Annotated in this window: 51 protein-coding genes (1 of these 51 only partly in view); 17 read left to right on the top strand and 34 right to left on the bottom strand. The window is 72.9% G+C overall.

Annotated elements, in window-relative coordinates:
* Positions 1–328: 328 nt before the first annotated feature.
* From ACFUK0_RS12730 to ACFUK0_RS12740, 3 genes are read right to left on the bottom strand one after another with little or no spacing between them, the layout of a single operon-like run.
* Positions 329–1,141, bottom strand: coding sequence for a DUF3710 domain-containing protein (locus tag ACFUK0_RS12730; RefSeq protein WP_380249166.1), 813 nt, complete (start codon positions 1,139–1,141; stop codon positions 329–331).
* A 51-nt stretch (positions 1,142–1,192) separates the two neighbouring features.
* Entirely contained in the window at positions 1,193–1,660 is a 468-nt protein-coding gene (dut, locus tag ACFUK0_RS12735) for a dUTP diphosphatase (protein ID WP_073924892.1), read from the bottom strand.
* A complete protein-coding gene (locus tag ACFUK0_RS12740) occupies positions 1,657–2,208 on the bottom strand; it encodes a PaaI family thioesterase (RefSeq protein WP_380249275.1) in 552 nt (183 codons plus the stop codon). Before ACFUK0_RS12740 ends, dut begins: the two co-directional genes overlap by 4 nt.
* A gap of 176 nt (positions 2,209–2,384) precedes the next feature.
* Here ACFUK0_RS12740 and ACFUK0_RS12745 point away from each other — a divergent pair, with 176 nt between their 5' ends.
* The gene (locus tag ACFUK0_RS12745; RefSeq protein WP_380249168.1) at positions 2,385–2,831 is read left to right on the top strand and encodes a DUF3093 domain-containing protein; all 447 of its coding nucleotides are present in this window, start codon (positions 2,385–2,387) and stop codon (positions 2,829–2,831) included.
* 297 nt (positions 2,832–3,128) lie between these two features.
* On the opposite strand, the gene ACFUK0_RS12750 is transcribed toward ACFUK0_RS12745, so the two are convergent.
* The 4 genes from ACFUK0_RS12750 to ACFUK0_RS12765 form a co-directional block, all read right to left on the bottom strand.
* A complete protein-coding gene (locus ACFUK0_RS12750; RefSeq protein WP_073924890.1) occupies positions 3,129–3,428 on the bottom strand; it encodes a DUF4193 domain-containing protein in 300 nt (99 codons plus the stop codon).
* Positions 3,429–3,908: 480 nt separating this feature from the next.
* The gene (locus ACFUK0_RS12755; protein WP_380249171.1) at positions 3,909–4,910 is read right to left on the bottom strand and encodes an acyl-ACP desaturase; all 1,002 of its coding nucleotides are present in this window, start codon (positions 4,908–4,910) and stop codon (positions 3,909–3,911) included.
* A 223-nt stretch (positions 4,911–5,133) separates the two neighbouring features.
* Positions 5,134–6,435 carry a sensor histidine kinase gene (locus tag ACFUK0_RS12760; RefSeq protein ID WP_380249173.1) on the bottom strand — a complete coding sequence of 434 codons (1,302 nt, stop codon included), beginning with the start codon at positions 6,433–6,435 and terminating at the stop codon, positions 5,134–5,136.
* Positions 6,436–6,482: 47 nt separating this feature from the next.
* The gene (locus ACFUK0_RS12765; RefSeq protein WP_380249175.1) at positions 6,483–7,136 is read right to left on the bottom strand and encodes a response regulator transcription factor; all 654 of its coding nucleotides are present in this window, start codon (positions 7,134–7,136) and stop codon (positions 6,483–6,485) included.
* Between the two features lie 448 nt (positions 7,137–7,584).
* On the opposite strand from ACFUK0_RS12765, the gene ACFUK0_RS12770 reads away from it, so the two are divergent.
* Positions 7,585–7,770, top strand: coding sequence for a hypothetical protein (locus ACFUK0_RS12770; RefSeq protein ID WP_073924886.1), 186 nt, complete (start codon positions 7,585–7,587; stop codon positions 7,768–7,770).
* 114 nt (positions 7,771–7,884) lie between these two features.
* On the opposite strand, the gene ACFUK0_RS12775 is transcribed toward ACFUK0_RS12770, so the two are convergent.
* Both ACFUK0_RS12775 and ACFUK0_RS12780 read right to left on the bottom strand, forming a co-directional pair.
* Positions 7,885–8,688 carry an inositol monophosphatase family protein gene (locus ACFUK0_RS12775; protein WP_380249177.1) on the bottom strand — a complete coding sequence of 268 codons (804 nt, stop codon included), beginning with the start codon at positions 8,686–8,688 and terminating at the stop codon, positions 7,885–7,887.
* Between the two features lie 44 nt (positions 8,689–8,732).
* Complete coding sequence (locus ACFUK0_RS12780) at positions 8,733–9,890, bottom strand: ferrochelatase (protein ID WP_380249179.1); 1,158 nt, start codon at positions 9,888–9,890, stop codon at positions 8,733–8,735.
* Positions 9,891–10,029: 139 nt separating this feature from the next.
* On the opposite strand from ACFUK0_RS12780, the gene ACFUK0_RS12785 reads away from it, so the two are divergent.
* Together ACFUK0_RS12785 and ACFUK0_RS12790 are read left to right on the top strand one after the other, a co-directional pair.
* The gene (locus ACFUK0_RS12785) at positions 10,030–11,286 is read left to right on the top strand and encodes an MFS transporter (RefSeq protein ID WP_380249181.1); all 1,257 of its coding nucleotides are present in this window, start codon (positions 10,030–10,032) and stop codon (positions 11,284–11,286) included.
* A gap of 115 nt (positions 11,287–11,401) precedes the next feature.
* Complete coding sequence (locus ACFUK0_RS12790) at positions 11,402–12,718, top strand: D-arabinono-1,4-lactone oxidase (protein ID WP_380249183.1); 1,317 nt, start codon at positions 11,402–11,404, stop codon at positions 12,716–12,718.
* 19 nt (positions 12,719–12,737) lie between these two features.
* Here the strand turns inward: ACFUK0_RS12790 and ACFUK0_RS12795 are convergent, their stop codons facing one another.
* Entirely contained in the window at positions 12,738–13,517 is a 780-nt protein-coding gene (locus tag ACFUK0_RS12795; protein WP_380249185.1) for a hypothetical protein, read from the bottom strand.
* Positions 13,518–14,106: 589 nt separating this feature from the next.
* Between ACFUK0_RS12795 and sepH the strand changes: the two genes are divergently transcribed.
* Positions 14,107–15,186, top strand: coding sequence for a septation protein SepH (sepH, locus tag ACFUK0_RS12800; RefSeq protein ID WP_380249187.1), 1,080 nt, complete (start codon positions 14,107–14,109; stop codon positions 15,184–15,186).
* A 102-nt stretch (positions 15,187–15,288) separates the two neighbouring features.
* On the opposite strand, the gene ACFUK0_RS12805 is transcribed toward sepH, so the two are convergent.
* The 5 genes from ACFUK0_RS12805 to ACFUK0_RS12825 form a co-directional block, all read right to left on the bottom strand.
* A complete protein-coding gene (locus tag ACFUK0_RS12805; RefSeq protein ID WP_380249189.1) occupies positions 15,289–16,146 on the bottom strand; it encodes a sulfurtransferase in 858 nt (285 codons plus the stop codon).
* Positions 16,147–16,248: 102 nt separating this feature from the next.
* A complete protein-coding gene (locus tag ACFUK0_RS12810) occupies positions 16,249–16,902 on the bottom strand; it encodes a thymidine kinase (RefSeq protein ID WP_380249191.1) in 654 nt (217 codons plus the stop codon).
* A gap of 50 nt (positions 16,903–16,952) precedes the next feature.
* Positions 16,953–18,140 carry an alkaline phosphatase family protein gene (locus tag ACFUK0_RS12815; RefSeq protein ID WP_380249193.1) on the bottom strand — a complete coding sequence of 396 codons (1,188 nt, stop codon included), beginning with the start codon at positions 18,138–18,140 and terminating at the stop codon, positions 16,953–16,955.
* Positions 18,141–18,166: 26 nt separating this feature from the next.
* Entirely contained in the window at positions 18,167–18,760 is a 594-nt protein-coding gene (locus tag ACFUK0_RS12820) for a DUF5998 family protein (protein WP_380249195.1), read from the bottom strand.
* Positions 18,761–18,854: 94 nt separating this feature from the next.
* Positions 18,855–21,587, bottom strand: coding sequence for a GNAT family N-acetyltransferase (locus ACFUK0_RS12825; protein ID WP_380249277.1), 2,733 nt, complete (start codon positions 21,585–21,587; stop codon positions 18,855–18,857).
* A 358-nt stretch (positions 21,588–21,945) separates the two neighbouring features.
* Between ACFUK0_RS12825 and ACFUK0_RS12830 the strand changes: the two genes are divergently transcribed.
* A complete protein-coding gene (locus tag ACFUK0_RS12830) occupies positions 21,946–22,224 on the top strand; it encodes an HPr family phosphocarrier protein (protein WP_380249197.1) in 279 nt (92 codons plus the stop codon).
* Positions 22,225–22,385: 161 nt separating this feature from the next.
* Here ACFUK0_RS12830 and ACFUK0_RS12835 read toward each other — a convergent pair whose 3' ends face one another.
* Complete coding sequence (locus ACFUK0_RS12835; RefSeq protein WP_380249199.1) at positions 22,386–23,324, bottom strand: LysR family transcriptional regulator; 939 nt, start codon at positions 23,322–23,324, stop codon at positions 22,386–22,388.
* A gap of 95 nt (positions 23,325–23,419) precedes the next feature.
* Between ACFUK0_RS12835 and ACFUK0_RS12840 the strand changes: the two genes are divergently transcribed.
* Together ACFUK0_RS12840 and ACFUK0_RS12845 are read left to right on the top strand one after the other, a co-directional pair.
* Entirely contained in the window at positions 23,420–24,115 is a 696-nt protein-coding gene (locus tag ACFUK0_RS12840) for a type 1 glutamine amidotransferase domain-containing protein (protein ID WP_380249201.1), read from the top strand.
* 109 nt (positions 24,116–24,224) lie between these two features.
* A complete protein-coding gene (locus tag ACFUK0_RS12845) occupies positions 24,225–25,034 on the top strand; it encodes an LAGLIDADG family homing endonuclease (RefSeq protein ID WP_380249203.1) in 810 nt (269 codons plus the stop codon).
* Between the two features lie 46 nt (positions 25,035–25,080).
* Here ACFUK0_RS12845 and ACFUK0_RS12850 read toward each other — a convergent pair whose 3' ends face one another.
* From ACFUK0_RS12850 to ACFUK0_RS12860, 3 genes are all read right to left on the bottom strand, one after another.
* Complete coding sequence (locus tag ACFUK0_RS12850; RefSeq protein ID WP_380249205.1) at positions 25,081–26,274, bottom strand: RtcB family protein; 1,194 nt, start codon at positions 26,272–26,274, stop codon at positions 25,081–25,083.
* 386 nt (positions 26,275–26,660) lie between these two features.
* Complete coding sequence (locus ACFUK0_RS12855) at positions 26,661–28,052, bottom strand: M16 family metallopeptidase (protein WP_380249207.1); 1,392 nt, start codon at positions 28,050–28,052, stop codon at positions 26,661–26,663.
* Positions 28,049–29,428: a M16 family metallopeptidase gene (locus ACFUK0_RS12860; protein WP_380249209.1), complete on the bottom strand. Its 1,380-nt coding sequence runs from the start codon at positions 29,426–29,428 to the stop codon at positions 28,049–28,051. The genes ACFUK0_RS12855 and ACFUK0_RS12860 overlap by 4 nt, the downstream gene beginning before the upstream one ends.
* 325 nt (positions 29,429–29,753) lie before the next feature.
* Here ACFUK0_RS12860 and ACFUK0_RS12865 point away from each other — a divergent pair, with 325 nt between their 5' ends.
* From ACFUK0_RS12865 to ACFUK0_RS12890, 6 genes are all read left to right on the top strand, one after another.
* Positions 29,754–32,204: a DNA topoisomerase (ATP-hydrolyzing) subunit A gene (locus ACFUK0_RS12865; protein WP_380249211.1), complete on the top strand. Its 2,451-nt coding sequence runs from the start codon at positions 29,754–29,756 to the stop codon at positions 32,202–32,204.
* Between the two features lie 228 nt (positions 32,205–32,432).
* Positions 32,433–32,726, top strand: a complete 294-nt coding sequence (locus ACFUK0_RS12870) for a WXG100 family type VII secretion target (RefSeq protein WP_380249213.1) — start codon at positions 32,433–32,435, stop codon at positions 32,724–32,726.
* A gap of 79 nt (positions 32,727–32,805) precedes the next feature.
* Positions 32,806–34,194, top strand: a complete 1,389-nt coding sequence (locus ACFUK0_RS12875) for a WXG100 family type VII secretion target (RefSeq protein ID WP_380249217.1) — start codon at positions 32,806–32,808, stop codon at positions 34,192–34,194.
* A gap of 7 nt (positions 34,195–34,201) precedes the next feature.
* Positions 34,202–35,179: a hypothetical protein gene (locus ACFUK0_RS12880; protein WP_380249219.1), complete on the top strand. Its 978-nt coding sequence runs from the start codon at positions 34,202–34,204 to the stop codon at positions 35,177–35,179.
* 40 nt (positions 35,180–35,219) lie between these two features.
* Positions 35,220–35,966: a hypothetical protein gene (locus ACFUK0_RS12885; RefSeq protein ID WP_380249221.1), complete on the top strand. Its 747-nt coding sequence runs from the start codon at positions 35,220–35,222 to the stop codon at positions 35,964–35,966.
* 24 nt (positions 35,967–35,990) lie between these two features.
* The gene (locus tag ACFUK0_RS12890; RefSeq protein WP_380249223.1) at positions 35,991–36,893 is read left to right on the top strand and encodes a sucrase ferredoxin; all 903 of its coding nucleotides are present in this window, start codon (positions 35,991–35,993) and stop codon (positions 36,891–36,893) included.
* Positions 36,894–36,980: 87 nt separating this feature from the next.
* Here the strand turns inward: ACFUK0_RS12890 and ACFUK0_RS12895 are convergent, their stop codons facing one another.
* From ACFUK0_RS12895 to ACFUK0_RS12905, 3 genes are all read right to left on the bottom strand, one after another.
* Positions 36,981–38,039 carry an ABC transporter substrate-binding protein gene (locus ACFUK0_RS12895; protein ID WP_380249225.1) on the bottom strand — a complete coding sequence of 353 codons (1,059 nt, stop codon included), beginning with the start codon at positions 38,037–38,039 and terminating at the stop codon, positions 36,981–36,983.
* Positions 38,040–38,116: 77 nt separating this feature from the next.
* The gene (locus ACFUK0_RS12900) at positions 38,117–38,989 is read right to left on the bottom strand and encodes an ABC transporter permease (protein WP_380249227.1); all 873 of its coding nucleotides are present in this window, start codon (positions 38,987–38,989) and stop codon (positions 38,117–38,119) included.
* Positions 38,979–39,854, bottom strand: coding sequence for an ABC transporter ATP-binding protein (locus tag ACFUK0_RS12905; RefSeq protein ID WP_380249229.1), 876 nt, complete (start codon positions 39,852–39,854; stop codon positions 38,979–38,981). The genes ACFUK0_RS12900 and ACFUK0_RS12905 overlap by 11 nt, the downstream gene beginning before the upstream one ends.
* A 285-nt stretch (positions 39,855–40,139) precedes the next feature.
* On the opposite strand from ACFUK0_RS12905, the gene ACFUK0_RS12910 reads away from it, so the two are divergent.
* Positions 40,140–41,762: an ATP-binding protein gene (locus ACFUK0_RS12910; protein ID WP_380249231.1), complete on the top strand. Its 1,623-nt coding sequence runs from the start codon at positions 40,140–40,142 to the stop codon at positions 41,760–41,762.
* Positions 41,759–42,451, top strand: coding sequence for a response regulator (locus tag ACFUK0_RS12915; RefSeq protein WP_380249233.1), 693 nt, complete (start codon positions 41,759–41,761; stop codon positions 42,449–42,451). The genes ACFUK0_RS12910 and ACFUK0_RS12915 overlap by 4 nt, the downstream gene beginning before the upstream one ends.
* 21 nt (positions 42,452–42,472) lie before the next feature.
* Here the strand turns inward: ACFUK0_RS12915 and ACFUK0_RS12920 are convergent, their stop codons facing one another.
* The 6 genes from ACFUK0_RS12920 to ACFUK0_RS12945 form a co-directional block, all read right to left on the bottom strand.
* Positions 42,473–44,101 (bottom strand): cation acetate symporter, encoded by a 1,629-nt coding sequence (locus tag ACFUK0_RS12920; protein WP_380249235.1) that lies wholly within the window; start codon positions 44,099–44,101, stop codon positions 42,473–42,475.
* Entirely contained in the window at positions 44,098–44,496 is a 399-nt protein-coding gene (locus ACFUK0_RS12925) for a DUF485 domain-containing protein (RefSeq protein ID WP_380249237.1), read from the bottom strand. Before ACFUK0_RS12925 ends, ACFUK0_RS12920 begins: the two co-directional genes overlap by 4 nt.
* Positions 44,497–44,746: 250 nt before the next feature.
* Positions 44,747–45,430: a response regulator gene (locus ACFUK0_RS12930; RefSeq protein WP_380249239.1), complete on the bottom strand. Its 684-nt coding sequence runs from the start codon at positions 45,428–45,430 to the stop codon at positions 44,747–44,749.
* Positions 45,427–46,590 (bottom strand): sensor histidine kinase, encoded by a 1,164-nt coding sequence (locus ACFUK0_RS12935; RefSeq protein WP_380249241.1) that lies wholly within the window; start codon positions 46,588–46,590, stop codon positions 45,427–45,429. The genes ACFUK0_RS12930 and ACFUK0_RS12935 overlap by 4 nt, the downstream gene beginning before the upstream one ends.
* 29 nt (positions 46,591–46,619) lie before the next feature.
* On the bottom strand, positions 46,620–47,102 hold the full coding sequence (locus ACFUK0_RS12940) for a DUF1453 domain-containing protein (RefSeq protein ID WP_380249243.1): 483 nt from the start codon (positions 47,100–47,102) through the stop codon (positions 46,620–46,622).
* Between the two features lie 147 nt (positions 47,103–47,249).
* The gene (locus ACFUK0_RS12945) at positions 47,250–49,361 is read right to left on the bottom strand and encodes a type IIA DNA topoisomerase subunit B (protein ID WP_380249245.1); all 2,112 of its coding nucleotides are present in this window, start codon (positions 49,359–49,361) and stop codon (positions 47,250–47,252) included.
* A 623-nt stretch (positions 49,362–49,984) separates the two neighbouring features.
* On the opposite strand from ACFUK0_RS12945, the gene ACFUK0_RS12950 reads away from it, so the two are divergent.
* Positions 49,985–50,218, top strand: coding sequence for a hypothetical protein (locus ACFUK0_RS12950; RefSeq protein ID WP_380249247.1), 234 nt, complete (start codon positions 49,985–49,987; stop codon positions 50,216–50,218).
* Positions 50,219–50,406: 188 nt separating this feature from the next.
* Here ACFUK0_RS12950 and ACFUK0_RS12955 read toward each other — a convergent pair whose 3' ends face one another.
* The 6 genes from ACFUK0_RS12955 to ACFUK0_RS12980 form a co-directional block, all read right to left on the bottom strand.
* Positions 50,407–51,321, bottom strand: a complete 915-nt coding sequence (locus ACFUK0_RS12955; RefSeq protein ID WP_380249249.1) for a S1 family peptidase — start codon at positions 51,319–51,321, stop codon at positions 50,407–50,409.
* 198 nt (positions 51,322–51,519) lie between these two features.
* Positions 51,520–53,124 (bottom strand): RNA polymerase sigma factor, encoded by a 1,605-nt coding sequence (locus tag ACFUK0_RS12960; RefSeq protein ID WP_380249251.1) that lies wholly within the window; start codon positions 53,122–53,124, stop codon positions 51,520–51,522.
* 468 nt (positions 53,125–53,592) lie between these two features.
* Positions 53,593–54,471 carry a FadR/GntR family transcriptional regulator gene (locus tag ACFUK0_RS12965; protein WP_380249253.1) on the bottom strand — a complete coding sequence of 293 codons (879 nt, stop codon included), beginning with the start codon at positions 54,469–54,471 and terminating at the stop codon, positions 53,593–53,595.
* A 207-nt stretch (positions 54,472–54,678) separates the two neighbouring features.
* Positions 54,679–55,503, bottom strand: coding sequence for a hypothetical protein (locus tag ACFUK0_RS12970; protein WP_380249255.1), 825 nt, complete (start codon positions 55,501–55,503; stop codon positions 54,679–54,681).
* 2 nt (positions 55,504–55,505) lie between these two features.
* Positions 55,506–56,720, bottom strand: coding sequence for an ATP-binding cassette domain-containing protein (locus ACFUK0_RS12975; protein WP_380249257.1), 1,215 nt, complete (start codon positions 56,718–56,720; stop codon positions 55,506–55,508).
* 203 nt (positions 56,721–56,923) lie between these two features.
* A protein-coding gene (locus ACFUK0_RS12980) for an NUDIX domain-containing protein (RefSeq protein WP_380249259.1) crosses the window boundary here: on the bottom strand, positions 56,924–57,060 show its 3' portion. 607 nt of this gene lie beyond the right edge of the window; 137 of the gene's 744 nt are visible here — the last part of the coding sequence; its start codon lies beyond the right edge, outside the window — the gene reads right to left on this strand; the stop codon is at positions 56,924–56,926.

Raw genomic sequence — 57,060 nt, forward strand, 5'->3', positions numbered from 1 at the left:
AGTTCTCAAGGAACGGACACTTCCTTCGAGCCGCTCTCACGGTCTCTCCGGGCGCTTCGTTCTTTCGTGTTACCAGCTTATCAGACGTTTTCCGCTCCGTTTTCCGGAGTTTCGTTTATCCGATTCGCTTCGGCCTTTCGGCGCTCCCGAACTCTAGCAGAGTTTTTCGGGCCTTTTTCCGCTCCCATTCGAACCTGAATCCGAATCGGGGGGAAGTCCGCCGCCCCACTGGGGCAACCCGGAGAACTGTACGGGGGTCGGCTGCCACAAGCAAATCGCCCTCGCCCGGGACTCCCGGGCGGGGGCGACAGCTGTGTTGAGCTGCGGTTCAGCGGACCTCGGTGATCTCCGGGCCGCGCGCGAACGGGTCGAGCGCAGCACCGCCGAAGCGGGCGCCGGCACCGTCCTCGACGCTGGTGGCGCCGCCGTCGGCGACCATCTGGGCGTCCTCGGGCAGCTTGAGCACGATCGGGTCGCGGGGCGCCATCGGAACCTCGCCACGCACGACGACCGTCTGCTGGAAGACCTGCTCCAGGACGCCGGCCATCTCTGGCTGCACCGCCGCCTGACCGGAGATGACTCCGCGCAGGAACCAGCGGGGGCCGTCACAGCCGACGAAGCGGACCAGCTGGACACCCTGGGTGCCGTCCGGCAGCTGCACGGGGACCTGTGCGCGGAGGTGCCAGCCGAGCGGGCCCTCCTCCTCCTCGACCAGGCCGCCCTGCGCGGTGATGCCGGTGGCGATCTCCTCGCGGACCTCGCCCCAGATGCCCTCGGACTTCGGGGCGGCGAAAGCCTGGAGCTGGATGGCGCTGTTACCGAGGACCAGTGTCGCGGCGACGATCGCGTCGCCGGCCACCTCGACCCGCAGCTCCATACCCTCGACCCCGGGGACCAGCAGACCTCCGAGGTCCACCCGGCCCTCTTCCGGCTGTTCCAGCTCGGAGTGGTCCCAGGGACCGTCCGGGCGGGGAGCCGGCGGCAGGCCGACGCGCTCGGTCGGATCCGGCTCGGTCACGTTCTCGCTCTCGGAGTCGGCGGAACCTTCGACGTCATCGGGCGTCTCGTCGGCGCTGATGGCGTCGTCGGCGAGCTGCTCGACAGCGTCCTCGCTCTTCTGGCGACGACGGAACACGGTCACTGTCCTTCCCGGTTCAAGACCGACACGAATACCTGCTCGGCCGCGGGCAGCCTAGACCGCCGCATGGCCACCGGTCGACCCGAACCCACCCTCGGCGCGTGCCGACCCCGGCAACTCGGCCACCTCGTGGAAGCGGGCCTTCTCGACCTGCTGGATCACCAGCTGGGCGATTCGGTCCCCACGGCGGAAGCTGACCCCCTCGCGCGGGTCCAGGTTGACCACGATCACCTTGATCTCCCCACGGTACCCGGCATCGACCGTCCCTGGGGCGTTCACAAGGGCAACTCCGCAACGAGCTGCGAGTCCCGAACGCGGGTGCACGAACGCCGCGTAGCCGTCCGGAAGCGCGATGGCGACACCGGTCGGCAGGACGATCCGCTCACCGGGGGCCAGCTCCGCGTCGACGGTGGTGCGCAGGTCGGCGCCGGCGTCACCGGGCTGCGCGTACGCGGGCAGGGGCAGCTCGGGGTCGATTCGCCTGATCAGAACGTCTACCGGCGGACGGGCGGTGGTGCTCACGGGTTCACCTCAAAGGCTCGGGCGCGCTTGAACAGATCAGGGTCGTCCAAGGCCTTCTTGATGTCCTCGGGACGACCGTGCTGGGTGAAGTGTTCCAGCTTCACCTGAATGAAGAGCGCCTGTGCCTTGATCGCCACCGGTCCGTCGGGGCCGCCGATCCGGCCCTCCGCCGCGCTGTAGATCTTCCGGCCGTGGACCCCGGTGACCCAGGCACGGATGTGCAGCACGGAGTCGACCGGCACCGGGCGGACGAAGTCCGTCTCCAGCCGCCCGGTCACGGCCGCGCTGTGCAGCAGCCAGTTGAGCGAGCCGAGGGTCTCGTCCATCGCGGTCGTCAGCAGGCCGCCGTGCGCCAGGCCGGGACCGCCCTGGTGATCCGGTCCGACGGTGAACTCGGAGGTGACGTCCAGCCCCGCACCGGCCACCACGGTCATCCTGAGCCCGGCCCGGGTCTGCGGGCCACAGCCGAAGCAGTGGTCGTAGTGCGGGCCGAGCAGGGCGCCGGGGGCCGGGGCCTCGGGCGCGCGGGGCGGGAGCACGGCGTCCAGGGGCGGGGTGGTCGGGGAGAGCGGGGCGGCGGGGCGCTCGAAGGGCTGCTCCGAGCCCTTCGGGGCCGGCTGGGAGGCTATGGTTCCGGTCACGCGCGTCACCCTACCCATCGGTAGGGACGGATGCGCCGGGGGCGGCCGACGCTGCGGCCCGGTGCGGTGCCCACAATGGGGGCATGTACGACGAACGCCTTACCGCTCCCCGCATCTGGTGGCTCCTGCCCGTCGCGCTGGGGCTCACACTCGCCCTGATCCTGCTCCGGGTCGGCGCCGTCGCCGCACTGGTCGGGCTGGTGGTCGGCATCGCCGCCGGGGCGGCGGCGGTCAGCAGCTACGGCTCCGCCCGGATCCGGGTGGTGCAGGGCTCCCTGGTGGCCGGCCAGGCCCGGATCCCGGTCGGGGCGCTCGGCGAGGCGCACCCGCTGACCCCCGTCGAGGCGGTGGCCTGGCGCGGGGTGAAGGCCGATCCGCGGGCGTTCATGCTGCTGCGCAGTTACGTGCCGACCGCGCTGCGGGTCGAGGTGACCGACCCGGCCGACCCGACGCCGTACCTGTACCTGTCGACCCGCTCGCCCGAGCGGCTCGCGGCGGCGCTGGCCGAGGCCCGGCGCCGGACTGCCTGAGCCTGCCGGGCGGGGCGCCCGGGGCGACGGACGCCCGGAAAACGGAGGAGGGACGGTTCCGCGTGATGCGGGACCGTCCCTCCTTTTCCGGTACTCCCGGTACTGCAGGTGGTGCTGGTACTGCCAGTGGTGCGGGTACTGCTACTGCGGGTACTGCGGTGCTCTGCAGGACCAGCCTGCCGGTGCGGCCGTCAGGACGGCCGCCGGATCTGCCTCCGGCCCCGCTGCCCGGGGCCGGACGGGGCGGTGTGCCGAGCCCACGGAGACCGTGGGGCCCGGGCCCTGACCGCCCGGCGCTCAGGCGCCGCAGTCCCGGCAGATCGGGTTGCCGTTCTTCTCGCTGTACAGCTGGCTGCGGTGGTGAACCAGGAAGCAGCTCATGCAGGTGAACTCGTCGGCCTGGCGCGGGAGCACCCGGACGGACAGTTCTTCGTTCGAGAGGTCGGCGCCCGGGAGCTCCAGGCCCTCTGCCGCCTCGAACTCGTCGACGTCGACCGAGCTGGTCGACTTCTCGTTCCGACGAGCCTTGAGTTCCTCGATGCTGTCCTCGTTGAGGTCGTCATCGGTCTTGCGTGGGGTGTCGTAGTCCGTTGCCATTTTTTCGCTCTCCCCCTCCGGGTGTCTGCTGTTGTGTGCGGTATCTCCAGCGCACGTAACGCACGGGGGGTCGGTCTTGTGCCCGACCCGAGGGCGAGATTTTGCCTTACTTCAAGCCCTGTTACTCAATCGACACTCAGCCAGGCGCCCGTTGGGGTGATCCAACCGGGCCCGGGCCACCTTACGCAGGGCCATCACCGACGCGTTGCCGACCCCCCTGGGCGAGTACCCACAGTGATCAGGCGGCCGACGGGCCTCCGCCGATTCCTTTTCCCACCTGGGAAGACCGCTAATCCATCGCGGTCGTCCAGGACCGCGCGGCGATCACGGACGGCAACCGGTGTGCCGTACGTCATGATCACCCTACGGGGTCGCCCGATCGTGTGGCGCAACCGGATGTGACGTTGCTCACGTTACGAATCTTTCGGGTAAATTCCGGAAAATCCACCCACCTCAGGCGCCCCCGGGAGCACCTCGGTCCTACTTCCGGGCCGCCTCGGCCTTCTTCTCCGCGTTGGCCGCGCGGCGGGCCAGCAGGGCCGCCTGCCGCTCGTCGAACTTGGTGGCCTGGGCGTCGAGGCCGTCGAGGAAGAACCCGAGCTCCTGCTGGGCCTGCAGGCCCTCCGGGCCCAGGCCGCCGATCTCCATGACCTTGAGGTGGCGCAGCACCGGCTGCAGCACGTCGTCGTGGTGGATCCGGAGGTTGTAGATGCCGCCGATGGCGATCTGCGCGGCGGAGCGCTCGAAGCCGGGCATGCCGTGGCCGGGCATCCGGAAGTCGATCACGACGTCGGCGACGGCGCGCATGGCCTGGTCCGGTGCGATCTCCAGGGCGGCCTTCAGCAGGTTCCGGTAGAAGACCATGTGCAGGTTCTCGTCGTTGGCGATCTTCGCCAGCAGCTGCTCGCAGAGCGGGTCGCCCGAGAAGTGGCCGGTGTTGCGGTGCGAGATGCGGGTGGCGAGCTCCTGGAAGGCCACGTACGCGACGGAGTGCAGCATGCTGTGCGAGTTGTCGGACTCGAAGCCCTCCGCCATGTGCATCATCCGGGCCCGCTCCAGCTCCACCGGGTCCACCGCGCGGGTGGCGAGCAGGTAGTCGCGCAGCGCTATCCCGTGCCGGCCCTCCTCGGCCGTCCAGCGGTGCACCCAGGTGCCCCACGCGCCCTCGCGGCCGAACATGGTGGCGATCTCGTGGTGGTAGCTGGGGAGGTTGTCCTCGGTCAGCAGGTTGACCACCAGGGAGACCCGGCCCAGCGGCGTCACCTTGGACTGCTCCAGCGCCCAGGCCTCGCCGCCGAGCACACCGTCGAAGTCGCGGCCCTGGCTCCACGGGACGTACTCGTGGGGCATCCACTCCTTGGCGACCTTGAGGTGGCGGTTGAGTTCGGTCTCGACCACCTCTTCGAGGGCGAGGATCAGACGCGCGTCGGTCCAGGCGGTCGAACCGGTCGATGCGGTGCGCTGCACGGGGGCGATGGTCACGGCTCTTGCTCCTGGGGGACGGGAACGCTGAGGGCTACTGAAGGGCAGACCTACGGATGCGTAGGTTACGACACCGTAAGTTGCTCGGACCGGAAATGACAAGCCGCCCCGGCCAGCACTTATGTCGTTCTGACACGGCTGACGGGGCGGCTTCGGATGGTCCGCGCACGGAGCGCAGGACGCGGGAACGGACGTACGGGCGCCTACCGGCCCGGGGCGGCGGTCAGGCGCCGGGGATGCGCACCCGCATCGTGAGGCCGCCACCGGCGCGCGGAGTGGCCTCGATGGCACCACCGTGCGCCCGGACCACCGAGCGGACGATCGAGAGGCCGAGGCCGACGCCCTTGTCACTGCGGGTCCGGTCCGCGCCCTTCACCCGCCGGAACGGCTCGAAGATGTGCTCCAGCTCGTACCCGGGAACGACCGGGCCGGTGTTGGTCACCACCAGCTCCCCGCCCCCGCCGGGGGCGGCCGCGGTCGAGATCTCCACCCAGCCGTCGGCCAGGTTGTAGCGCACCGCGTTCTGGATCAGGTTCAGCGCGATCCGCTCCAGCAGCACGCCGTTGCCCGACACCGTGGTCGGCCCCAGCGAGGCGCGCAGCTCCACCTCCCGGCGGGCCGCCTCCGGGCGGATCTGCTCCAGCGCGCGGGTGGCGACCTCGGAGAGCTCCACCGGACGGCGGTCGACCAGCTCGTTGTCGCTGCGGGCCAGCAGCAGCAGGCCCTCCACCAGCTGTTCGCTGCGCTCGTTGGTCGCCAGCAGGGTCTTGCCGAGCTGCTGGAGGTCGGTGGACGCCGCCGGGTCGGACAGCTGGACCTCCAGCAACGTGCGGTTGATCGCCAGCGGGGTGCGCAGCTCGTGCGAGGCGTTGGCGACGAAGCGCCGCTGGGAGTCGAAGGAGCGGTCCAGCCGGTCCAGCATGTCGTCGAAGGTGTCGGCGAGTTCCTTGAGCTCGTCGTCCGGCCCGTCCAGCTCGATCCGCCGGTGCAGGTCGGAGCTGGCCACCTCGCGGGCGGTGCGGGTGATCCGGCCGAGCGGGCTCAGCACCCGGCCGGCCATCGTGTAGCCGGCCATGAAGGCGATCACGGCGAGGCAGACCAGCACCGTGAGGGACTTGCGCAGCAGGGTGTTCAGGGCGGTGTTGGCCCGGGTGTCCTGGTACTGGGCGAGCACCTGGTTGGCCTGCTCGGAGGTCATCGGCTGGCCGTTGAGCCTGACCCCCGAGGTGCCGAAGTCGAAAACCGGCAGCTGGACGTCGTGGAAGGCCTGCCGGACGAAGAAGTACATCAGCATCAGCAGCACCACCCCGGCCATCAGGAACATGCCGCCGTACAGCAGGGTCAGCCGCATCCGGATGGTGGGCCGGAACGGCATCCAGGCGAGCAGGCCGTCGCCGGGCGTGTAGCTCTCCGGGCGGGGCAGCAGCTTCGGCGGGCGCGGGGGCTGCGCGGGGCGGGGCGGCACGGTGTGCGAGCCTCCGGCGGGCACGCCGGAGGGCCCGCCGGCCGGGGGCGGGGTGGTCATGGTGGTCCTCTCGGGGGGTGAGGCGCAGCGGTCGGGCGGGACCGGGGTCAGATCCGGTAGCCGGAGCCCGGGACGGTGATGATGACGGCCGGGTCGCCGAGCTTGCGGCGCAGCGTCATCACGGTGACCCGTACGACGTTGGTGAACGGGTCGGTGTGCTCGTCCCAGGCCTTCTCCAGCAGCTGCTCGGCCGAGACGACGGCGCCGCCGGCCCGCATCAGGACCTCCAGCACCGCGAACTCCTTGGGGGCGAGCTGGACGGGCTTGCCGTCGCGGATGACCTCGCGGCGGCCGGGGTCGAGCGAGATGCCGGCGCGCTCCAGCACGGGCGGCAGCGGGACGGTCGCGCGGCGGCCCAGGGCCCGTACCCGGGCGACGAGTTCGCTGAAGGCGAACGGCTTGGGGAGGTAGTCGTCCGCGCCGATCTCCAGGCCCTCGACCCGGTCGCTGATGTCGCCGGAGGCGGTCAGCATGATCACCCGGGTGGCGAGGCCCTGCTCGACGACGCTGCGGCAGACGTCGTCGCCGTGCACCAGCGGCAGGTCGCGGTCGAGGACGACCACGTCGTAGTCGTTGACCGCGATCCGCTGGAGGGCGGCCTCGCCGTCGTAGACCACGTCGACGGCCATGGCCTCGCGGCGCAGACCGGTGGCGACGGCCTCGGCGAGCAGCTGCTCGTCCTCCACGACGAGTACCCGCACGATGGTTGTCCCTTCTCCAGGCACCCGGCCCCGTGGACCGCCCTCGCGGGCCGGTCCGCTGGGAACGCGGGCCCGGGGTCCACCGGGAGCGGACGCACGACTCCGACGGTGGGTCCATCCTGCCTGGTGAGCGGGTAAAGCACGGGTAAGCCTGAACGTCGCACTCCGTTTGGACTGTGACGCGGGCAACTTTCTCGCCCGGGGAGGTTTCCCGGGACGGGGGGCGGGGAGGACACGTTCACACCCGCGATCTGGCTGTTGGCCGGTCGCACCCACCCGCCGTGCGTTCATCCGCACCGGCCTGGGGCTGGGACGTCACCGGGAGCGGCGAAGGCCGTCTCCGCGCCCGACCGGAGAATCAGCACCGGCCACGGACGCTTTCGTTGGCACCGGACCCTTCGCCGGGGAACGCGCGAACGTGCACGTCCGACACAGTAAGGGGGCCCGTATGGACGCCTTCACCGCCGGAATCCTGCAGCGCATACAGAACGCCGAACAGGATCTGCACCGCGCAATCGAGTCCGGGGACGAGTTCCTCGCCGAGGTGGAACAGTCCGAACTGGACGACCTCCGCCGGCTCGCAGCCGACCACGGTGTCGACACGGTGCTGGAGCGGCACCGCGCCGCCGCCTGACACCGCTGCCCGACCCCGCCACCCGATCCGACCCGCAGTGGTCCGCGAAACCCAAGCCCTGGTACACACGTACCAGGGCTCTTCGCTGTGCCGGCACCGTTCGCGGGCCGTTGTTCAGTCGTGCCAGGCGCCGAGTTCCTCCAGCCGGGCCTGGAGCGGCTCGAAGACGCCGGGCGGGGCGGTGACGGTGAGCCCGCCGTCCGCCGGCCGGCCGGGGCGGCCGCCGCAGAGCGCGCCGGCCTCGGCGGCGATCAGCAGGCCGGCGGCGTGGTCCCAGGGCTGCAGGCCGCGCTCGTAGAAGCCGTCCAGCCGGCCGGCGGCGACGTCGCAGAGGTCGACGGCGGCGGCGCCCGCGCGGCGGATGTCGCGGACCTCGGGCATCAGCGCGAACAGCACCTCGGCCTGGTGGGTGCGGCGGGCCGTGAGGTAGCCGAAGCCGGTGCCGATCAGGGCCTGGCCCCACGGCGGGGCGGGCCGGGTGCTGAGCGGCTTGCCGTTGAGGTGGGCGCCGCCGCCGAGCACGGCGTGGAAGGTCTCGCCCCGGGAGGGGACGGCGACCACGCCGACGACCGCCCGTCCGTCCAGTTCGGCGGCCACGCTGACACCCCAGGAGGGCAGCCCGTACAGGTAGTTGACGGTGCCGTCGAGGGGGTCGACGACCCAGCGCACGCCGCTGGTGCCGGGGCGGTCGGCGCCCTCCTCGCCGAGGTAGCCGTCGTCGGGGCGGCTGCCGGTGATCAGCTCCAGGACGAGCTTCTCGGAGGCCAGGTCCATCTCGGTGACCACGTCGACGGGGCTGCTCTTGGTGTCGGCCACGCCCAGGTCGGCGGGGCGGCCGTCGCGCAGCAGGGCGCCGGCCCGGTGGGCGGCGTCCAGGGCGAGTGCGAGCAGTTCGTCGAGCAGTTCGGGGCTGGGCACAGGGGTCCTCTCGGCGGGTGCGGTGTACGGGGTGTGGAACGGTGTCAGGCCTGGGCGGCGGCCGGGCGCGGGGCCCGCGGGTTGGGGCAGCAGGCCACCGCGCAGACGTCGTGGCTGGGGCCGAGCGCACCGAGGGCGCAGCGGGTGACCGCCTCGCCGCGTTCGGTGGCGGCCCGCTCCAGGACGAGTTCGCGGACGGCCGCGGTGAACCGGGGGTCGGCGCCGACGGTGGCGGCGCGGGCCACGGGCAGGCCGAGCTCGGCGGCCTTGGCCCGGGCCTCGGTGTCGAGGTCGTACTTGACCTCCATGTGGTCCGAGACGAAGCCGATCGGCACCATCACGACGGCCGGGGCGCCGGCCTGGTGGACGGCCTCCAGGTGGTCGCAGATGTCGGGTTCGAGCCAGGGCGTCTGCGGGGAGCCGCTGCGGCTCTGGAAGACCAGCTCCCACGGGCGGTCCGGCACGCCGGTGGCCTCGGCGACGGCGGCGGCGACCTGCCGGGCGACGTCGAGGTGCTGGGCGACGTACGCGCCGCCGGGGGTGCCCCGGGCCGGGTCGCCGGGGGCGCCGGAGGTCTCGGCCATGGTGTCGGGGATGGAGTGGGTGGTGAAGGCGAGCCGGGCTCCGTCCCGGACGGCGGCGGGCAGCCCGGCGAGGGCCGCAAGGGTGGCGTCGGCCATCGGCCGGACGAAGCCGGGGTGGTTGTAGAAGTGCCGGAGCTTGTCGACGGTGAGCGCGGGCGCGCCTTCGGCGGCGAGCCGGGCGAGCGCGTCGGCGAGGTTCTCGCGGTACTGGCGGCAGCCGGAGTAGCCGGCGTAGGCGCTGGTGGCGAGAACGGCGATCCGGCGGTGGCCGTCGGCGGCGATCTCGCGCAGGGTGTCGACCAGGTAGGGGGCCCAGTTGCGGTTGCCCCAGTAGACCGGCAGGTCGAGGCCGTGGCCGGCGAAGTCCTTGCGGAGGGCGGCGAGCAGTTCGCGGTTCTGCTCGTTGATCGGGCTGACGCCGCCGAACAGGAAGTAGTGCTTGCCGACCTCCTTGAGGCGCTCCTTCGGGATGCCGCGGCCCCGGGTGACGTTCTCCAGGAACGGCACCACGTCCTCGGGGGCCTCGGGCCCGCCGAAGGAGAGCAGCAGCAGGGCGTCGTACGGGTCGGCGGTGCCGGCCGGGGCGCCGGGCGATGAGGGTTTGCGCGCGTCGGACATGGATCCGATCCTGCCACTGCCGGATCGTGACCTACGGGCGGGGCCGCGCGCCGAACTGTCCGGTATATCTCGTTTGCCGATGTACGTAAGCTGTCACAGTTAGCGATGTTCCTTACTCACACCCTCACGCGGAGCCCCCGTGCTGTCCAGCTACCGCCAGATCTTCGCCGCTCCCGGCACTCTGGCCTTCTCCTCCGCCGGCCTCGTCTCACGGCTGCCGATCTCGATGACCGGCATCGGGATCGTCACCATGCTGTCGCAGCTGCGCGACTCGTTCGGGGTGGCGGGCGCGGTGGCGGCGGTGCTGGCACTGTCGGCGGCCGCGATCGGCCCGCAGGTCTCGCGGCTGGTGGACCGCTACGGGCAGCGCCGGGTGGCACTCCCCGCGACGGCGGTCACCCTCGCGGCGGCCACCGCCCTGCTGCTCTGCGCCCGGCTCGGCGCCCCCGACTGGACGCTGTTCGTCTGCGCCGCCGCGATGGGCGGCATGCCCAGCACCGGCGCGATGGTCCGGGCCCGCTGGGCGTACCTGTACCGCGACGAGGCGCCCAAGCTGCACACCGCGTACTCGTACGAGGCGGTGATGGACGAGATCTGCTTCATCGTCGGCCCGATCCTCTCGATCGGCCTGGCCACCGCCGTCTTCCCGGAGGCCGGCGTCCTGCTGGCCGCCGTCTTCCTGACGGTGGGCGTGCTGCTGTTCACCGCGCAGCGCCGCACCGAGCCGCCGGTCCACCCGGCGGCGCACCACTCCGGCCCCTCGGTGATCCGCAACGCCGGGCTCCAGGTGCTGGTGCTGACCTTCGTCGCGACCGGTGCGATCTTCGGCTCGGTCGAGGTGGTGACGGTGGCCTTCGCCGAGGAACAGGGGCACACCGCCGCGTCCAGCCTGGTGCTGGCGGTCTACGCGCTCGGCTCCTGCCTGGCCGGGGTGGTGTACGGGACGCTGCACTTCAAGGGCCCGCTCGCGAGCCGGTTCCTCGGCGGCGTCGCGCTGATGGCGGCCAGCATGGTGCCGCTGGTGGTGGTCGGACAGCTGGTGACGGGGACGGGCGGACTGGTGGCGCTCGGCCTCGCGCTGTTCGTCGCCGGGATCTCCGTCTCGCCGACCCTGATCGCCGCGATGGCCACGGTCGAGCGGCTCGTACCGGCCGCGCAGCTGACCGAGGGGATGACCTGGACGACGACCGGGCTGGCCCTCGGGGTGGCGTTCGGCTCCTCGGCGGCCGGCTGGGTGGTGGACGCCTCGGGCGCCCCCGCCGGGTACTGGGTACCGGTGGGCGCCGGCGCCTTCGGCGCGCTGACCGCGGTGCTGGGCCTCGGCCGGCTGCGCGCCGGACTGCTGTCCGCCGAAGCCGGAACGCGGCCGCCGCAGACCGTAGACCTGGGGCATTGAACTGATTACGCTCCCTACCCACGGGTAGCGCCCCCGGGGCCCGCCCCGTGCCGTCCCGGATCGCGGACCACGCCGCCACGTACCGCACGTACGGCACCCGAGCAGGAGGCACGACATGCCCCAGGCCATCACCGACGGCCGCTGGACCAACTGGGCCGGCAACCAGAGCGCCGACCCGGTCGAGACGATCGCGCCGGCCTCCGCCGCCGAACTGGGCGAGCGGATCCGGCGGGCCGCCGAGGCCGGGCGGACGGTCAAGGCGGTCGGCTCCGGGCACTCGTTCACCGCGATCGCCTCGGCCGGCGGCGGCATCCTGGTGCGTCCCGACGCGCTGACCGCCGTCCGGGAGCTGGACCGCGAGGCCGGGACGGTCACCGTGGAGTCCGGCCTGCCGCTGTCCCGGCTCAACCGCCTGCTGGAGGCGGCCGGCCTGTCGCTGACCAACATGGGCGACATCGAGGTGCAGACCGTGGCCGGCGCCACCAGCACCGGCACGCACGGCACCGGCCGCGACTCCGGCTCGCTGGCCGCCCAGATCCGGGCCCTGGAGATCGTCCTCGCCGACGGCAGCGTCCAGCACTGCTCGCCGGCCGAGAACCCGGAGCTGTTCCAGGGCGCCCGGCTCGGCCTCGGCGCCCTCGGAGTGATCACTGCGATCACCTTCGGTGTGGAGCCCGCCTTCCTGCTGACCGCCCACGAGCAGCCGATGGGCTTCGACGAGGTGCTCGGCCGGCTCGACGACCTGACGGCCGTCAACGAGCACTTCGAGTTCTACTGGTTCCCGCACACCGACCGCTGCTCCACCAAGCGCAACAACCGCAGCCAGGGGCCGGCCGCGCCGCTGCCCCGGTTCAAGGCCTGGCTGGACGACGAGTTCCTCTCCAACACGGTCTGGGAGGGCGCCTGCCGGATCGGCCGGCGGTTCCCGAAGGCCGTCCCGTCGATCGCCGCCGTCGCCTCCCGGGCCTGGTCCGAGCGGACGTACACGGACCTCGCCCACAGGGTGTTCACCAGCCCGCGCACGGTGCGCTTCACAGAGATGGAGTACGCGGTGCCTCGCGAGGCGGCCGCGACCGTCCTGCGCGAGCTGAAGGCGCTGGTGGAGCGCTCGCGCTGGCAGATCAGCTTCCCCGTCGAGGTGCGCTTCGCGCCCGCCGACGACCTCTGGCTGTCCACCGCGAGCGGCCGCGACAGTGCCTACATCGCCGTCCACCTCTACCGGGGCACCGCCGAGCAGGGCTACTTCACCGAGGTGGAGAAGCTGATGGCGGCCCACCGGGGCCGCCCGCACTGGGGCAAGCTGCACACCCGGGACGCCGAGTACCTCTCCGCCGCGTACCCGCACTTCGGCGACTTCACCGCGCTGCGCGACAAGGTCGACCCGCAGCGGGTGTTCGGCAACGACTACCTGCGCCGGGTGCTGGGCGCGTAGCCGGTCGGCGGACCGCCGGTCAGGGGGTCTGCGCCGGGGCGGCCGGCTCGGAGGGCGCGGCGGACGGGGCGGGCGCAGCGGGGGCCGAGGAGGCCTGGCCGCCCGGGGCCGGGCCGGCGGACGGCTCGCCCGGGGACTGCCCGGAGGGCTCGGCCGAGGGCGTGGCGGTGGGCCGGGCCGGCCCCGTGCCCGACGTGCCCGGCGTGGCCGACGGGCTCGGCAGCGCCGACGGCGACGACGACGGGCTCTGCCCGCCGGACGCGGGGGCCGGGGCGCCGCTCGAAGAGCCGGCCGACGGGCCGGCCGACGAGCCGGGCGAGGAGCCGCCCGGCGTGGCGGGCGCGCTGTCGTGCACCGTGCCGCCGAAGGACGTCCCCCGGCCCGTGCCGCCCTGGACGGTCGCCGAGACCGGCTGGCCGGTGACCAGCTCGAAGGCCAGGATCGGGACCATCGCCAGGACGAAGACCAGGGCCGAGACGGCCGCGTACGACTTCCAGGTCCAGCGCCGCCCGGCCTTCTGCACCCGCGAGCGGTTCCAGTCCGGGGAGATCGCGGGCGCCGGGCCCGGCGCGGCGGCGGGCACCTGGCGCAGCGAGTTGACCGTGCCGCCGGGGCCGGTGTCGGCGGCCTCGCGCAACTGCTCGCCGGTACGGCGGAAGAAGTGCTGGAGGACGGCGCCGCTGGTGGTGGCGGCGATGCTGACCACCGCCGCGCCGGTGACCGTCCCGGCCACGCCGAGTTCGGAGGCCAGCACCGCGCCGGCCACGGTGGCCAGCGCACTGGCCGCGACCTGAGTCACACTCAGGTCGATTCGCTTCCCGCTCTTCGTTGCCGGCTCCTCCGTGGGCCTCCTGGCGGGGTTCTGGTCCGGCATCAACATCCCTTGATCAGTTCGACCGTTCTTCGAACAAGTCAGTCCATCTTGCCCAAAGAAGGACACAAGGGGCGAATATCCGGTTCTTCTCGGTCGATATATGTGAAGATGATCACCGTCCGGTCGTCAACGGTCCGCCGTTGAAGTGCCCACTCTTGAGATTCCCGTGAATCACGGGAGACTTGAGCGGCGAGCCGCCCCTCCGGATGCCACGAATGGAGTACTGTTCGTGGAGCCTGAGCCTTTGGTCGACTTGTCGACTGCCCATCAAACGGCAGATCCGACACCGGCCGCGGAGCGGGTACGCACGGCGGCGCCCGTCCCGGATCGTCGCGTCACGCCATGTGCGAGGACGGCCGGGACACCCAGGCGCGACGTCGACCGCGACGTGGCAAAAAGGCAACCGTGCCACAGCGGCGCGTTCGGGCAGAAGCCCGACACGCCGGGGAACTCAGCAAGGTTGTGGCCAGTCGCCAGTGGGCAGGCCACACTCAGTACGGGAGCAGCGACGCAGGTGACGTCGGCAGGCACCACCCGGGAGGTAACCGTGCCCGAACTGCGCGTCGTGGCCGTCAGCAACGACGGCACACGGCTGGTGCTCAAGGCTGCCGACAGCACGGAGTACACCCTCCCCATCGACGAGCGGCTGCGCGCCGCCATCCGTGGGGACAGGCCGCGCCTCGGCCAGATCGAGATCGAGGTCGAGAGCCACCTCCGTCCCAGGGACATCCAGGCGCGGATACGAGCAGGCGCCTCCGCCGAGGAGGTCGCGCACTCCGCCGGCATCTCGGTCGACCGCGTCCGCCGCTTCGAGGGCCCCGTGCTCGCCGAACGCGCCTTCATGGCCGAGCGCGCCCGCAAGACCGCGATCCGCCGGCACGGCGAGTCCACCGGGCCCCAGCTCGGCGAGGCCGTCGCCGAGCGCCTCGCGCTGCGCGGCGCCGAGAAGGACACCGAGCAGTGGGACTCCTGGCGCCGCGACGACGGCACCTGGGAGGTCGTGCTCGGCTACCGCGCCGACGGCGAGGGCCGGACCGCCAGCTGGACGTACGACCCGCCCCGGCGGCTGGTCCAGCCGATCGACGACGAGGCCCGCGCGCTGATCGGCGAGAACGTCGAGCGCGAGGAGGAACAGGTCTTCCCGTTCATCCCGCGGATCGCCCGGCTGCCGCACGACCGGCCGCTGCGCCCGATGATCGACCGGCCCTCCGCCGACCGGATCATGTCGGCCCGTGAGGTCCGGGAGTCGCGCGAGGCCACGGCCGAGGCACGGGACTCGCTGACCAGCCTGCTCGACGTGGTCCCCGCCTTCCGCAGTGACCTCGCGGTGGGCAGCCCCGCCCCGGTCGAGCCGGCCGCGGTGGCCGAGGTCGTCGAGGAGGCCGAGGAGCCGGCGGCCCCCGCCGCCAGCATCGGCGCGGGCTCGGCGTACGCGGACATCCTGATGCCGCGCGCGGTCGCTCCGCACCGCGAGCGCCTGGTCGGCACCACCGACCGGCAGGCCGAGGCGGACGGCGTGCGCCCCGGGCGGCGTGCCACGGTGCCCAGCTGGGACGAGATCGTCTTCGGCAGCCGGCGCAAGAAGCAGGAGTAGCAGGCGGCAGGTGCGCGAGGGCGGCCGCTCCCGACGGGGAGCGGCCGCCCTTACGCGTGCCGCCTCGGGTGCCGCCTTGACGTGTGCGGCGGTGACGGCCCGTCAGCCGGGCTGTCCGCCGGTCGCGGCCGGACGCTCCAGGTCACCGGACCACTCGCTCCACGAACCGGGGTACAGCGCGGCGGGCACGCCCGCCACCTCCAGCGCGAGCACCTGGTGCGCCGCCGTCACACCCGAACCGCAGTAGACGCCCACCTGCCGCTCCCCCGCGCCGATCGCCGCGAAGCGGGCGGCGAGGGCGGCGGCCGGCAGGAACCGCCCGTCCGAACCGACGTTCTCCACGGTCGGCGCCGACACCGCGCCGGGGATGTGCCCGGCCCGCGGGTCGATCGGCTCGACCTCGCCCCGGTAGCGCTCGCCGGCCCGGGCGTCCAGCAGCAGGCCGGTACGGGCCAGCGCGGCGGCGCCGTCCGCGTCGAGGGTCGGCAGCTGGCCGGGGACGGGCTTGAAGTCGCCCTCCCCGGCCGGCGGCAGCTCGGCCGTGACCGGCAGTCCGGCCTCCTGCCAGGCGGCCAGCCCGCCGTCCAGCACCCGGACGTCCCGGTGCCCGGCCCAGCGCAGCAGCCACCAGGCGCGCGCCGCCGCCATCGCGGTGGCCGCGTCGTACACCACCACCGGACGGTCGGCCGAGACGCCCGCGCGGCGCAGCGCCTCGCCCAGGGCCTCCGGGTCGGGCAGCGGGTGCCGGCCGCCGGCGTCGGCGCGCGGCGGGGCGGAGAGTTCGCGGTCGAGTTCCAGGAAGTACGCGCCGGGCAGGTGGCCGGCCGCGTAGTCGGCGGCGCCGGGCGGGCCGCCCAGCTGCCAGCGGATGTCGAGGAGCGCCGGCGGCCGGGAGGAGGCGAGGGCTGTCTCCAGCTCGGCCACGGAGATCAGCGGGGAGTCCTGCGGGATGCTGTCCATGGCCGCCATTCTCGCGCAGCGGTGACGCGCGGAAGGCTCCCCGGGGCGGTGTCCGGCCACGGCTTCGGCGCCGCTTCAGAAAGACTTCAGCGCGGCTTCGGCTCAGGCCTGCTGCTCGAACGGGAGGACGTCCGGGGAGAGCACCGAGACCCGGGCCGTCGCGGCGGTCAGCCGGCGCCGGTGGTGGCGGCGGCAGAGCACCTCGTAGCCGATCTCGTCGTCACTGACGCTGATGTCGCCGACGACGACCTGGGCGCCCTCGACCACCATCACGCCGCCGACCGTCCGGGCGTTGTGGGTGGCCCGCGCGCCGCACCAGCAGAGTGCCTCGACCTGGAGGACCTCGACCCGGTCGGCGAGTTCGATCAGGCGCTGCGAGCCGGGGAACAGCCGGGTGCGGAAGTCGGTGGTGATGCCGAAGGTGAAGACGTCGATGCCCAGTTCGTCGACGACCCGGGCCAGCTGGTCGACCTGCTCGGTGGCGTAGAAGTTCGCCTCGTCGCAGATCAGGTAGTCGACCCGGCCGCCCGCCGACAGCAGGTGCACCACGTGGAGGTGGAAGTCGAAGGCGTCGGTCACCTCCACGGCGTCCGCGCGCAGGCCGAGCCGGCTGGAGATGGTGGCGGCCCCGGCCCGGTCGTGGCGGGAGAAGATGATCCCCTGCCGGCCGCGGGCGGCGTGGTTGTGGTCCAGCTGGAGTGCGAGCGTCGACTTGCCGCAGTCCATCGTCCCCGAGAAGAACACCAGTTCAGCCATGGGTGGTGCAGAGGCCCTTCGGTTGAGGTGGAGGTCGGTCGGTGCGGGGCTCAGCCGCGGACTTCGAGCAGCGGCACGTGCTGCTCGACCGGGGTCATCGAGCCGTGCAGGCCGATCATCGTCGACTCGCCCGGCTCCTTGCGGGAGGCGATCACCGCGATGTCGTCCCGGGCCGCCGCGACCACGTCGCCGATCCGGGCGTACACCCGGTCGTCCACCACCGGGCCGAACCAGCCCGCCGCGATGGCCTGCTCGCGGGTCGCGACCCACATCCGGTCGCCGAGCACCTCGCTCCACACGGTGTGGACGTCGGCCGCCGCCCCCGGCACCGCGTACACGTGCCGGGCCCGGCCCTCCCCGCCGAGCAGGGCGACGCCGGCACTGAGCTCCCAGTCGTCGTCGAAGTCGATCCGGTCCTCCGGCGCGATGTCGATCATGCCGTGATCGGCCGTCACGTACAGCACCGAACGCGGCGGGAGCTGCTCCGCGAGGCGCTTGGCGAGCCGGTCCACGGTGTTCAGCATCATCCGCCAGTCGTCCGAGTCGACCCCGAAGCGGTGCCCGGCGCCGTCCAGCTCACTGACGTACGTGTACACCAGCGCCCGGTCGTGCTCGGCCAGCCAGCGGGCCGCCAGGTCCATCCGCTCCTCGCCGGTGGTGCGGCCGTGGAAGGTGCCCCCGGACAGCGCGACCCTGGTCAGCGGGGTCTGCGCGAACAGCGGCGAGGACACCTGACAGGTCGCCACCCCCGCCGCCTGGACCCGCTCGAAGACCGTCGGGTACGGCTGCCAGACGCTCGGCTCGGTCGGCGGCTGCCAGCGCAGCTGGTTCATCAGGTACCCGGTGCCCGGCACCGCGACCGTGTACCCCGCCAGGCCGTGCCGGCCCGGCGGCAGACCGGTGCCGACCGAGGCCAGCGAGGTCGCCGTGGTCGCCGGGAAGCCCGCGGTGAGCGGGCGGCCGGTGTTGCCGAGCGAGGTGCCGGCCAGCGAACTCAGGAACGGCGCGTACTGCGGGTGGCGCAGCAGCAGCTCCCAGCCGAGGCCGTCGACCAGGAACACGCAGGCCCGGTCGGCGGGCGCTATCGGCAGGGTGGAGGAGAAGCCGGCCACGCCGAGACCGGCCGCGACCGAGGGCAGCAGGTCGCTGAGCGACCCGCTGCCGTACAGCGGCGCGGGGGCCTCGGCCGGGTCCAGGATCTCGAAGGAGTCGTAGCCGTCGGTGGGTGCGAGAGTCATCGTGAGGTTCTGTTCTCCCCGGTCGCTCAGGACCGGCCGCTGCTGATCGTGGCCTCGGACAGGGCCCGCGCGAACACCAGGGCCTGCGAGACCGTCTCCGGGCCGTCCCCCGCCTCGCTGACCCGCAGGGACAGGTCGTCGGCCGTGGCCGAACCGGTGTAGCCGTGGTCGGCGTCGCAGTTCGGGTCCGAACAGCCGGCCGGCTCCAGGTCGAGGCGCTGCACGGCGCCCCACCCGATGGTCAGCACGACCTCGCGCGGCAGCGTGCCCGGGGTGTACGTCTCCGGGTTGGACACCATCCGGCTGAGCACCACGGAGCCGATCCGGTCCAGCCGCACGCACTCGGTCGACGTGGTCGCGTACGGCACCGGGCTGTTCGCGTCACCGGACTGCTCGTCGGTGTGGCTGACCACGAACCGGGTCTGGGTGAGCACCAGCACGGTCACGTGCCGGCGGACCTCGTTGGCGTCGAAGGTGGTCTCCTGGTGCACCAGGTAGGAGCTGATCGGCTCGGAACCCACCGCGGACTCGACCGCCTCGGACACCAGGGCCGGGTAGTAGCCACTGCGCTCGATCGCCGAACGCAGGTCCTGAGTGTTGGTGGTACCGGTCTTGGCCATGGCTCCATCCTGGCACGGCCCGCCGACGAAGCGGGCGCCGCGGCGCCGGGCTCCCGGCGCACGAGCACCCCGGATGGGGCGCAACCAAGGAAGGTTACAGGCTGCTCATCGCGCGCGGGCCCAGATCGCTGCGCACGGGCAGGGGTGCGATCCGCACCCGCGCCCCCAGGATCGCCAGCCCGTGCGGGGCCACGACCACGGGTTCGAGATCGACCGAGGCGACCTCCGGCAGGTCGTCCACCAGCCGCGACACCCGCAGCAGCACCTCCTCCAGGGCCGCCGTGTCCACCGGGGCCGCACCCCGCCAGCCGAACAGCAGCGGAGCGGCCCGCACCTCCCGGATGAGACCCGCCACATCCTGGTCGGTGGCCGGCACCAGCCGGTGCGCCACATCGCCCAGCAACTCGGCCGGCGCACCCGCCAGCCCGAACGACAGGATCGTGCCCACCGCCGGGTCGACGGTCGCGCCGATCACCGTGTCCACCCCGCGCGGCGCCAGCCCCTGCACCACCAGCTGCGCCTTCGCCGCGCCGCCGACCAGCGCGTCCAGCTCCCGGTGGGCCCGGCGCAGGCCCGGCTCACCGGTCAGGTCCAGACGTACGCTGCCCAGGTCAGGGCGGTGGCGCAGGTGCGGGGCGGTCGCCTTGAGCGCGACCGGGTAGCCGAGCGCGGCGGCGGCCCGCACCGCGCTCTCCTCGTCCGGCGCGGGCAGCGCCGGGTGGACGTCGATGCCGTACGTGGCGAGCAGCGCCGCCGCGTCCGCCTCCGGCAGGGTGATCCGGGCGCCGCCCGGCTGGGTCCGGGCCGCGACCGCCGCCCGGGTGCCGAGTGCGGCGTCGACCAGCGCCCGCGCCGCGCCCTCGTCCACCCGGTCCAGCTCGGGGACCCGCGCGGTCTCCTCCGCCTCGGCCGTCCGGCGCCGCCAGTGCGCGTACCGGACGGCGTGCGCCAGGGCGTGCACCGCCCGCTCCGGTGAGGGGTACGCGGGGATGCCGCCCGCGAGCAGCCGGCCCGGCAGGTCGGTCAGCGCCAGATGGGCCAGCAGCAGCGGCTTGCCCGCCTCGCGGGCCCGGACGGCCGCCTCCAGCAGGGCCTCGGCGATCTCCGGGTCGTCCGAGCCCGGGTCCGCCTCGTGCAGCCGGCCGCCCATGAAGGCGTGCGCGGCGGTGCCGATCGGCGGTATCGCCACCGCGATCACCGCGTCCACCCCCGGGTCGGCGAGGGCGGTGTCCAGCGCGATCCGGAAGTTCTCGCCGGTCGCGGCCGTGGTCAGGTCGACCGGGGTGCGCGGGCGCAGCCCGGCGCTGAGGCAGGCGTCGTGGGTCAGCAGGCCCATCGAGTCGGAGTTGCCGACCACCGCCACCCGGTCGCCGGGCGGCAGCGGCTGGAGGGCGAGCAGCTCACCGGTGTCGTACAGGTCGGTGATGGTGTCCACCCGCAGCACCCCGGCCTGCTGGAACAGCGCGTCGGCGGTGGCGTCGCGCAGTCCGCTGACGGCGGGCTGGACGGCGTGGCCGGGCGGCAGGCTGCCGGTGTGCCGGGCCCCCTTGACCACCACCACCGGCTTGCTGGCGGCGAGCCGGCGGGCGATCCGGGTGAACTTGCGCGGGTTGCCGAAGGACTCCAGGTAGAGCAGCACGACGTCGGTGGCCGGGTCCTCCTCCCAGTACTGCAGCAGGTCGTTGCCGGAGACGTCGGAGCGGTTGCCCACCGAGGCGAAGGAGGACACGCCGAGGCCCCGCCGGTGGGCGGCCTCCAGCAGGGCCACCCCGATCGCCCCGGACTGGCAGAAGATCCCGAACCCGCCGCGCTGCGGCAGGACGGGCGCCAGCGAGGCGTTCAGCGGCTGCTCCGGATCGGTGTTGATCAGGCCGAACGCGTTCGGGCCGATCACCCGCATGCCCGCCGCCCGGGCCTGGCGCACCAGCGCCCGCTGGCGGTCCCGGCCCTCCGGGCCGGTCTCGGCGTACCCGGCCGTCACCACCACCAGGCCCTGCACGCCGTGCGCGCCGCAGTCGGCGACGGCGCCGGGCACCGCCCCCGCGGGGACGGCGATCACCGCGAGGTCCACCGGGCCGGGGATCTCCAGCAGCGAGCGGAACACCGGCACCCCGTCCAGCTCGGTGCCCGGCCCGGCGTTGCGGTTCACCGCGTACACCGGGCCCCGGAAGCCCGCCAGGTCGCGCAGCACCGCCCGGCCCACCGTCTGCGGGTTGCGCGAGACCCCGACCACCGCGACCGAGCGCGGAGTCAGCAGGCGCTGCACCGATCGGGCCTCGGCCCGGTGCTCGCGGGCGCGCATCACGGCGAGCGAGGCCGCCGTCGGCTCCAGGTCGAACTCCAGGTGGACGACCCCGTCGGCGAAGCTGCGGCGCTGGGTGTACCCGGCGTCCGTGAACACCTTCACCATCTTGCGGTTCTCCGGCAGCACCTCGGCGATGAACCGGCGGATGCCCCGCTCCTGGGCGACCGCGCCGATGTGCTCCAGCAGTGCGGACGCGACGCCCCTGCCCTGGTGGGCGTCCTGCACCAGGAAGGCCACCTCGGCGGTGGTGCCCTGCTCGGACGGGCGGCCGGTGGCGTCGATGCGGTCGTAGCGGACGGTCGCGATGAAACGGTCCCGGACGACGACGGCCAGGCCCACCCGGTTCACGAAGTCGTGGTGCGTGAAACGCCTCACGTCCTTGTCGGACAGCCGGGGGTACGGCGCGAAGAAGCGGAAGTACTTCGACTGGTCGGAGACCTGCTCGTAGAACTCCACCAGGCGCTGCGCGTCCGCCGTGGTGATCGGCCGGATCCGGGCCGTTCCGCCGTCGCGCAGCAGCACGTCGGCCTCCCAGTGCCGGGGGTACCCCGGATCCTCGGTCGGCCGCTGCCCGCCCGGCTGCTGCCCGCCGGGGCGGGGGCCGCCCGCCGGCGTCTGCTCGTCGGTCGGCTGGGGCTGCGGTACCGGAGAGTCGTCCACATTCGTCAGGTTATCCGGCGGCGAGCCGCATGGCGCCGGGCACGCACCCACGGCAGGGTGGGAGGGACGGCGACCGGTGCGAGGGCCGGGCCGCACTCCGCCGCCCGACGGCTGCGGAGCCTCTCCCGGGGCTGCGGAGCACCCCTCCACGCGTGTAACACTGGTCTAGACAACATGGCCGTTCCGAACATGGCCAGCAACACCTGAAAGGCACGTCATCATGGCTGAGCGCCGCGTCACCATCGGTTGGGCCGAGGGCCTGCACGCCCGTCCCGCCTCCATCTTCGTCCGCGCCGTGACGGCCACGGGCGTGCCGATGACCATCGCCAAGCCCGGCGGCACCCCCGTCAACGCGGCCTCCATGCTCGGGCTGCTCGGCCTCGGCGCCGAGGGCGGCGAAGAGGTCGTCCTCACCTCCGACTCCGAAGGCGCCGACGCCGCCCTCGACCGCGTCGCCAAGCTCGTCCAGGAAGGCCTCGACGAGCTGCCCGCCGCCTGAGCCCGCCACAGCTCCCCGAAGGGGTGTGCCGCACGACGGCGCACCCCTTCGTCGTGCCCGGCCCCACCCCGCCCGGGGCCTCGCCCCCGGCACCCGGACCCACGCCGGAGCCGTCGCCGTGGGCGTGGCCGTAGGCGTGGCCGACCTACCGCGACCACGGCCTACCAGCCGGCGGCCTCCCGCAGCAGCAGGTCGCGCACCAGCGCCACGTGCGGCTTCACCGCCGCACCCGGCAGCCGCACCAGAAAACCCGTGTTGATCGGCGGGTCCTCCGGATCGAGCAGCAGCACCAGCGCGCCCGACACCAGCTCCCCCGCACACAGGTACCGCGGCAGGACGGAGTACCCGGCCCCCGCGACCACCGCCGCGAGCACCCCCCGCAGATCCGGCACCACGACCGCCGCGGGCCCCGACAGGCGGGCGCCGAAGACATGCCGCCAGTACCGGCGCGCGATCGGCAGGTCCTCGGCGTACGTCACCAGCGGCACCCCGTGCAGCGCGGCCGGGCCCAGCTCGGCCACCCGGTCCGGACCGATCCGCCCGGCCCAGGCCGGAGCCGCGACCAGGACGAACTCCTCGTCCGTCAGCGGCACCGCACTCAGCTGCCGCCCACGCGGGCGGACGGTGGACAGGGCGAGATCGAACCGCCCGGCGCGCAGTCCGTCCAGCAGGTCGTCGGTGAGCCCGGTGGTGACCCGCAGTCGCACACCCTCCGCGACCAGCGGCGCCAGGGCCGGCAGCACCCGGACGCAGAGCAGCTCCGCCGGCCCCGCCAGGTGCACCGGCTCGGCGGGTACGCCCGGCTCCGCGCCGCCCCCGTCGGCGACCGCCGCCAGCGCGTCCAGCGGCCCGGCCACCCGCGCGGCCAGGTCGTCCGCCACCGAGGTGGCCGCCACCCCGCGCGGCAGCCGTTCGAACAACTGTCGGCCCAACCGCCCCTCCAGCGAACGGATCTGAGCCGTCACCGTCGGCTGCGACAGCCCCAGCAGCCGGGCCGCCGCCGTGAACGAACCCGTCCGGTGCACCGCGAGGAACGTCCGCAGGTGGACGAGATCGAGCGGGCCGCCACCGGCCGAGCCATCGGAATTCCTATCGGACATGATGGCAAGCCTATTGGATACCGATCGGAGAACGGCCTACGTTCAAGGAGATCACCGAGCCGAGACCCGGCCCCGCACCCCTCCGGAGAACCGACATGTCGAACATCCTCATCGTGCTGACCGGCGCCGACCACTGGACCCTCAACGACGGCACCAAGCACCCCACCGGCTACTGGGCCGAGGAACTCGCCGCACCCCACCGCGCCCTCACCGCCGCCGGCCACCGGATCACCATCGCCACCCCCGGCGCCGTCACCCCCACCGTCGACCGGGGCAGCCTCACCCCCGAGTCCAACGGCGGCCAGGCCGCCGCCGACGCCGTCGCCGCCGAACTCGCCGCCATCGACCAGCTCCGCGCCCCCGTCCGGCTGGAGGACGTCGACCTCACCGAGTACGACGCCGTCTTCTACCCCGGCGGCCACGGCCCCATGGAGGACCTCGCCGTCAACGCCGACTCCGGCCGCCTGCTCACCGCCGCCCTCGACTCCGGCAAGCCCCTCGCCGTCGTCTGCCACGGCCCCGCCGCCCTCCTCGCCGCCCGGCGCCCCGACGGCGCCTCCCCCTTCGCCGGCTACCGCCTCACCGGCTTCACCAACACCGAGGAGACCCAGGCCGGCCTCGCCGACAAGGCCCCCTGGCTGCTCCAGGACCGGCTCACCGCCCTCGGCGCCGACTTCCAGGAGGGCGAGCCGTGGGCACCCCACGTGGTGGTCGACCGCAACCTCTACACCGGCCAGAACCCGGCCTCGTCCGCCCCGCTGGCAGCCGAACTGATCAAGGCCCTGGGCTGACCCCCGCACACCGAACGGATCGAACGGAAAGTCGGCGGTAACCCCACCATCGGGCGAACTGGCGATCGATCAGGAGCTTCCGGCCACCACCCGGCCGGAAGCTTCGGGCATGACCTTCCTCGATCTCGAAAACCCCGGACACGCCTACCTGTTCGGATTCCTCCAGGCGGACGGGCACCTCTCCCAGGGCATCGGGCGGAAGGGCCGGCTCACGGTCGAGCTCTCGGCCCGGGACGCCCCGATCCTTGAGGCCTTCCAGCGACTCTGCCCGTACAACAGCGGCATCACCTACCGCACCCGGGCGACGAACTTCGCGACCGAGCACACCTCGGTCCAGTGGACCGTGTGCGCCCTGGAGTTCCGGGAGGAGCTCAAGGCCCTCGGCTTCCCGGTCGGCCGCAAGTCGCTGACGGTGGCTCCGCCGAAGGTGCCGTTCGTGGAGCGCGACTACCTCCGCGGGCTGATAGACGCCGACGGATCGGTCGGACGCACCGCCCAGGACCTGCCGTTCGTCAGCTTCACCACGCAGAGCGACGCGCTGGCGGCGTTCTCCTCCCGGTACTTCGGCGAACTCACCGACACCCGCCGTGTCTTCAGGCGGAACAACCGTGATGCGATCTACAACATCGTGTTCAGCAGGGAGGAGGCCGTTGCCATCGCCCTCGACCTCTACTACCCCGGATGCCTGGCCCTCCCCCGCAAACAAGCAAGCGCGGATCATGCTGCGGCCTGGGTGCGGCCACCCGGGGTGAAGAAGGTCCTCCGCCGGAGCTGGAGTACGGAGGAGGACGAGACCCTTCTCGCGGCCGGCAGTGCCGCAGACGCCGCCGGGCAACTCGGGCGGACCGTGCAGAGCTGCAGCCTTCGTCGCTGGCGCCTCATCGGCCCCAAGCGCCCGCGAGCCAAGTCGCTCGGCTAGACGCGAGTGGGCCCCGACCAGGTCGGGGCCCACTCGTCACCGATGCTCAGCCCTTGATGCAGACGACCTGCTTGAGGTGAGCAACCACCTCGACGAGGTCCTTCTGCTGCGCGATGACCTTCTCGATCGGCTTGTACGCCCCCGGGATCTCGTCCACGACCCCGCTGTCCTTGCGGCACTCCACGCCCCTGGTCTGCTCCTCCAGGTCCTTCGTGGTGAACCGCTTCTTGGCGGCACTACGGCTCATCTTCCGGCCGGCGCCGTGCGAGGCGGAGTGGAACGCCGCCTCGTTGCCGAGGCCGCGCACGATGTAGGACCCGGTGCCCATCGAGCCCGGAATGATCCCGAGGTCGCCGGAACCGGCCCTGATCGCGCCCTTACGGGTCACCAGCAGGTCGACGCCGTCGTAGCGCTCCTCCGCCACGTAGTTGTGGTGGCAGCTGATCACCTCGTCGAAGCCGACCTTCGCCTTGGCGAACTCGCGGCGGACGACTTCCTGGAAGAGCGCCATCATGACCGCTCGGTTGTTCTTGGCGTACTCCTGCGCCCAGAACAGGTCCTGCCGGTAGGCAGCCATCTGCGGAGTGTCCGCAATGAACACCGCGAGATCACGATCGACCAGGCCCTGGTTGTGCGGGAGCGACCGGGCGACGCCCATGTGATGCTCCGCCAGTTCCTTGCCGATGTTGCGCGACCCGGAGTGAAGCATTAGCCATACAAACCCATGGTCATCAATGCATACCTCGCAGAAGTGGTTGCCGCTGCCGAGCGTCCCCATCTGCTGCATGGCCCGGTCCCGCCGCCACTTCACCTCCGGTGCGACCCCGTCGAAGCGCTGCCAGAAGTCGTCCCAGCCCGCCGTAGGGAAGCCGTGCAGCTTGTGCGGGTCGACCGGGTCGGAGTGCAGGCCGCGGCCGACCGGAATGATCCGCTCGATCTTGGAGCGCAGCCGGGACAGGTCGTCCGGCAGGTCCTTGGCGGTGAGGGAGGTCTTCACCGCGCTCATGCCGCAGCCGATGTCGACGCCGACCGCCGCCGGGCAGACGGCGCCGTTCATGGCGATGACGGAGCCGACGGTGGCGCCCTTGCCGAGGTGGACGTCGGGCATCACGGCGAGGCCGTGCAGCCAGGGCAGCGAGCTGATGTTGCGCAGCTGCTGCATGGCCTGGCCCTCGACGGTGGCCGGGTCGGCCCACATCCGGATGGGTACGCGGATGCCTGGTACTTCGGTGTACGACATGACTGAACGACCTCCGGGGTCGACTGGTTTCCATGCTAGTTCGGGGGTGCCGCGCGAAGCTTCCGGCGTGGCTCGGGAATGACCGAAGGCGGCAGCGCTCAGGCGTTGCTGCGGCGTCGCGAAACGGGACGGGGCAGTCTCGGGGAGCGTGGGGCGCCGGTGCGCCGCAGGGTGGGCTCGACCCGCATGGTGACCGCCTCCTCTCGTTGTCTCGCGGTGGATCGTGCTGCGTCGCAGTGGATCGTGGGATCGCGCTGCGGGGACATCTACCCACGGGGCGCGGCACCGGGGCAAGGGATTTAGGAGCGGCCGGCAACGCGAGGGGCCCGGCGGAGCCGATGCTCCGCCGGGCCCGACCTGGCTGCCCGACCTGCCTGTCCGACCGGTCAGGAGGTGATGACGGTGACCTCGCCGATGCCGAGCTTCTTCACCGGGTCGGCGATCACGGCGGCGTCGCCGACGAGGACGGTCACCAGGCGCTCGGGCGGGAAGGCGGCGACCACGGCCTCGGTGGCCGCGGCGGTGCCGAGTTCGGCGAGCCTGCGGTAGACCTCGGACTGGTAGTCGTCGGGCAGGCCCTGCTCGACCTGGTCGGCGAGGGTGCCCGAGACGGAGCCGGCCGTCTCGTACTTGAGCGGGGCGACCCCGACCAGGAACTGGACGGCCTCGTCGCGTTCGGCGTCGGTGAGGCCCTCGGCGGCGAGGGTGCGCAGGATCGTCCAGGTGTCGGCGAGCGCCGGGGCGGTGGACGCGGTGTCGACCGAGCCGCTGATCGCCAGCAGGGAGCGGCCGGAGCCGTCGGCGGCGGAGCGCAGCGGCTGGGCGAAGGCGCGGACCCCGTAGGTGTAGCCCTTCTCCTCGCGCAGGACGCGGTCGAGGCGGGAGGTGAGGGTGCCGCCGAGGCAGTAGGTGCCGAGGACCTGGGCGGCCCAGCTGTCGTGGTGGCGGTCGGGGCCGATCCGGCCGATGAGGAGCTGGGTCTGGACGGATCCGGGGCGGTCGACGATGACGACGCGGCCGGTGTCGTCGGCGGTGACCGGGGCGTGGACGGAGACGTCGGCGGGGGCGGCGGTCCAGACGCCGAGGGTGCTCTCCAGGAGGGCGGGCAGGTCGGTGCCGGTGAGGTCGCCGACCACGACGACGGTGGTGGTGGCGGGGCGGACGTGGGCGTCGTAGAACGCCTTGACGGCCGGCCGGTCGATGCCCTTGACGCTGTCGGCGGTGCCGCCGCGGGGGCGGGAGAGGCGGTCGGCGGCGTCGAAGAGGTCGGCGTAGAGGGCCTTGGCGGCGCGGCGCGCGGGGTTGGCCTGCTCGTGGACGATCTCGTCGAGGCGGTTGGCGACGAGGCGCTCGATCTCGTCCTCGGGGAGGGCGGGGGCGCGCAGGGCGTCGGCGAGCAGGGTGAGGCCGCGGGGCAGGCGGGAGGCCGGGACCTCCAGCGAGACCCGGATGCAGGGATGGTCGGCGTGGGCGTCGAGGGTGGCGCCGGCCCGCTCCAGTTCGGCGGCGAACTCCTCGGCGGTGAGGGTGTCGGTGCCTTCGTTGAGCGCGCGGGCGAGGATGCCGGCGATCCCGTCCAGGCCTTCGGGCTCGGCGGCGAGCGGGGCGTCCAGGAGGACGTCGACGGCGACGAGCTGCTGGCCGGGGCGGTCGCAGTACAGCACGGTGATGCCGTTGCCGAGGGTGGTGCGGTCGGGCTGCGGGAACGCCCAGGGGGTGGGGGTGCCGGGGGTGGGCTGGGGGTGGAACGTCATGGTGGGGGTGGGGTCGGTGCTCATGCGGCCGTCTCCTCCTGGGTGTCGTCGGCGTCGGTGTCCTCGTCGGCGGCGTCGCTCTCGTCGTCGCCCGCGGTGGGCTCGTAGACGAGGACGGCACGGTTGTCGGGGCGCAGCCGGGCTGCGGCGACGGCCTGGACCTCTTCGGCGGTGATGTCGAGGACCTTGGGGAGGGCTTCGTTGAGGAGCTTGGGGTCGCCGAACAGGACGGCGTAGCGGCAGAGTTCGTCGGCGCGGCCGGCGACGGTGGTGAGCCGGTCGAGCCATTCGCGTTCGATCTGGGCCTGGGCGCGCTCCAGTTCCTCGGCGGTGGGGCCGTCGGCTGCGAAGCGGGCGAGTTCCTCGTCGACGGCGGTGTCGATCTGCGCGATGGTGGCTTCGCCGGAGGTCTTCACGTCGAGCCAGCCGAGGGAGGGGGCGCCGGAGAGTCGGAGCAGGCCGAATCCGGCGGCGACGGCGGTGCGGTCGCGGCGGACGAGGCGGTTGTAGAGGCGGCTGGACTCGCCGGAGCCGAGGATGGTGAGGGCGAGGTCGGCGGCGTCGGCCTCGCGGGTGCCGTCGTGCGGGAGGCGGTAGGCGGCCATCAGGGCGCGGGAGGGGACGTCCTCCTCGACGAGTTCGCGCAGTTCGCCGCCGATGGTGTCGGGGAGCGCGCCGTCGCGGGGCGGCTGCTTGCCGTCGTGGGCGGGGATGGTGGCGAAGTACTTCTCGACCCAGGCGATGGTCTGCTCGGGGTCGATGTCGCCGACGACGGAGAGGACGGCGTTGTTGGGGGCGTAGTAGGTGCGGAAGAACGCGCGGGCGTCCTCGAGGGTGGCGGCGTCGAGGTCGGCCATGGAGCCGATGGGGGTGTGGTGGTAGGGGTGGCCGTCGGGGTACGAGAGGGCGGTGAGCTTCTCGAAGGCGGTGCCGTAGGGGACGTTGTCGTAGCGCTGGCGGCGTTCGTTCTTGACGACGTCGCGCTGGTTCTCCATGGAGGCGTCGTCGAGGGCGGCGAGCAGGGAGCCCATGCGGTCGGCCTCGAGCCAGAGGGCGAGCTCCAGCTGGTGGGTCGGCATGGTCTCGAAGTAGTTGGTGCGTTCGAAGCTGGTGGTGCCGTTGAGGGAGCCGCCGGCGCCCTGGACGAGTTCGAAGTGCCCGTTGTTGGAGACGTTGGCGGAGCCCTGGAACATGAGGTGCTCGAAGAGGTGGGCGAGACCCGTGCGGCCCTTGACCTCGTGGCGGGAGCCGACGTCGTACCAGAGGCAGACGGCGGCGACCGGGGTGAGGTGGTCTTCGGAGAGCACGACGCGCAGGCCGTTGGCCAGGCGGTGTTCGGTGATGGCGATGGCAGCGCCAGTGCCTCCGGTGGAGGCTGCTGCGGGGGCCGGGTTGGCCATGCGCTCGGGTCCTTCCCGTCGTCGAGGGTCGGGGGTTCGGTGGGCGTCCCCCGTCAGGGGTTCGCGGGCGTCCCCCATTGTGGTGCAACGCGCGGGGACCGTGGTTGTGTCCGCGCGGGGCGGACGTTCGCCACGGGCGGAAGCGTGGACGCAGCGGTGGCGGCCGGGAGGGGTCCGGCGGTGCTGCGGGGCGGTGGTGCGGGGCCCGGGGAGAGCCCTTGGCGGGGTGTGTCGGCCGCAGGGTCCACAATGGGGGCGCTGACCGACTATGCCGACCGATGTTGACGACAGACGACGCCGACAGACGCAAGGGAGCCCCGCCGCGATGGCCCGCCGCAGTTCGCCTACCCCGCCGCCCGGAGATTTCGAGGAGCGGATCCTCGACGTCGATGTCGTGGACGAGATGCAGGGCTCCTTCCTGGAGTACGCCTACTCGGTGATCTACTCGCGTGCGCTGCCGGACGCGCGGGACGGTCTGAAGCCGGTGCACCGGCGGATTCTCTACCAGGCCAACGAGATGGGTCTGCGCCCGGAGCGTGCGCACGTGAAGTGTGCGCGGGTGGTGGGCGAGGTGATGGGCCGGCTGCATCCGCACGGTGACGCGTCGATCTACGACTCGGTCGTCCGGATGGCGCAGCCGTTCTCGATGCGGCTGCCGTTGATCGACGGGCACGGGAACTTCGGTTCGCTGGGCAACGACGACCCGCCGGCGGCGATGCGTTACACGGAGTCGCGTCTGACGGCGGCGTCGATGGCGCTGGTGGAGTCGATCCACGAGGACACGGTCGATTTCGGGCCGAACTACGACGGCAGTGAGCAGGAGCCGTTGGTGCTTCCTGCGGCGTTCCCGAATCTGCTGGTGAACGGTGCGTCGGGGATCGCGGTCGGTATGGCGACGAACATGCCGCCGCACAACCTGACGGAGGTGGTGGCGGCCGCGCGGCATCTGATCAAGCACCCGGCCGCCGACCTGGACACGCTGATGCGTTTCGTGCCGGGGCCGGATCTGCCGACGGGCGGGCGGATCGTCGGGCTGTCGGGGATCCGGGACGCGTACGAGAGCGGCCGGGGCACGTTCCGGATCCGGGCGACGGTGTCGGTGGAGAACGTCACCGCGCGGCGCAAGGGGATCGTGGTCACGGAGCTGCCGTACACGGTGGGGCCGGAGAAGGTGATCGCGAAGATCAAGGATCTGGTCAACGCGAAGAAGCTGCAGGGCATCGCGGATGTGAAGGATCTGACGGACCGCGAGCACGGGCTGCGGCTGGTGATCGAGGTGAAGAACGGCTTCGTGCCGGAGGCGCTGCTGGAGCAGCTCTACAAGTTGACGCCGATGGAGGAGACCTTCGGCATCAACAACGTGGCCCTGGTGGACGGCCAGCCGTTGACGCTGGGCCTGAAGGAGCTGCTGGAGGTCTATGTCGACCACCGGTTCGAGGTGGTGCGGCGGCGCAGCGACTTCCGGCGGCGCAAGCGCCAGGAGCGGCTGCACCTGGTCGAGGGCCTGCTGGTGGCGCTGGTCGACATCGACGAGGTCATCGCGATCATCCGGTCCAGTGAGAACGCGGTGCAGGCGAAGGAGCGGCTGATCGAGCGCTTCTCACTGTCGGAGACGCAGACCTCGTACATCCTGGACACTCCGCTGCGGCGGCTGACCCGGTTCGACCGGGTGGAGCTGGAGACGGAGCAGGAGAAGCTGAACCGGGAGATCGCGGAGCTGTCGGAGATCCTGGATTCGGACACCAAGCTGCGGGGTGTGGTGTCGGCGGAGCTGGGCGCGGTGTCGAAGCAGTTCGGCACGGAGCGGCGGACGGTGCTGCTGGAGGCGGGCGCGGTGCCGGCGGCGGCGTTGTCGGTGCCGTTGGAGGTGGCGGACGATCCGTGCCGGGTGCTGCTGTCCTCGACGGGGCTGCTGGCGCGCACGGCGGACGGGGAGCCGTTGGAGGTGGCGGAGTCGCGCGGCAGGCACGACGTGATCGTGTCGGCGGTGCCGGCGACGGCGCGTGCCGACGTGGGTGTGGTGACGTCGGCGGGCCGGGTGCTGCGGCTGGCGGTGATCGATCTGCCGGGGCTGCCGCCGACGCCTTCGCCGACGTTGTCGGGCGGTGCGCAGGTGAGTGAGTTCCTGCGGTTGGAGGCCGGTGAGCGGGCGGTGGCGCTGACCACGCTGGACGAGTCCTCGCCGGGGCTGGCGCTGGGCACCGTGCAGGGTGTGGTGAAGCGGGTGGTGCCGGAGTGGCCGTCGAACAAGGACGAGTTCGAGGTGATCGCTCTGAAGGAGGGCGACGAGCTGGTCGGTGCGGTGGAGTTGCGCACCGGCGAGGAGGATCTGGTCTTCATCACCTCGGATGCGCAGTTGCTGCGGTTCCCGGCGGGCCAGGTGCGTCCGCAGGGCCGGCCGGCCGGCGGTATGGCGGGGGTGAAGCTGACGGACGGGGCGCGGGTGCTGTCGTTCACCGCGGTGGATCCGGCGGCGGAGGCGGTGGTGGTCTCGGTCGCGAGTGCGGCGGGGACGTTGACGGGTGAGGCGCAGAGCAGTTGGAAGGTCACGCCGTTCGATCAGTACCCGCGCAAGGGACGGGCGACCGGCGGGGTGCGCTGCCAGCGGTTCCTGCGCGGCGAGGACGTGTTGTCGTTCGCCTGGGCGGGTGCGGCGCCGGCGCGGGCCGCGACGGAGAAGGGCCTGCCGGTGGAGCTGCCGAAGCATGATCCGCGCCGGGACGGTTCGGGGACGCCGGTGACGACGCCGATCGCCGCGGTGGCCGGGCCCGTGTAGCGGGTCGGCCCGGTGCTTCGGAGGGGGGTGCCCGCGGGCACCCCCCTTTCGGGTTGTGCGAGGCTTGTGCGGGGATTGCACAGGGGCTGCGCCCCGGGCTGCCGCGGGGCCGTGGCCGATGGTGTACTGGCCTGTCAACTGTGTTTTCTTTGGTCATGGTTGAGTAAATCTGATAGAACGTTTGCGCCAAGGGAGACCTTGCTCGGAGCGAACTGGAGGGGCGGGGCTGTGGCCGACGGCTTCAGGATCGACATCGACCGGATGAGTGCGGTGTCCCGTCAACTGGGTGAGTGCGGGGAGCGGATGCGCTCCGTCACCAAGCGGTTGGAGCACATGGGTGACTCCAAGCAGATGGGCACCAAGTCGCTCGACAACGCCTGCGAGGATTTCGAGGACGAGTGGCACGACGGCATCGGCCGGATGGCCAAGATGGCCGAGAGCCTCCACAAGGGGCTGGACACGACGCTGAAGTCGTACGCGGACAACGAGAGCGGCACGGCGAAGGGCTTCGGCGCGAGCTGAGGCCGGGCAGCGGGGCGGCACGTCCGCCACTGCCCTGAACGGACGAGTTGGCACGGGGGAACGGGGAGATCGACATCTCATGAGCGACCACGACTGGCCGGGCCTCGGATTCTGCCCGGCACCGGGGGATCTGGGCTCGATCGAGCAGGTGTACGCGAACGTCGACGCGGTGGCCCGGGAGCTGGACGAGCTCCAGCACGCCCTCGCCGACATCGGCAAGAGCGGCGGCGCCTGGGAGGGCGACGCCGCGAAGGCGTTCACCGAGAAGCTCGGCGAGCTGCCGAAGTACCTGGACAGCGGTCACCAGTCCATGGCCGCCTGCTCGTTGGCGCTCAAGACCTGGCACACCCAGCTGGCCGGCTACCTGAGCACCGGCAAGAGCCTGGAGGCCCAGGCGGCCGAGATCCGCGCCCGGCTGAAGCAGCAGGACGCGGACGCCGACGCCCAGGTCGACCTGATGAACTCGTACCGCTTCGTGACGAACGTCGACGAGACGCAGTACAACCGCGACGCCGACGAGTGCGAGCGGCTGCTGGACATCAGCCGCCGCAGCCACGCGCAGCTGGACGACATCGTCGACCGCGCCCGCAAGCAGCTCGACGAGCACCGCGACACCGCGGACGCGGCGGCGCGCGCCGTCCAGGCGGCGTCCAAGAACCACCCGCCGGACCCGGGCATGTTCGACAAGCTGCTCGGTGGTCTGAAGGCGGCCTGGAAGGGCGTCTCCGACTGGCTGGTGGAGCACGCCGACACGCTGTCCAAGATCTCCGCCGGGCTGGCGGTCGCCGCCCTGGCGGTCTCCTGGATCCCGGTCGTCGGCCAGGTGGCCGGCGGCATCCTGGCGGGCGGCGCGGTGCTGTGCAGCGCGGGGGCGCTGATCGGCCACAGTCTCGGCAAGGCCCGCGGCAAGGACGTGTCCTGGCTGGACATCGGCCTGGACACGCTGGGCGTCGTCCCCGGTGTCGGCGCCATCAAGGGGTTCGCGACGGCCGGGCGGGCGGCGACCGCGGTCAAGGGCGTCGGCATCGTCGGCAAGTCGGTCGCCCCGGTCAAGACGATCGTCAACTCGGTCAAGCTGGCCCGGGGCGCGGGCGCCGCCGAGCGGGTCGTCGGTGCGGGCAAGGGCCTGTTCGCGATGACGGCCAATCCGCTCTCCACCAAGGGCATCGCCGCGGCGCTGGGCAAGTTCGGCCACACGGTCGACCCCCGGATCATCACCGGCACGGTCAAGAGCCTGGGCCTGGCCAGCCACCTGCTGCCGCACGGCGACGACGCCCCCAAAGAGAGCACGAAGCCCCCGGCCCAGCAGCCGGCACCGCAGCCCAGCCCGCCGCCGGTGACCACCCAGCCGTACCCGGCGCCGTCCCAGGGTGTTCCGCACCCGTCGCCGCAGCCCGCCCCGTACCCGGGCGTGAGCACCCGGCCGACCCCGGCCTCCGGCCCGTTCCTGCACGCACTCGCGGTATGAGGAAGCCATGACCGATCAGAGTGTGCTCCAGGTCAGCGGCGCCCGGCTGGCGGCCGTCCCGCAGGTCGCCGAGAGCGCCCGGGCGGCGTCCGCCGCGCTCGGCGTCGACCTGCTGGACGACGCCGTCGCGGCCCGGGTGCTCGCCGAGCACCGGCGGTTGAAGGACAGCGGCGGCTGGCACGACGAGCTGGGCGCCGTCCTGGTGGTCGGCGGCCTCGTCGGGGCGCTGATCCTCAAGGGCTCGCTCGGGTCGACGCCGCTGGAGGCCGGCCAGGTGGCCGGGTTCGCGGCCGCCTGCGCGGCCGTACCGCTGGGTCTGCTGGTCTGGGTGCTCGGCAGCCGTTCGGGCAGCCGCAAGCAGCAGGCCGCGGAGCGGTTCGCCGCCTACGGCACGCTGCTGCGGCTCGCCCGGGAGGCCGGTGTCCCGGTGGACGCCCCGGTCGGCTGGGCGCCGGCCCCGGAGGCCGGGGCGCAGCCCGGCGCCGTGACCCCCGGGGCGGACGCCTCGGGCCTGCCGGTGCTGCCCGCGCGCCTGATCACCCAGGACCACGCACTGTGGCGGACGGCCGCGGAGATCGGCTCCCGGCACGGCGTGGACTACCTCGACGAGCAGGCCGTCCGCACCGTCCTGGGCGCGCAGAAGCGGGCGGTCGGGCGGATCCAGCTCCAGGCCGGCCTGATCACCCTGGGGCTGCTGCTCGCCGCCGGCGCGGCCTGGATCGGCACGACCCTGCACGCCCCGGCGGGCGGCTCGGGCCACGGCTCCACCGGGACGGCGTTCTTCACGGTGGCCGGCGGCTTCGGCGTGCTCACCCTGCTGTTCGCCGTCCAGCTCGTCCGCGGCATCGGCGCGTGGCGCGGCAGTGGCACCAAGGACCGCGCCCGCGGCTACCTGGAGCTGCTGGAGGCCGCCCACCGGGCCGGCCTGCGGATGTCCGTGCCGTCCTGGCTGGACACCGGCGGCATTTCGAAGAACTGGTCCTGAGCCACCCGGCCCCTCACCGCCCGCACTTGTGGAGCACTCCTTGACTACCCCGGATCCGTCCACGACGGCGCCGCTGCCGATTCCCGAGCAGCGCTCCCAGAGCGACGACGACCCGCTGCAGATACGTTTCGTGGTGCCTCCGGCGTTCCACGAGATCCCGGTGCTCGGCACCGAGGACGAGGTCGCCGAGCGACTCTGGGAGGTGGTGAGCGAGGTGCTCGCGGGCCGCCCGGAGGAGGACCGGCTGCTGTGGGCCGGGATGCTGATCCCGCTGATCCCGCCGATGGCCGACGCCGGGGTGCTGTACTCGGGCATCTGCCTGGTGGACATCGACGGCCGGCCGAGCACCGCGTCGGTGCTGGTCTCGTTGAACCCGCTCGGCGACCTGCGGTACGAGGAGGCGCTGGACACCACCGCCGCCCAGCTCGCCGAGGGCCGCCCGGAGGCCGAGATCACCCAGGTGGAGCTGCCGGCCGGCCGGGCGGTGGTCATGGTCGGCACCGAGGTCACCCCGGTCACCGGGCCCACCGCCGACGGCGAGGACGCGGCGCTGTCCACGTCGGCGATCCAGGTGTACCTGCCGCTGCCGAACGAGCGCGAGATGCTGTCGCTGGAACTCAGCACCCCGTGCGCCGAGGACTGGGAGCTGTACTCGGAGGTGTTCGCCGACATCGTGGGGAGCATCCACGTGGAGTTCGCCGCCGTGGAGATGGCCGTGCCGGAGCCCGGTACCGAGGGTGGCGTCGACGGCGACAGCGCGGCCAGGATCAGCGCCGCGTTCGGGTGAGCACCCGCGGGTAGGGTTGCCCCGGTGAGCACCTGTGCGACGGCGTCGCTTGAACTGTCCGAGCCGCTGGCCGCGACCGCGGCGACGGCCGCCACCTGGCTGCTGGTCGAGCAGACCGGGCCGTGGGGAGCCAAGGCGCTCACCGGGAGCCACCTCGATCCGGATCTCGGCCGGGCGCTGGACGCGGCCTGCGCCGGCACCGGGGTCCGGGTCGCGCTGATCCGCCGGCCGGGCCGGCACGCGGACTGCCTGCCGACCGCCCGGCGCGAGGTCGTCGTCGCGCACACCGTGCCCGGCCGCTCCTGGGTGCGGCGCACCTCGGTGACCGACCCGGCCGGGCTGCTGGCACTGGACTTCACCGCGCTCGGCACGGGCGACCACGGGGGCTTCGGCACCGAGCACGTGGGCGGGCCGCTGGCCCTGGTGTGCACCAACGGCCGCCGGGACCGCTGCTGCGCGCTGCTGGGCCGCCCGCTCGCCGCCGACCTGGCGGCGGCCGGCCACAGCGAGGTCTGGGAGGTCACCCATCTCGGCGGGCACCGCTTCTCCCCCACCATGCTGGTCCTGCCGTACGGCTACGCGTACGGGCGGCTGACGGCGGAGAGCGCCAAGGAGGTGCTGGCGGCAACGGCCGCCGGGCACATGGCGCCGCGGTGGGCGCGGGGGTGCTCCGGCTGGGACCGTCCGGGCCAGGCGGCCGAGCTGGCCGTGCGCGAGCTGACCGGGGAGACCCGGGTGGACGCGCTGACGCTGGCCCAGCAGCCGGCCGGCGAGGGCCGCTGGCTGGTCGTGGTGTCGCACACGGACGGGCGGCGCTGGGAGGCCGAGGTGCTCCAGGGTGCGAGCGAGCCGCCGCGCCCGGAGAGCTGCGGCAAGGCCGACGCCACCCCGGCCCGGATGGACGTGGCGGCCGTACGGCAGCTGTGACCCCGCGCCCGTGACCGCGCGCGGGCGAGACCCGGCACCCGCTGTCCAGGGGGGTGCCGGGCCTCGCCCGCGCGGGTGCGGCGGGGCTCAGCCGGCCGCGGTCCGGCTGACGAACTCGGTGGTGTAGGTCTTCGCCAGGTCGATCGTCGACTCCTTGCCCTTCACGTCCGGGTGGAAGGCGGCGAGGACGGCGAGGACGGTCTTCGGGCCCTCGGCGGGCATCACGCCGTCGGTGGTGAACATCGGCAGCGTCGCCCTGATCGCGGCGGCGTACTGCTCGGCGCCGCCCTGCCCGTAGTCGGCCGGCATCTTGGCCGCGATCTCCTCGGGCGTGTGGGTGGACATCCACTTCAGCGTCTTCACGAACGCGTCGGCGAGCTTCTGGGTGGTGCCCTTGTTCTTCTCCACCCAGTCGGTGTTCATGTAGAGCGAGGAGGACGGGTAGAGGCCGCCGAGCGCCGCCTTCGAGCCCTCGGGGGTGCGCATGTCGTACAGCACCTTGCCGAGGCCCTTGTCGAGGATGTTCGCGACCGTCGGATCGGTGGTCATGCCGCCGTCGATGCTGCCCTGCTGGAGGGCGGCGATGAAGGTCTGGCCGGCCCCGACCGCGATCGGGCTGAACTCGCTGACGGCGACGCCGTTCTTGACGGCCAGGTACTTGGTGAGGAAGTCGGTGGAGGAGCCGAGGCTGGTGACGCCGAGCTTCCTGCCCTTGAAGTCCGTTCCCGACCTGATCGCGTCGGCCTGCTGGGTGGAGACCACCTCGACCTCGCCGGGGGCCTGCGAGAACTGGACGACGGACTCGACGATCTTGCCCTTGGCCTGGAGGTCGATGGTGTGGTCGTAGAAGCCGACCGCGCCCTGGACGTCCCCGGCGAGCAGCGCCGTGGTGGCGTTGACGCCGGCCGGCTCGCTCATCAGCTCGACGTTGACGCCGGCCTCGGCGAAGTACCCGAGCCGCTGGGTGAGCATCGCGGGCAGGTAGATGACCTTGTCCAGGCCGCCGACCATGATCTTGACCTTGGGGCCGTCGACCGCCGTCCCGGCGGGGGCGGCGCCGGTGTGCGAGGTGGCCGCGTCGTTGGCACAGGCGGTGAGCGGGATCAGGAGGGCGGCGGCGAGGGCGACTGCGGCGGCTCTGCGCATGGGGGTGGTGCCTCTCTGCGGGGTGGGGGTCCGGCCGGGTGGGGGTGGCGCGGCCGGGCGGAGGGTCGGGCCGGAGCTCAGCGGCCGTCGCCGGCGTCGGCCGGCTTCCAGCGGAACAGGCGCTTCTCGGCGAAGGTGAGCACGCCCTCGGTGAGCAGGGCGACGACGGCGAGGATGGTCATCGCCGCGTACACACCGGCCGCGTTGAAGGTGCCCTGGGCGGCCGCGACCATCAGGCCGAGGCCCTTGGTGGCGCCGATGTACTCGCCGACGATGGCGCCGATCAGGGCGAACCCGAAGCTGACGTGCAGGCTGGTGAAGATCCAGGTGGTGGCGGCGGGGATGACCACCTGGAGGGTGACCTTGCGGTTGTTCGCCCCCAGGATGCGGGCGTTGGCGACCAGGTTGCGGTCGACCTCCCGGGCCCCCTGGAAGGCGTTGAAGAAGACCGGGAAGAACACCAGCACGACGGCCGAGGCGACCTTCGAGGCCGGGCCGAGGCCGAACCAGATCAGGAAGATCGGCGCGAGCACGATCCGCGGGATCGCGTTCAGCACCTTGATGTAGGGCCCGAGCACGTCCGCCAGGAAGCGGACCCGGCCCAGCGCGATGCCCAGCAGCACACCGGCGGTGACGCCGATGACCCAGCCGGTCAGGGCCTCGTACAGGGTGTAGGCGACCTGTTCGCCGAGCGATCCCTGGGCCGTGCCGTGGGTGATCCACATCCAGATCTGGTCCCAGATCCTCGACGGCTGGGAGAAGTTGAACGGGTCGATGACGCCGCTGCGGGCGCAGGACTCCCACAGTCCGAGGAAGGCCGCCAGGACCAGCACCCGCACGGCGTAGACGGTGAACCGCCGGTTGCGGGCCGCGCGTTCGCGGGCCTGCGTCCGGGTGGCCGGCGCGGGGGCGACGGCGGCGGGCTGCTGGACGGCACTCTCAAGCGGCATGGCCCGCTCCTCTCTCGCGGGTGATGCGGACCTCTTCGCCGAGCGACGCCCAGATCTCGCGGTAGATCTCGACGAACCGCGGCTCCAGCCGGACGGCCTCGACCGTCCGGGGGCGCGGCAGGTCGACGGTGAAGACCTCCTTGACGGTGGCGGGGCCCGCCGTCATGACGACGACCCGGTCGGCGAGCGCGATGGCCTCGTCCAGGTCGTGGGTGACGAAGACGACGGACGAGCCGGTACCGGCCCACAGTTCGAGCAGCTGGTCGGACATCAGGGCCCGGGTCTGGACGTCCAGCGCCGAGAACGGCTCGTCCATCAGCAGGATCGCCGGGTCGTTCACGAAGGTCTGGGCGAGCGCGACGCGCTTGCGCATACCGCCGGAGAGCTGGTGCGGGTAGCGGTCCTCGAAGGCCGACAGACCCACCCGGGCCAGCCAGTCGCGGGCCCGCTCGCGGGCCTCGGCGGCGGGCACCCCGCGAAAGCGCGGCCCGGCCATCACGTTCGACAGCACGGTGCGCCACGGGAAGACGGCGTCCTGCTGGAAGACGAAGCCGACGTGCTCGCTGATCCCCCCGACCGGCTCGCCCTGGACCCTGACCTCACCCTCGGTGGGCTCCTCCAGACCGCTGACCAGTGTCAACGTCGTCGACTTGCCGCAGCCGGTGGGGCCGACCACGGCGACGAACTCACCCTGGGCGACCGTGAGGTCCAAGTCCCGTACGGCGGTGTGCAGCGCCCCGGAGGGCGTCCTGAACCGCTTCGTCGCGTTCGTCAGCTCGATCGCGGGGACGGCGGTGGCCGCCCCGCTCCGGCCGGCCGGGGCGCCGAAACCCCCTCCGGTGACCGGCTTGCGTTGCTCGCTCATGAGACCTCCGGGATCCGGCGCCGTCGCCGGGCTCTGTGCTGTGCTCCGGAGGTTAGAAGTGGCGCCGGCCACAGCGGCAGCCTTGCGGGCGTACTGCGAATTACCGGCGTTGAGGGGTTTTCTGCTCGTTTTGCCTGCGCTACAACAGCGGGGGCACGGCTGACAGAAACACCGCGGAAACATAGGGTGTGCCTCCCCGGCTCGCGCCCCCGGTGCGCACCCCGCCCGCCACCGTCACCCGGCCCGATACCCCTGACCTGCGCTGCGGCGAGAGAGGAGCACCCGATGAGGCGTCCGCACTGGCCCCGCCGGGTCTTCGCCCAGCTGCTGCTGAGCCAGACCGTGGTGACCGTCGGCGTCACCACCGTGACCGCCGGGCTGTTCCTCGCCCCGGTCAGCTCCGAGCTGGACCGCGACGCCATGCAGCGGGCCCTGTCCATCGCCCAGTCCACCGCCGCCGACGAGGCCGTCGCGCGGGCCGCCGACCGCCGCGACGCCCACGCGGCGCAGGCCGACGCCGAGCAGATCAGACTGGCCACCGGCGCGAGCTTCGTGGTGATCACCGACCTGGACGGCATCCGGCTCTCGCACACCGACCCCGGGCGGATCGGCCAGCGGGTCAGCACCGACCCCGAGCCCGCGCTGGGCGGCCGCAGCGTGACCGCGATCCAGCAGGGCACCCTCGGGCGCACGGCCCGCGGCAAGGTGCCGCTGCGGCTGCCGGACGGCCGGATCGTCGGCGAGGTGTCGGTCGGCATCAGCGACGACTCGATCCGCCACCGGATGTCCGCCATGGTGGCGGGCATCCTGCTGTGCGCGGGCGCGGGCCTGGCCGCGGGCCTGGTCGCCACCCTGCTGCTGGCCCGCCGGCTGAAGCGGCGCACCCACAACATCGCGCTCGCCGACATCTCCGCGCTGCTGGTGGAGCGGGAGGCGATGCTGCACGGCATCCGCGAGGGCATGGTGGCACTCGACCGGCACGGCCGGATCCGGCTGGCCAACGACGAGGCCGCCCGGCTGCTGGCCCTGCCCGCCGACTTCGCCGGCCGGCCGGTCGACGCCGTGCTGCCGCCCGGCCGGCTCGCCGACGTCCTGACCGGCCGGATCGAGGGCGCCGACCTGCCGGCCGTACGGGACGACCGGGTGCTGGTGGTGAACCGGACCGCCACCGACGTGGACGGCGCCGTCATCACCCTGCGCGACCGGACCGAGCTGGAGGCGCTCGTCCGGGAACTGGACACCACCCGCAGCCTCACCGAGGCGCTGCGGGCCCAGGACCACGAGCACGCCAACCGGATGCACACCGTCCTCGGCCTGCTCGAACTCGGGCGGCACGAGCAGGCGGTCGCGTTCATCTCCGAGCAGTCCGGCTCGCACGCCGCCGTCGTCGCCAGGATCTCCGAGCAGGTCCAGGACCCGCACGTGGCCGCCCTGCTGGCCGGCAAGGCCGCCGTCGCGGCCGAGCACGGCGTACGGCTCGCCGTCACCCCGGCCAGTCACCTGCCCGACGCGGCGCTGGACGCCCGCACCCTGGTCACCGTCCTCGGCAACCTGGTCGACAACGCCGTGGACTCGCTACGGCACGCCCCCGCCGCCGGCCGGACGGTCGAGATCACCCTGCTCGCGGCCGGCTCCACCCTGCTGCTCGGGGTCGAGGACAGCGGCGAAGGCATCCCCGACGCCCTCCGCGAGCGGATCTTCGACGAGGGCTGGACCAGCAAGGAGGCCCCGGCGCACCGCCCGCGCGGCCTGGGGCTGGCGATGGTACGGCGACTGGTCGAGCGCACCGGCGGCCGGATCGCCGTCGACCGCGGCCCGCTCGGCGGCGCCCGGTTCACCGTCGAACTGCCGGAGGCCCTGCACCCGGCAGCCCTGCGCCCGGCGGCACCCCTGGAGGTAGCACCGTGATCGACATCCTGGTGGTGGACGACGACTTCCGGGTCGCCGACGTGCACGCCGCCTACGCCGCCAAGGTGCCCGGCTTCCGGGTCGTCGGCACCGCGCACAGCGCGGGTGAGGCACTCGCCGCGCTGGAACGCCGCCCGGTCGACCTCGTCCTGCTCGACCACCACCTCCCGGACGAGACCGGCCTCGAACTCGTCCGCCGGATGCGCGAGCGGCAGATCGGCTGCGACGTCATGATGGTCACCGCCGCCCGCGACGTCTCCACCGTCCACCTCGCCATGCAGCACGGCGCCCTGCAGTACCTGGTCAAACCGTTCACCTTCGCCGGACTGCGCGACAAGCTCGTCGCGTACGCCGACCTGCGCCACGCCCTCGCCGGACCGGCCGCCAGGGAGGCCTGCCAGGACGAGGTCGACCGGATGTTCGCGACCCTGCGCAGCGCCGTCTCCCCCGGCCCGAGCCTGCCCAAGGGGCACTCCGCCCCGACCACCGACCTGGTGCTCGGCGTGCTGCGCCGGGCCGGGCGCCCGCTCTCCGCCCAGGAGGTCGCGGACGCAACCGGGCTGAGCCGCTCCACCGCGCAGCGCTACCTCAAGCAGCTGGAGCGCGACAGCCGGCTGCGCCTCAGCCTGCGCTACGGCGACACCGGCCGGCCCGAGCACCGGTACGTCCTGCCCGCCGAACGCCGCTGAGCGGCGGCCGGCCCGGGCGGCTCAGGCGGCGCCGGTGCCGGTCAGCGCGCGGACCTCCAGCTCGGCGTAGCGGTCGGCGTCCGCCTCCTCGCGGGAGGCCAGGGTGCCGAGCCAACCCGCCAGGAAGCCCAGTGGGATGGACACCAGGCCCGGGTTCTCCAGCGGGAACCAGTGGAAGTCGACGCCGGGGAAGACCGCCGTCCGGCTGCCCGAGACCACCGGCGAGAAGACCACCAGCAGCACCGCGGGCACCAGGCCGCCGTACACCGACCAGACCGCCCCCCGGGTGGTGAACCGCCGCCAGAACAGGGTGTACAGCAGGACGGGCAGGTTCGCGGAGGCCGCGACGGCGAAGGCCAGGCCGACCAGGAACGCCACGTTCAACCGCTGCGCGAACAGGCTCAGCACGATGGCCAGCGCGCCGGTCACCACCGCGGCGATCCGGGCCACCACCACCTCCTGGTGCTCCGTGACCACACGCTCACCGGCCCCGCGCCAGACCCGCGCGTACAGGTCGTGGGCGAAGGCCGCCGAGGAGGCCAGGGTGAGCCCGGCGACCACGGCCAGGATGGTGGCGAACGCGATCGCGGAGATCAGCGCGAACAGGGCGATGCCCCAGGTGCTGCCGTCGCCGCCGCCGAGGTCCAGCGCGAGCAGCGGGACGGCGGTGTTGCCGGCCGGGTTCGCCGCCCGGACGGCGGGCGAGCCGATCAGGGCGGTCGCGCCGAGGCCCAGCACGATGGCCATCAGGTAGAACGAGCCGACCAGGCCGATCGCCCACATCGTGGAGCGTCGGGCGGCGCGGGCGGTGGGGACGGTGTAGAAGCGCGAGAGGATGTGCGGCAGCCCGGCGGTGCCGAGCACCAGGGCGAGCCCGAGACTGAAGAAGTCGAGCCGGCTGGTGACGCCCGTCCCGTACTTGAGGCCGGGCTCCAGGTAGCGCTGCCCGGCTCCGCTGCCCCGGGCCGCCGTGCGCATCAGGTCGGCCAGGTCGCCGTGGAAGCGGACCAGCACCAGGACGGTGAGCAGCACCGATCCCGCGATCAGCAGGAACGCCTTGATGATCTGGATCCAGGTGGTGGCCCGCATCCCGCCGACCGTCACGTAGACGATCATCAGGGCGCCGACGCCGACGATCGTCCAGGTCTTGGCCTGCCCGCTGTCGGTGCCCAGCAGCAGGGCGACCAGACTGCCCGCGCCGACCATCTGCGCGACCAGGTACAGCAGGGTGACGACGATGCTGGCGCTGCCGGCTGCCGCCCGGACCGGCCGCTCGCGCATCCGCAGCGCGAGGACGTCGGCCAGGGTGTACCGCCCGGCATTGCGGACCAGCTCGGCGACCAGCATCAGCACGACCAGCCAGGCCACCAGGAAGCCGATGCTGTACAGCACGCCGTCGTAGCCGTAGAGCGCGATCAGGCCGGCGACGCCGAGGAACGAGGCGGCGGACAGGTAGTCGCCGGAGAGCGCGAAGCCGTTCTGCAGCGGGCTGAAGTCGCGCCCGCCGGCGAAGAAGTCCTCGGCGGCCTGGCCTCGGCGGCCCACCCAGAGGGTGATCCCCAGGGTGATCAGGACGACGACCGCGAACAGGGCGACGGCGAGGCCGTGGTGCTGGCCGGTGGCCGCGAGCGGCGGCGGGGTCGCGGTCACCGGAGCCGGTCCTGGGTGTTCCAGCGCAGTTCGAGGGCCGCCCGGTCGCGCTTGGTGCGGGCGTTGCGGGCGTAGAGCCAGGTCAGCAGGAAGGTAGAGGCGAACTGGAGCAGCCCGAGCACCCAGGCCACGTTGAGCGGCCCGGCCACCCGGTGGCGCATCAGCCCCGGTGCGACCGCCTGGGCTCCGACGTACAGCAGGTACCAGCCCAGGAACACGCCGGTCGCGGGGAACACGAAGGCGCGGTAGCTGCGGCGGATCTCCTGGAACGCCTCGCTGCGCTGCACCGCGCGGTAGACCTCGGCGGCCTCGACGGCTCCTGCCGGCGGGGCCACCGGGGCTGCCGGGGCCGCCACCGCGCCGTCCTGCCCGGCGGCCTGACGGGCCTTCGGCACAGCACGGGCCGCCCTGGCCGGCCGTCCGGCCCACCAGTCGAATCGCTCCCCGTGATCGGGACTGCTCGCGTGCTGTTGTGGCACTGCTGCTCCTGGGCCCGGCGCACTCTGACCGGTCCATGATGGTCGCGCCTTCGCGCGCCCCTGCGCCCGTTTGCAGATACGTTCACTCGTTAAGGTGAGGAATCACCTCAGAAGGCCTAGAACGGCACAACGCCGGGTGACGCCCCCCAGGCCCGCTGGATACGCCCTAGGACCCGCCGCCGGTGATCCCGTGCCGGAACGCGTAGGCGACGGCCTGGGCCCGGTCCCGGACGGCGGTCTTGGCGAACAGGTTGTTGATGTGGGTCTTCACGGTGGCCGGGCCGACGTACAGCCGCCGGGCGATCTCGGTGTTGGAGAGCCCCTCGGCGATCAGCGCCAGCACCTCGGCCTCGCGGGCGGTCAGGCCGTCGGGCAGCGTGCCCGCGGGCTGCGGCGGCCGGGCGTCCGAGAGGCGCTCCAGCAGCCGCCGCTGGACGAGCGGGGAGAGGCCGGCGGCGCCCGAGCGCACGTCGGCGATGGCCCGGGCGATCTCCTCGCCACCGGCGTCCTTGGTGAGGTAGCCGCGCGCGCCGGCCTGCAGGGCGGGGAACAGCGACTCGTCGTCGGCGTACGTGGTCAGGACGACGACCTCGGTCGCCGGATGGGCGGCGCGGATCCGGCGGGTGGCCTCGACGCCGTCGCAGCGCGGCATCCGGAGGTCCATCAGCACCACGTCCGGGGCGTGGCGTTCCACGAGGCGGACGGCCTCCTCGCCGTCGGCGGCCGAGCCGACCACCTCGATGCCCGGCAACAGCCCCAGCAGCATCACGATTCCCTCGCGCACCACCGTCTGGTCGTCCACCACCAGCACCCGGGCCGGGACTCCGTCACCGGTGGCCCCGGCCGTCATGCCGGCACCCGCAGCAGCACGCGCCATCCCCCCTCGTACGGGCCCGCCAGCAGGGTGCCGCCGAGCAGTTCGGCGCGTTCGCGCATCCCCAGCAGACCGTACCCGCTGCCGCTGTCGGCCAGCCCGCCGGGCGGCCCGCCGCGCGGGGCACGGCTGTTGCGGACCTCCAGCTCCACCGCGTCCGCCAGATACCGCAGTTCCAACGTGACCCGGCTGCCCGGGGCGTGCTTGCGGACGTTCGTCAGCGCCTCCTGCGCCGTCCGGCGCACCGCCAGGCCGGCCTCGGCGGCCAGCGGCCTGGCCGCACCGTCGACGGTGAGGACGGTCGGCGGGTGCTGCCCGGCCAGGTCCACCAGGAACTCGCCGACCGGCGTGAACTCGCCCCGCAGGGCGGAGAGCGCCTGCCTGGTCCCGGCCAGCCCGTCCTGCGCCATCCGGCGGGCCGCCACCACCCGCTCCCGCACCTGGCCGGGGTCCGCCCCGGAGTCGATCATCAGCCGGGCCGCCTCCAGATGGACGAGCTGCGCCGAGAGGCTGTGCGCGAGCACGTCGTGGATCTCCCGGGCGATCCTGGCCCGCTCGGCGAGCGCCGCCGACTCCGCCTCGGCCGCCCGCGCGGCGATCTCCTGCTGGAGGAGCCGGGCGGCGGCCGCCCGGGCCTCGAAGTCCATCCGCAGCAGGTAGCCGAGGAGCAGCAGGCCGCAGACGGCGGCCGCGATCGCGAGCAGGCTGTCCCCGCTCGCCGCCGCGTACAGGCCCAGCGCACCGGCCGAGGCCGGCAGGGCGGCGGCCAGCGGCAGCCTGAGCAGCGCGACCACCGGGACGCCGCACCAGGCGACGTTGGCGAGCAGCGTGGCGCCCGCCCCGTGCGCCAGCCCGGCCGAGACCAGCAGTCCGGCCACCACGGCGAGGGCCGGCCCGATCCGGTGCTGTTCGGCCGCCCGCACCAGGGCGCCGAACAGCACCAGCACCAGCAGGATGCGCAGGCCCGTCGCGACGGCGGCCCAGCCGGTGAAGTCCCCGCCCGCGTAGGTACCGACGACGATCACCGACAGCAGGACGAGCCGGCCGAGCGCGCTCAGCACCCGCCGGGGCCGGCTCTCCCCGGCTGCCCTCCCGCCGGGTCGGGCCGGCCAGCGGGTCCAGGTCTGCGGTGACACGTTGCGGTCCTCTCTCCCGGGCCGGCCGGTCAGCCCGCGAACGGGCCGCCGGCGGGCGCCAGGGTGCGTGCCCTCCAGTTCACCACGGCGCCGCGGACGAGCAGCAGCGCACCGAGGCTGAGCAGCAGGGCGTTGGTGCCCTGGTGGACGTGCAGGGCGGCGCCGAGGCCGAACAGGCCGGCCCGGACGGCGAGCAGGCCGATCCAGGCGGCCACGGTGGCTCGGGTGCCCTGCATCCGGAGTCTGCCGTCGGCGCCGTGCCAGAGCCGGACCGTCCAGCCCCAGACGGTGCCCATCGCGGCCACGACCAGCAGGGAGGCCGCCAGCAGGGCGACGGCCCCGGTGGTGTGCGCGGGATCGACGAGCCGGGGGTCGCGCAGTGCGACGACGGCGAGGACCAGTGGCAGCAGCCAGTACCGGCGCTCGGTGTCGAGGAGCTGCGGGCGGAGCTGGCGGCCGACCACCAGGGCGGCCACGGCGAGGATCACGAGCAGGTTGGCGAGGCCGGCCATCGGGGGGCTCCGTCCAGGTGGGAGGGGGTTTGCTGACCCTTCCGACGGTACGGATCGCGGGGCGTGCGGGGATCGGAGCCGGGGTTGAGAAAACGCGCGGAGGGCTCTCCACCCGTGGGTGGAGAGCCCTCCTGGCCGGGCCGTCGCTCAGGCGTCGATGCGGGAGCGGTCGAGGGTGGCGGCGGAGTCGACGATGAACTCCTTGCGCGGTGCCACGTCGTTGCCCATCAGCAGGTCGAAGACCCGCTCCGCCTGTTCCAGGTCACCGAGGTTGATCCGGCGCAGGGTGCGGTGGCGCGGATCCATGGTGGTCTCGGCCAGCTGGTCGGCGTCCATCTCGCCGAGGCCCTTGTACCGCTGCACCGGCTCCTTCCAGCGCTGGCCCTTGCGCTGGAACTCCAGTAGGGCGCTGCGCAGTTCGCCGTCGGAGTAGGTGTAGTGGTACTTCTCCTGGCCCCGCTTGGGGTTGGTGAGCTCGGTGCGGTGCAGCGGCGGGACGGCGGCGAACACCCGGCCCTGCTCGACCATCGGCCGCATGTACCGCTGAAAGAGCGTCAGCAGCAGGCAGCGGATGTGCGATCCGTCGACGTCGGCGTCGGCCATGAAGATGACCCGGCCGTAGCGGGCCTGCTCGATCTCGAACGTCCGCCCGGAGCCGGCCCCTATGACCTGGATGATGGCGGCGCACTCGGCGTTCTTGAGCATGTCCGAGACCGAGGCCTTCTGGACGTTCAGGATCTTGCCGCGGATCGGCAGCAGCGCCTGGAACTCGGAGTTGCGGGCCAGCTTCGCGGTGCCGAGCGCGGAGTCGCCCTCGACGATGAAGAGTTCGCTGCGCTCGACGTCGTCGCTGCGGCAGTCGGCGAGCTTGGCGGGCAGCGAGGACGTCTCCAGCGCGGTCTTCCGGCGCTGGGCCTCCTTGTGCTGGCGGGCCGCGACCCTGGTGCGGGCGGCCGCGGCGACCTTCTCCAGGACGGCGCGGGCCTGCAGCTTCTCGTCCTTCTTCGGCGAGGTGAGGAAGGCCTTGAGCTCCTTGGCGACGACGGCGGCCACGATCCGGTTGGCGGCCGAGGTGCCGAGCACCTCCTTGGTCTGGCCCTCGAACTGCGGCTCGGCGAGCCGGACGGTGACCACGGCGGTGAGGCCCTCGGTGGCGTCGTCCTTGGTGACGTCGTCCTCCGCGACGCGCAGCAGCTTGCCCGCGCGCAGCGCCTCATTGACCGTCTTGGCCAGCGAGCGCTCGAAGCCGGTGACGTGGGTGCCGCCCTTGGGGGTGGCGATGATGTTGACGAAGGAGCGCAGGGTGGTGTCGTAGCCGGCGCCCCAGCGCAGGGCGATGTCCACGCCGAGCTGGCGGGTGACCTCGGTGGGGGTCATGTGGCCGAGCTCGTCCAGGACGGGCACGGTCTCCTTGAAGCTGCCCTCGCCGCGCAGCCGCAGGACGTCGCAGACCGGCTTGTCGGGGGCGAGGAACTCGCAGAACTCGCCGATCCCGCCGTCGTAGCGGAAGGTGGACTCCTCGACCTTGTCGCTCTCCGTCAGGCGCTCGTCACGCACGATGATGGTGAGGCCGGGGACGAGGAAGGCCGTCTGGCGGGCGCGGCTGTGCAGGCCTTCGAGGGAGAGCTTGGCCTCCTTGAGGAAGATCTGCCGGTCGGCCCAGTAGCGGATCCGGGTGCCGGTGCGGGTCTTGGGCACCTTGCGGGTCTTGGTGAGGCCGTTGGCGGGCTCGAACGGGGCGTCCGGGCTCAGCTCGGTGAAGATGCCGGGCGTACCGCGGCGGAAGCTGATGGCGTGGGTGTGGCCGCCCCGGTCGATCTCGACGTCGAGCCGGGCCGAGAGGGCGTTGACCACGGAGGCGCCGACGCCGTGCAGGCCGCCGGAGGCCGCGTAGGAGCCGCCGCCGAACTTGCCGCCGGCGTGCAGCTTGGTCAGGACGACCTCGACGCCGGACAGGCCGGTCTTCGGCTCGATGTCCACGGGGATGCCGCGGCCGTTGTCGAGCACCTCCACCGAGGCGTCGTCGCGCAGGACGACCTCGATGCGGTCGCAGTGCCCGCCCAGGGCCTCGTCGACCGAGTTGTCGATGATCTCCCACAGGCAGTGCATGAGGCCGCGGCTGTCGGTGGAGCCGATGTACATGCCGGGGCGCTTGCGGACCGCCTCAAGGCCCTCCAGGACGAGCAGGTGCCGAGCGGTGTAGTTGGACCCGTCGTCGCCGGACAGCAGGGCCGGCGACGCGCCCTTCCCGGCGCTCATGACTGCGCCCCGATGCGCTCGGCGGGCACCGGGCCCACGGCACACCTGTTGCTGGTTCGCTCGCTCCGCTCGCTCACGCGGTGCTCTCCTCGGTGAAGTTCTGTCTCGTCGGTCACATCCGGCCCGGCCAGTGCATCACACCGGTCCGACAGCCGTTCCACTCCGTGTGCGCTCCCCTCCATTCGGTGCGCACACGCCCGGTCCGGGGTCCCTGCATGCCGGGCCCGGTCCCCGCAGCCTGTACGCGCTGCGCGAACACGACCCCCGGCGGATACGGAGCAGCGGACTGCCATCTCCTCCCGGTATCACCGGCCCTGGCGGGCCGTGGGGTGGAGCGCAGGCCCTGGAACTGCCGAGATGCAGGCTACCGGTGGCCGGGAGGGGGCTTATGCTCCAACCCAGCAGAGGATTATGCTACGCGGACCTCGGACCCCACCCCGATCGGACGTTCGAGGGATGAGCGGATCCTGGGAATCGGTACGCATGAACCACCGACGCCCGGGGCACGTCCTCATCAACACAAGCAAAATCCTCAAAGAAGAAAAGCCACGAGCGGGAACGTTTTCGGCCTGGTTGGATGTTGACCCTGGTACGACAGCTCGTCGAGCTAGAGAAGAGGCGACGTGACTACTGTTCTGACACCTGCGAGCCCGCTGACCGCGGCTGACCGCTGCGACCGCTGCGGCGCCCAGGCATACCTGCGCGTCGTACTCGCGAGCGGCGGAGAGCTGCTCTTCTGCGCCCACCACGGGCGGAAGTTCGAGCCCGAGCTCAAGAAGATCGCCGTCGAGATACAGGACGAGAGCGGCCGTCTCACCACCGCGACCAACGCCACGGCTTCCGAAGACGAACGCTGACCCGGCGCTCCACCGACGAACCGTATCGAGCCCTGCCGACCGGCAGCACTCGATGAGCCGGACGACAGGCCCCAGCCAGGGGCCGGTCGTCCGGTTTCGACGTTCCGGGGCCACATCGTTCTTCGACGCTACGTGGCCGGCCGACTACTTTCTGACGTCGCGTCGGACGGTGACGCCCCGGTGACGCTTCACAGCACCGAGCGCACCGCGTCCGCCACCGCCGCGATCCGGGTGTAGACGCCGGGGTGCACCGCCTCCGCGCAACCGGTGCCCCAGGAGACCACGCCCGCGAGGCGCCCGTTGATGACGAGCGGCCCGCCACTGTCGCCCTGGCAGGCGTCCCTGCCCCCGTCGGCCTCGCCGGCACACACCATGCCGCGGGCGTCGAAGTGACCGTCCGGGCCGCCCGGGTACGCGTGGGCGCAGGTCTCGTCCGCCACGATCGGCACGTCCACGCCACGGAGCGTGGGCGAGTAGTGACCGTCGCCGACGGTGTCGCCCCAGCCGTAGACCTGGGACCGGGTTCCGGGCGCGTACGGCTCCGTCTCGCCCTGGCCGACCAGTTCGATCAGCGCCCGGTCGTCCTGCGGGCGGGCGAGGGTGACCACCGCCACGTCGTTCATGTTCGCGGCGAAGGAGTACTCGGGGTGGATCCAGATGTTCTGGACGTCCACCTCGCGGCCCGACGGGCCCCGCAGGTCGTCCCGGCCGAGCAGGACCTTCAGGCCGGGGCGGTCCACCCGGCGGCCCTTGGTCTCGTCGTAGAAGCAGTGCGCTGCCGTGACCACCTTGGTCGGCGTCACGAGCGCGCCACCGCAGAACTGGCCCGAACGGCCGCTGCCGAACTGCTGCCGACTGGCCAGCGCCACCACCCAGGGGTGCTCCCCGCCGGTGGTCGGGGCCCCGCCGACGATCCGGCGCTGGGGCTCGGCGGAGGCGCTCGGGCCAGCCGCGACCAGCGACACCGGCAGGGCGGCCAGCAGGGCCAGCAGGGCCGCGGGCCGGCGGCCGCGGCCGCCCACCCGGCCGGCGGCCGCGGTCTGCGGCGCGGCGGCGTTCGGCAGGGCGTCCCGCGCGTCCGGCATGTCCGGGTTGGGCAGCACCGTGTCTCCAGGTTGTATCGGCAGCAGGCAACCGGCACAGCGTAGTTGATCAATCACGGTGAGCCACGGCCGCCGAGCGTGAAACACCCGGACGAGCTACGGGGAGGGCCCCGCAGTGACGCGCTCGCGCAGAGAGGCCCGGAGCGGTTGCTCCGGGCCTCTCGCTGCCTGCCGGGCGGCCGGGGGCCGCCCTTCCCGCTAGTCCAGGTAGTCGCGCAGCACCTGGGAGCGCGACGGGTGCCGCAGCTTGGACATCGTCTTGGACTCGATCTGGCGGATCCGCTCGCGGGTGACCCCGTAGACCTTGCCGATCTCGTCCAGCGTCTTCGGCTGGCCGTCGGTGAGGCCGAAGCGCATCGAGACCACGCCGGCCTCGCGCTCGCTGAGCGTGTCCAGCACGGAGTGCAGCTGCTCCTGGAGGAGGGTGAAGCTGACCGCGTCGGCCGGGACGACCGCCTCGGAGTCCTCGATCAGGTCACCGAACTCGCTGTCGCCGTCCTCGCCGAGCGGGGTGTGCAGCGAGATCGGCTCGCGGCCGTACTTCTGGACCTCGATGACCTTCTCGGGGGTCATGTCGAGTTCCTTGGCCAGCTCCTCCGGGGTGGGCTCGCGGCCCAGGTCCTGGAGCATCTGGCGCTGCACACGGGCCAGCTTGTTGATGACCTCGACCATGTGCACCGGGATGCGGATGGTGCGGGCCTGGTCGGCCATCGCGCGGGTGATCGCCTGGCGGATCCACCACGTCGCGTAGGTGGAGAACTTGTAGCCCTTGGTGTAGTCGAACTTCTCGACCGCGCGGATCAGACCGAGGTTGCCCTCCTGGATGAGGTCCAGGAAGAGCATGCCGCGGCCGGTGTAGCGCTTGGCCAGCGAGACCACCAGGCGGAGGTTGGCCTCCAGCAGGTGGTTCTTGGCGCGGCGGCCGTCCTCCGCGATGATCTCCAGCTCGCGCTTGAGCTTGGGGGCCAGCTTCTCCGCGGCACTCAGCTTGTCCTCGGCGAACAGGCCGGCCTCGATGCGCTTGGCGAGCTCGACCTCCTGCTCGGCGTTGAGCAGCGGGACCTTGCCGATCTGCTTCAGGTAGTCCTTGACCGGGTCGGCGGTGGCACCGGCGACCACGACCTGCTGGGCCGGGGCGTCGTCCTCGTCGTCGTCGGAGAGCACGAAGCCCCGCGACTCCTCCTCGGGCTCCTCCTCCTCGCCCTTGGCGCCGGGAGCGGTCTCCTCGACCTGCTCGTCCTCGCCGATCAGCTCGTCGTCGCCCTTGCCGCCCTTGGCGGCGGTCTTCTTCGCGGCGGTCTTCTTGGCGGGCGCGGCGGCCTTCTTCGCCACGGCCTTCCTGGCGGGCGCGGCGGCCTTCTGCGCGGCCGTCCCGATCCCGGCAGCCGAACCGGCGGTGTCGGCACCGGCCTCGGCGGCGGGCGCAGCCACGACGACGGGCGCGGCGACCGGCGCACCGGGTGCGATCCGCACCGGCGGCTTGGTGGGGGCCGAGGGCGAACGCGTGGTGACGGCCTTGGTGGCGGTGCGCTTGGTGGTGCTCTTGGCAGCGACGCTCTTGCGCTTGGCGGCGGCCGGCTCGGCCGCGCTGACCATGAGATCCACGCCCTCCTCAATCAGCACCTGATTGAGGCTGCGCATGACGTTCTTCCACTTGGTGACCGGGATCTGGTCCGCCTCGAAAGCCTGACGCACGTCGTCACCGGCGATCTGCCCCTGGGCCTTGCCCCGCTCGATGAGCGCCAGCAGAGCCGCGGACTCGGCGATCTCGGGGGGGAGCGAACGGGATGTGCTGGCCGACACGAACAACCTCTCGGACGATGAGTGAACTCGAACCCGTACCGGGCCACCCGAGCGGGCGGGGAAGGATCACGCGTGACAGCACGCGGCGTCGATTCCGACCGACTCGGGCTTGAGGAACTGGGTTTGCGGGACGGCAGCAGCGCCGCAGACCAACACAGCATTCTGACATGGTGGTGGTATTCCGGAGCTCCTTCCGCTCCGTACACATCGCTGCCACCCGTCCAGTGTTACGCATGCCGTTGGTGGCGCGGGTCACACCCCCGTCCGCCGGGGCGGCACCCGCCCCCGCCCGGCCGCCTTCCCCGGCGGCCACCGGGGCCTGCGGGGCACCGCCCGGAGCCGCCCGGAGGCCGTCCGGAAGCGAACCGGAACCGGCCCGGAAGCACGGAAACGGCCCTCCGGATGCTCTCTCACGAGACATCCGGAGGACCGTGGGACCGCGGCCTCACCTCGATCGCCGAGGTGCGCTCAGTGCTCCCGGGGGGCCGGGACGGAGGGCTCGATCTCGGGGTGGACGGTGAGCAGGGCCCGGGTCGCGGCCTCGCCGGCCGTGCCGTCGCCGGTGCCGAGCGCGTCCACCAGCCGGACGTGCAGGCTGACCGAGGACTCCGAGGGCCGCTCGCAGGCGGTGACCGGGCCGCCGGAGACCTGCAGGGCGCAGGACACGATCCCGGAGAGGTGCTCCAGCATGCGGTTGCCGGCCATCTGAAGGATCAGCGCGTGCAGCTCGGCGTCGGCCCGGGTGAAGGTCAGCTGATCGGCCTGCGCGGTGGCGTGACCCATGATCTCGGTCAGCTCGACCAGCCGCTGCTGGACGTCCTCGCGGCCGTGTCCGGCCGCGAGCCTGGTCGCCAGCGGCTCGATCGCCCAGCGGAGCTCGAACAGCTCACGACGCTGCTCGTCGCGCTGGGGGCCGAAGGCGCGCCACTCGATGATGTCGGGGTCGAGCAGGTTCCAGTCGGCGACCGGGCGCACCCGGGTGCCGACGTTGGGCCGCGCACTGACCAGGCCCTTGGCCTCCAGTACGCGCAGTGACTCGCGGACGACGGTGCGGGAGACCTCGAACCGCTGGCCGATCTCCTCGGGGACGAGCGGGCGGTCGGCCCCGAGGTCACCGGAGACGATCATCTGGCCGAGCTGCTGGACGAGCTGGCCGTGCAGGCCGCGGCCGCGGCTGCTGGTGGTCTTGCGGCCGACCCGGACGAGGTCGGAGTCGACGCCCTCCCAGCGGGGAGCGGGCGCGGCCGGCCGGTCGGCGTACGAGAAGCGGTCCAGTTCACCGGGGCCGGGAGCGGCACCGTCGGCGGGGCGGGCGGCGGTCATGGTGGGGTGCGCAAGGGTACTCACAGCTCCTTTGTCGGCGATCGGCGGGCCCAGCTTGAGAATTCTCGTGAAAAGCACACGAAAGGGTGATCGCCCGTGACCGGATAATTGACTTCTTATCAGGCAGAACCCGTCTATTGCGGCCATCTGTCGGAACGTTGGCATGACCTGGCCCCACCGACCGCCGATCACCGACCGACGATCTTCAGGGCAGAGCAAACTGACGAGACATCAGAGCGACCGACGCCACGCCTGCACCACCAGGCCCGCGAGCAGCAGCAGCACCGCCGGGGCCGCGAACGCCCCGAGCAGTACCGGGTCCGTCAGATCGAGCGGACTGCCCGCCGCCGCGCCGGACCCGTCGCTGACCCAGTCGAAGCCGTACTGGTCGAAGCCGTACTGGAAGGGCAGCGCCTCGCCGGCCACCTTCGGGCGGCCCACCCCGGCCTCCCGCAGGAACAGCGCCAGCCCCGCCTCCAGCAGCACCGGCAGCGCGCACAGCACCAGGATGCCCGCCGCCGCGCTGCGGGTGAGCGAGGCCGTCAGCACCCCCGCCCCGCCGGCCGCGACCACCGTGCCGGCGAACACCCCGAGCGCCACCGGCAGCCGGCCGCCCGCACCGAGGACCTCCGGCGAGAAGACGGCGGCGGCGTCCACGCCCGGCGCGAGCGCCAGCCGCGTCACCACCGTGTCGACCAGCACGGTCACCACGGCGAGCAGCACCGACAGCGCACCGATCACGGCCAGCTTCCCGCCCAGCAGCCGGACCCTTCGCAGGTAGGAGACCTGCAAGGCCGCCAGGCCGGGGTGGCGCACCTCGTGCCCGTAGGAGAGCGCGCCCAGCACCCCCGCGCCGAGGGCGGCGATCGGGAGCGGGAGCAGCGGCACGGCGGCGGTCACCGGGCGGAGCGCCGCCGTCAGCGTCAGCTGCCCGGCGGGCACCTGGTGGGCGAGCACGCCCGCCACGAGCGCGTCGCAGAGCAGGACGGCGGACAGGACGATCCAGGTGGAGCGGAGGCCGCGCAACCGGCGTGCCTCGTAGGCCAGTACGCGCACGGTCACTCGCTCCGGTGGTCGGGCCCGGCCGTCGGCGCGGGGTGGACGGGGGTGGCTGCGGTGTCCGCGAGGAGCGGCGCCGCCGGGGTCGTTTCCAGGGGCGCCCCCGGTACCGTGCCCCGGGTCAGGTCTGCGGCCGGCTCTGCGGCCAGGTCTGCGGTCGCGTCCGGAGCCGCGGGCAGCGCCGGGCCGGCGAAGGCGGACTGCAGCGCGTACACCGGTGCGAACGGCCTGCGCAGGCGTGGCACGGACTGCGCCTTCGGAACGGCCGCCGTCCGGGGCGGCTCCCCCGCCGACTGGATCCGCACGTGGCCGGAACGGCCCGAGGAGGCCGGGAGGAGCGCGCGGGGCGCGGGCTGCTCGACCACGCGGTCCGCCAGCTCGTGCAGCAGGATGCCGTGCCGGTAGGCGAGTTCGCCGATCTCGGTGCGGCCGATCCCGGCCACCGCCAGGCCCACCGCACCCTCCGGGCGCACCAGGGCCCCCTGGCCGGTCAGCAGGTCGGCCAGCCGGGCCATCTGCGGCCCCCGCACGGCCACCTCGGGGCGCAGCCGGGTGCGGCGGAACTCGCCGGCCGGCTGGTCCGCGACGAGGCGGCCCTGGTCGAGGGTGACCACGCGGTCGGCGAAGCGGGCGGCCTCCTGCGGGGTGCGGGTGGTCATCACCACGCTCCCGCCCGCGACGCCGAACGAGCGCAGGAAGGAGTGGAACCACTCGACGTTGCGCGGCGACAACCCCTCGGTGGGGGCGTCCAGCAGGAGGGTGCCCGGGTCGCCGAGGAGCGCGGCGGCGAGGGCGAGCCGACGGTTCATGCCGGGCGAGAAGGCGCGCAGCCGGTGGTCGGCGACCGTGGACAGCCGGGTCTGCTCCAGGAGTTCGTCGGCCCGCCCGGCCGGTACTCCGGCAGCGGCGGCGAGCATCCGCAGGTGGCTCCGGGCCCTGCGGCCGGGGTGGCCGGCCGCGCCACTTCCGGTCGGGAGCAGGACGCCGACCTCGCGCTCCGGCCTGCGGAGGCTGCGATAGGGCCGGCCGTCGAACAGCGTGACGCCCTGGCCCCGTTCGAGTCCGACCATGAGCCGCAGTGCCGTGCTCTTGCCCGCGTCCTCCGGGCCGAGCAGTGCGGTCACCACGCCGGGGCGGACGTCAAAGGTGAGGTCGAGCAGCGCCGGGGGCCTGCCCCGGCGGTAGATCTTGGTCAGTCCGGTGATCTGGATCATCGCTGGCTGCTCCCATGCCCTCGGCCGACCGGGTCTGCGCGGCACGGACCTCCCCCGCACGTCCCCGCGCCAGCACACTAGGTGCCGGAGGCGGAGATTTCGGGCATTACGGGAGCGGCGCAGGGGGCAAGTCCATGCACCTCACCCGATCAGGGGACAAATCCGGCCCGGGGCGGAAGCGGACCGGGTGGAGCGGCCGGGGCTCAGGACTCCGGGCGGAGCATCGGCGGGTTGAGATCGGTGGCGCCGCCGGCGGTGAAGAGCTGGGCGGGCCGCCCGCCCTGACGGGTCGTCGTCCCCCCGGAGGGCAGCAGGAAGCCCGGGGTGCCGGTGACCTTCC

It is taken from the genome of Kitasatospora sp. NPDC057223, from assembly GCF_042669755.1.
In the GTDB taxonomy this organism is placed as follows: domain Bacteria; phylum Actinomycetota; class Actinomycetes; order Streptomycetales; family Streptomycetaceae; genus Kitasatospora.

Coding starts and splice junctions, on each gene's coding strand:
- ACFUK0_RS12745 (WP_380249168.1), top strand. CDS start 2,385: ATGTACGACGAACGCCTTACCGCTCCCCGCATCTGGTGGCTCCTGCCC.
- ACFUK0_RS12750 (WP_073924890.1), bottom strand. CDS start 3,428: ATGGCAACGGACTACGACACCCCACGCAAGACCGATGACGACCTCAAC.
- ACFUK0_RS12760 (WP_380249173.1), bottom strand. CDS start 6,435: ATGACCACCCCGCCCCCGGCCGGCGGGCCCTCCGGCGTGCCCGCCGGA.
- ACFUK0_RS12770 (WP_073924886.1), top strand. CDS start 7,585: ATGGACGCCTTCACCGCCGGAATCCTGCAGCGCATACAGAACGCCGAA.
- ACFUK0_RS12780 (WP_380249179.1), bottom strand. CDS start 9,890: ATGTCCGACGCGCGCAAACCCTCATCGCCCGGCGCCCCGGCCGGCACC.
- ACFUK0_RS12790 (WP_380249183.1), top strand. CDS start 11,402: ATGCCCCAGGCCATCACCGACGGCCGCTGGACCAACTGGGCCGGCAAC.
- ACFUK0_RS12805 (WP_380249189.1), bottom strand. CDS start 16,146: ATGGACAGCATCCCGCAGGACTCCCCGCTGATCTCCGTGGCCGAGCTG.
- ACFUK0_RS12810 (WP_380249191.1), bottom strand. CDS start 16,902: ATGGCTGAACTGGTGTTCTTCTCGGGGACGATGGACTGCGGCAAGTCG.
- ACFUK0_RS12815 (WP_380249193.1), bottom strand. CDS start 18,140: ATGACTCTCGCACCCACCGACGGCTACGACTCCTTCGAGATCCTGGAC.
- ACFUK0_RS12820 (WP_380249195.1), bottom strand. CDS start 18,760: ATGGCCAAGACCGGTACCACCAACACTCAGGACCTGCGTTCGGCGATC.
- ACFUK0_RS12830 (WP_380249197.1), top strand. CDS start 21,946: ATGGCTGAGCGCCGCGTCACCATCGGTTGGGCCGAGGGCCTGCACGCC.
- ACFUK0_RS12835 (WP_380249199.1), bottom strand. CDS start 23,324: ATGTCCGATAGGAATTCCGATGGCTCGGCCGGTGGCGGCCCGCTCGAT.
- ACFUK0_RS12840 (WP_380249201.1), top strand. CDS start 23,420: ATGTCGAACATCCTCATCGTGCTGACCGGCGCCGACCACTGGACCCTC.
- ACFUK0_RS12845 (WP_380249203.1), top strand. CDS start 24,225: ATGACCTTCCTCGATCTCGAAAACCCCGGACACGCCTACCTGTTCGGA.
- ACFUK0_RS12850 (WP_380249205.1), bottom strand. CDS start 26,274: ATGTCGTACACCGAAGTACCAGGCATCCGCGTACCCATCCGGATGTGG.
- ACFUK0_RS12855 (WP_380249207.1), bottom strand. CDS start 28,052: ATGAGCACCGACCCCACCCCCACCATGACGTTCCACCCCCAGCCCACC.
- ACFUK0_RS12860 (WP_380249209.1), bottom strand. CDS start 29,428: ATGGCCAACCCGGCCCCCGCAGCAGCCTCCACCGGAGGCACTGGCGCT.
- ACFUK0_RS12865 (WP_380249211.1), top strand. CDS start 29,754: ATGGCCCGCCGCAGTTCGCCTACCCCGCCGCCCGGAGATTTCGAGGAG.
- ACFUK0_RS12875 (WP_380249217.1), top strand. CDS start 32,806: ATGAGCGACCACGACTGGCCGGGCCTCGGATTCTGCCCGGCACCGGGG.
- ACFUK0_RS12880 (WP_380249219.1), top strand. CDS start 34,202: ATGACCGATCAGAGTGTGCTCCAGGTCAGCGGCGCCCGGCTGGCGGCC.
- ACFUK0_RS12895 (WP_380249225.1), bottom strand. CDS start 38,039: ATGCGCAGAGCCGCCGCAGTCGCCCTCGCCGCCGCCCTCCTGATCCCG.
- ACFUK0_RS12900 (WP_380249227.1), bottom strand. CDS start 38,989: ATGCCGCTTGAGAGTGCCGTCCAGCAGCCCGCCGCCGTCGCCCCCGCG.
- ACFUK0_RS12905 (WP_380249229.1), bottom strand. CDS start 39,854: ATGAGCGAGCAACGCAAGCCGGTCACCGGAGGGGGTTTCGGCGCCCCG.
- ACFUK0_RS12910 (WP_380249231.1), top strand. CDS start 40,140: ATGAGGCGTCCGCACTGGCCCCGCCGGGTCTTCGCCCAGCTGCTGCTG.
- ACFUK0_RS12930 (WP_380249239.1), bottom strand. CDS start 45,430: ATGACGGCCGGGGCCACCGGTGACGGAGTCCCGGCCCGGGTGCTGGTG.
- ACFUK0_RS12940 (WP_380249243.1), bottom strand. CDS start 47,102: ATGGCCGGCCTCGCCAACCTGCTCGTGATCCTCGCCGTGGCCGCCCTG.
- ACFUK0_RS12945 (WP_380249245.1), bottom strand. CDS start 49,361: ATGAGCGCCGGGAAGGGCGCGTCGCCGGCCCTGCTGTCCGGCGACGAC.
- ACFUK0_RS12975 (WP_380249257.1), bottom strand. CDS start 56,720: ATGATCCAGATCACCGGACTGACCAAGATCTACCGCCGGGGCAGGCCC.